The organism is Streptomyces sp. NPDC088745, assembly GCF_044751045.1.
Lineage (GTDB): Bacteria > Actinomycetota > Actinomycetes > Streptomycetales > Streptomycetaceae > Streptomyces > Streptomyces cremeus.
The window spans coordinates 61,890-118,456 of the sequence record NZ_JBIVLB010000009.1 but is presented as its reverse complement, the minus strand read 5'-3'; the positions used below and the strand labels follow the sequence as shown (position 1 = coordinate 118,456).

Below are 56,567 nucleotides of genomic sequence, written 5' to 3'. Positions count from 1 at the left end.
CGCCGCGTTCGGCACCTTCGCCGCGGGCTATCTGGCCCGTCCGCTGGGCGGGATCGTCTTCGGGCACTTCGGCGACCGGCTGGGCCGCAAGAAGATGCTGGTGCTGACGATGGTCCTGATGGGCGCGGCCAGCGCCCTGATCGGGCTGCTGCCCGACTACCGGGCGATCGGCATCGCCGCCCCGGTGCTGCTCGTGCTGCTGCGCGTCGTGCAGGGGCTGGCCATCGGCGGCGAGTGGGGCGGCGCGACGCTGATGGTCGTCGAGCACGCGGCGCCCGGCCGCCGGGGCGCGTGGAGCGGAGTGATGCAGTCCGGCACCTCGCTGGGCTTCCTGCTGTCGGCGGGCGTGGTCGCCGCGGCCAACTCCCTGCTCACGCCGGGGCAGTTCATGGCGTGGGGCTGGCGCGTCCCCTTCCTGTTCAGCGTGGTGCTGATGGCGGTGGGTCTCTACACCCGGCTCAAGGTCACCGAGAGCCCGCTGTTCCGCGAGGCCGCGGCGAAGGCGGCACAGGCCGGGCCGCCGCCGCGGATGCCGCTGCTGACGGTGCTGGGGCAGCCGCGCACGGCGCTGCTGGCGGCGGCCGTGGGGCTGGGCCCGTTCGCGCTGACCGGTCTGGTCACGACGTACATGCTGACGTACGCGACCGGCATCGGTTACTCGGTCGGCGAGGTGATGAACGGGCTGCTGGTCGTCTCGGTGACCGGCCTGTTCACCATCCCCGCCTTCGCCGCCCTCTCCGACCGGCTGGGCAGGCGGCGGGTCGTCCTGGGGGCGGCCGTGCTCGGACTGGTGGCGGTCAAACCGGTGTACGTCCTGGTGGATTCCGGCGAGCCGGGGCTGCTGGTGCTCGGGATGGCCTCGGTGATGGTGGTGCAGCACGCCATGTACGCGCCGCTGGCGCCGATGCTCTCGGAGCTGTTCGCGACGGGGGTGCGGTACACGGGGGCCTCGCTGGGCTATCAGCTGTCCGCGCTGGTCGGATCGGGGCTCGTCCCGCTGGCGGCGAGCTCGCTGCACGCGTCCTTCCCGGGCAGCACACCGCTGGTGCTGCTCGCGGGCGGCTGCGTCCTGACGTCGCTGCTGGCCGCGTGGCGGCTGCGGGAGACGCGGGGCGACGCGCTGTGACCAGCGCCGCGGTCCGCACTGTGGTCCGCACTGCGGCCGGGCGCGGGGCCGTGGCCTGCCCGTCCCTCCCCCGGGGCGTCCGTGGCGTCTTCGGCGTCTTCGGCGTCCTCGCGCGCATGCTCCCGCTCAGCGGGAACCGGCTCTGGCCGGTGGCTGGTTCCGGCCGGTGTCATGGCCACCGGCACCGCCCCCCACCCTCTTCCCACGTCCCCTCGCACGGCTCCCGCTCCGCACCCGTTTTCCTCTCCCGCACGCCGGAGGCTTCATGCCCACCGCCCCCTCCCGCCCCGCCCCGCCCGTCGCGTACTCCGCCGCGACGACCCTCGCCGACCTGCCCGACGTCGCCGCCCGCTCCTTCGGGGCGCGCGAGGCGCTCGTCGACGACGAGGTCCGCTGGACCTTCACCACGCTGCGGGACCGCATCCGGGCCGCCGCGCGGGCCGCGATCGCCCACGGCATCGAGCCGGGCGACCGGTTCGCGCTCTGGGCGCCCAACAGCCGCACCTGGGTGGTGGCGGCGCTCGGGGCGGTGTCCGTCGGCGCGGTCCTGGTCCCGCTCAACACCCGCTACCGGGCGGCGGAGGCGGCCGACATCGTGCGTCGCAGCGGGTGCACGGTCCTCTTCACCGAGCGCGGCTTCCTCGGCACGGACTACGTCGCCATGCTGCGGGAGTCCGGCGAGGACCTGGGCGCGCTACGCAGCACGGTCGTCCTGCGCGGCGCGGACCCCGGCTCCGCCGACGGCGCCACGAGCTGGGAGGCCTATCTGGCGGCGGGCGAGGCCGTCCCGGAGGAGGTGCGGGCCGCGCGGGCCGCCGCCGTGCGCCCCGGGGACCTCTCCGACATCCAGTACACCTCCGGCACCACCGGTCGCCCCAAGGGCGTGCTGACCACCCACCACCAGACGGTGCGGGTCTTCGACGCCTGGGCCGAGGCCGTCACCCTGCGCGAGGGCGACCGCTACCTCCTCATCAGCCCCTTCTTCCACACCTTCGGCTACAAGGCGGGCGTCGTGGCCTGCCTGCTGCGCGGGGCGACCGTCGTCCCCGAGGAGGTGTACGACGGGGACCGGGCGCTGCGCCGGGTCGCCGAGGAGCGCGTCAGCGTCCTGGCGGGCGCCCCGGCGATCTTCCACGGGCTGATCACCCACCCGCGCCGCGCCGCGTACGACCTCTCCTCGCTGCGGCTGGCGGGCACGGGGGCCGCGAACATCCCCGCCGGCCTGATCGACGACGTGCGCACGGTCCTCGGCGCCCGCGACGTGTTCGCCGCGTACGGGCTGACCGAGTCGACGGGCGTCGTGACGATCTGCCCGGTCGACTCCCCCGCCGAGACGCTGGCACGCAGCGTGGGCAGACCGATCGAGGGCGTCGAGCTGCGCGTCGTGGCCCCGGACGGCACACCGCTGCCGTCCGGCTGCCAGGGCGAGGTCGTCACGCGCGGCTACCACGTCACCCAGGGGTACCTGGACGATCCGCGGGCCACGGCGGAGGCGATCGACGCGGACGGCTGGCTGCACACCGGGGACGTGGGCGTCCTGGACGAGGACGGCTTCCTGGCGCTGACCGACCGGCTGAAGGACATGTACGTCGTCGGCGGGTTCAACGCGTACCCCGCCGAGGTGGAGAACACCCTGCGCACGCATCCGGCGGTGTCCGACGCGGCGGTGGTGGGCGCCGCGGACGCCCGGCTCGGCGAGGTCGGGGTGGCGTTCGTCGTCGCGGACGGCGACCTCCCGGATGCGGCGGAACTCACGGCGTGGACGCGCGAGCGGCTCGCCAACTTCAAGGTGCCCCGCCGGTTCGTGGCGGTGGACGCCCTGCCGCGCAACGCCGCGGGCAAGGTCCTCAAGAACGAGCTGCGGGCCCTGGCGGAACGCCGGGAGCCCCCGACGGAGAAGGTGTGACGACGACCGTGGAACCCACTGCCGAGGTACGCCGGCTGATCGAGCTGGCGACCGCGAACTTCCCCGCCCTGGGCACCGGGGTGACCGACATCGCGGAGGTCCGCGCCTTCCTCGCCGCGCGGCCCGCTCCCCCGCCCTCCGGCATCGAGGTGGCACACGTCGCCGACGAGGACGCCGACGGGGTCCGGGTGCGGGTGTACGACCCGACGGACGGCGCGGCGGAGACCCCCGTGGTGGTCTTCGCGCACGGCGGCGGCTTCTGCGTGTGCGGGCTCGACTCGCACGACGGGTTCTGCCGGGCGATGGCGGTGCGGACCGGGGCGGTGGTGGTCTCGGTCGACTACCGCCTCGCGCCGGAGCACCCCTTTCCCGCCGCGCCCGACGACTGCTGGACCGCGCTGCGGTGGACGGCGCGGCGCTACGCGGGCCGGCGGATCGCGGTCGCCGGGGACAGCGCGGGCGCCAACCTGGCGGCCGTCATGGCGCTGACCGCGCTCGACCGGGGCGGTCCGGAGCTGGTCTGCCAGGCGCTGTACTACCCGATGCTCGACCCGCAGCGGCGCGGCGACTCGCACCGTCGCCACGCGCGGGGCTACTTCCTCACCGCCGACCACCTGCGCTGGTACTGGGACTGCTACCTGCCCCGCCCGGCGGACCGCACCGACCCGTACGCCGCCCCGCTGCACCGCGCCGACCTGTCGGGGCTGCCGCCGGCGCAACTGGTGACGGCGGGTCTGGACCCGCTGTGCGACGACGCGTGGGCGTACGCGCACGCGCTGGCGGGCGCGGGGGTGGACGTGACGCTGGCGCACCTGCCCGGGATGTTCCACGGGTTCCTGTCGATGGCGGGAGCGCTGCCCCGGGCACTGACGGCACGCACGGAGGCCTTCGCGGCGCTGCGGCGGGCGCTGCACGGGTGAGGCGACGCGCGGAGGTGACGCGGCGGCGGCCGTGCCCCCTCCGCGCCCGCCCGGCTCAGCTGAACCGGAACCCCTTGTAGCCGCCGGCCGCGACCGCGTCGATGATCTCCTGGTAGACCTTGAAGCCCCCGACGTACGGCATGAACACCCGGGGCTTCCCTGGGATGTTGGCGCCGAGGTACCAGGAGTCGGCCTCCATGAGGAGGGTCGCCCCGGCCCGGTCCCGGCATTCGCGGACCCAGTCCTCGACGGCGTCGGGAGCGGCCTCGACGGCACGGTGGCCGTGTGCCTCCATGTACGCCAGGAGGTCGGCGAGCCAGTCGCCGTGCTGCTCGCCGGCGAGGACCACGTTGACCATGACGCTGGGGCTGCCGGGGCCGGTGAGGTTGAAGAAGTTGGGGAAGCCGTCGGTGCCGAGGCCGAGGTAGGTGCGCGGGCCGGCCGCCCATGCCTCCTTGAGGGTGCGGCCGCCCCTTCCCCGCACCTCGATCCGGTCCACGGAGCCGGTCATCGCGTCGAAGCCGGTGGCGTGGACGAGGGCGTCGAGGGCGATGTGCTCGCCGTCGGCGAGGACCACACCGGTCGCGTCGACGCGCTCGATCGGACGGGACCGCAGGCTGACGAGGCGGACGTGGGGCTGGTTGTACGTCTCGAAGTAGCCGGAATCGGTGACGATCCGCTTCGCGCCGATGGGGTGGTCGCCCGGGACGAGCAGTTCCGCGACGGCCGGGTCGTCGACGCGGGCGCGGACCTTCTCCTCCCAGAAGGCGCGGGCGGCGTCGTTGGCGGCACGGTCGACGAGCTGGTCGGGGAAGGTCTTGGAGTACAGGACGCCGCCGAGCTGCCAGCGCTTCTCGTAGGCGGCGCGCCGCTCCTCCTCGCCGACCTCGAAGGTCTTCTTCGGGTACGTGGTGAAGGGCGAGCCGCCGCCGCTGAGCCGGGCGAGCCTGCGCCGCTCGGCGTAGCAGGCCTTGACCTGCCGGCGCCGGGCGTCGTCGAGGGGCTCGTTGCCGGCCGGGACGGAGTAGTTGGGGCTGCGCTGAAACACCGTCAACTGCCGTGCCTGGGCGGCTATTTCCGGTATCGACTGGATGCCGGAGGACCCGGTGCCGACGACGCCGACGCGCAGCCCGGTGAAGTCGACGCCCTCGTGCGGCCATTCGCCGGTGTGGTACGAGGGCCCGGCGAAGGAGTCGAGACCGGGGATGTCCGGGCGCTGGGCGCTGGAGAGGCAGCCGACCGCGAACACGACGAAGCGGCTGGTGACGGTCTCGCCCGTGTCGGTGCGCACCGTCCAGGTGAGGGTGTCCTCGTCCAACTCCGCGCTCCGCACGGACGTTTCGAAGGTGTAGGCGTCGCGGAGCGAGAAACGGTCGGCGACGTGGTGCAGGTAGCGCATGATCTCGGGCTGGGTGGCGTACTTCTCGCTCCAGTCCCACTCCTGCTGGAGGTCCTCGTCGAAGGAGTACGAGTAGTCGAAGGACTCGACGTCGCAGCGGGCGCCCGGGTAGCGGTTCCAGTACCACACGCCGCCGACGTCAGCGGCGCGGTCGAAGCCGCGCACCCGGTGGCCCAGGGTGCGGAGCCGGTGGACGGTGTAGAGGCCGGTGACGCCGGCTCCGACGACGACGACGTCCGTGTCGGGGGCGGGGGTGTTCTCACTCACGTGCGGTATCTCCTCGGATCCGTGGGGGCGGCGGCGGGTGCGGCCCGGCACGGACGGGAGCCTTCCATCGGGGCGGGCGGGGCGCACCAGCTCCTTCCCGGTGAGTGGGAAGGGGGCGCCACCGGGGGCACGGTGGCCTGCCCGCCCGGCTCCCGCCGCGAGTGGCGCCCCGTCAGGGGCGCGGGGAACTGCGCGCCCAGCCACGACGCATCTGCAGTAAACCGGGGGCAGCCGCGCGGCGAGCGCTTTAGGTGGAGGGGCGGGTCCGGGGCCTCTCCTGCCCGAGCCGAGCGGGGCTGCCTGGCCCGGTGCCGGGGCTGAGCTCACGGCCCTGGCGGAGTCCCTTGCCCGGTACAGGCGCTTGCGTGGGGGCGGCACCCGGGTGGGCCGGGAGCGGGAGGGGCCGCCCCCTTGCCCGCCCGTTCCGCCCCCTTGGGGCGGCCCCGTCGCCCAAGGGAGCGGGGCGTAAGGGAGGGGCTGCGACGCGCAAGGGGACGGGGGCGACGGGGGGCTGTGAGGCACGCGGAGCGGTGGTGGAGGGGGCCGGTGTTTGAGAAGGGGCGACCGGAGATGCGGTCGCCCCCCCGTCGGGTGGGGAGAAAGGAGGAGCGAGGGCTAGTCCTTGTCCTCCAGGTCGCCCTCGGTCTCCAGGTACGCCTGCCGGAGCGCGTCCAGAACCGCCGGGTCCGGCTTGGCCCACATGCCCCGCGACTCGGCCTCCAGAAGCCGCTCCGCGATGCCGTGCAGCGCCCACGGGTTGGCCTGCTTCAGGAACTCGCGGTTGGTCGGGTCCAGGACGTACGTCTCGGTGAGCTTGTCGTACATCCAGTCGGCGACCACGCCGGTCGTCGCGTCGTACCCGAAGAGGTAGTCGACGGTGGCGGCGAGCTCGAAGGCGCCCTTGTAGCCGTGGCGGCGCATCGCCTCGATCCACTTGGGGTTGACGACGCGGGCGCGGAAGACCCGCGAGGTCTCCTCGACCAGGGTGCGGGTGCGGACCGTCTCCGGGCGGGTGGAGTCGCCGATGTACGCCTCGGGGGCCTTGCCCTTGAGGGCGCGCACGGTGGCGACCATGCCGCCGTGGTACTGGAAGTAGTCGTCCGAGTCGGCGATGTCGTGCTCGCGGGTGTCGGTGTTCTTCGCCGCGACCTCGATGCGCTTGTACGCCGTCTCCATCTCCTCGCGCGCCGGACGCCCGTCGAGCTCGCGGCCGTAGGCGTAGCCGCCCCAGACCGTGTAGACCTCGGCGAGGTCGGCGTCGGTGCGCCAGTCGCGGGAGTCGATGAGCTGGAGCAGGCCCGCGCCGTACGTTCCCGGGCGGGAGCCGAAGATGCGGGTGGTGGCGCGGCGTTCGTCACCGTGCTCGGCGAGGTCGGCCTGGGTGTGCGCCCGTACGTAGTTGACCTCGGCCGGCTCGTCCAGCGAGGCGGCGAGGCGCACCGCGTCGTCCAGCAGGCCGATGGTGTGCGGGAACGCGTCGCGGAAGAAGCCCGAGATGCGCAGGGTGACGTCGACGCGGGGGCGGCCCAGCTCCTCGGCGGGGATGGCCTCCAGGCCGGTGACGCGGCGCGAGGCGTCGTCCCAGACGGGGCGTATGCCCAGCAGCGCGAAGGCTTCGGCGATGTCGTCGCCGGCGGTGCGCATGGCGCTGGTGCCCCAGAGGGACAGGCCCACGGAGGTCGGCCATTCGCCGTTGTCGGCCCGGTAGCGCTGGAGGAGGGAGTCCGCGAGGGCCTGGCCGGTCTCCCAGGCCAGCTTGGAGGGCACGGCCTTGGGGTCGACGGAGTAGAAGTTGCGGCCGGTCGGCAGGACGTTGACCAGGCCGCGCAGCGGGGAGCCGGAGGGGCCCGCCGGGACGAAGCCGCCGTTCAGCCCGTGGACGGCGTGGGTGAGTTCGTCGGTGGTGGCGGCCAGGCGCGGCACGACCTCGCGGGCGGCGAAGTCGAGGATGTCGGCGACGGCGGCCGGGTGTCCCTCGGCGACGCCCGCCACGGCCTCCGGGGCCCAGTCCGCGTCCTCCATGGCCTGGACCAGGCCGCGGGCCTGCTCCTCGACCGTGTCCGCGTCGGTGCGCTTCGCCGCCGACTCGTCCAGACCGAGGGCCTCGCGCAGGCCGGGCAGCGACGCCGTGCCGCCCCAGATCTGGCGGGCGCGCAGGATCGCCAGGACCAGGTTGACGCGGGCCTCCCCGGCGGGGGCGCCGCCGAGGACGTGCAGGCCGTCGCGGATCTGGACGTCCTTGATCTCGCAGAGCCAGCCGTCGAGATGCATGATGAAGTCGTCGAAGCCCTCGTCCTCGGGCCGGTTCTCGATGCCGAGGTCGTGGTCGAGCTTCGCGGCCTGGATGAGCGTCCAGATCTGGGCGCGGATCGCGGGCAGCTTCGCCGGGTCCATGGCCGCGATCTGGGCGTGCTCGTCGAGGAGTTGTTCCAGGCGGGCGATGTCGCCGTAGCTGTCGGCGCGGGCCATCGGCGGCACCAGGTGGTCGATCAGGGTGGCGTGCACCCGGCGCTTGGCCTGGGTGCCCTCGCCCGGGTCGTTGACCAGGAACGGGTAGATCAGGGGGAGGTCGCCGAGGGCGGCGTCGGGGCCGCAGGCGGCGGACAGGCCCGCGTTCTTGCCGGGCAGCCACTCCAGGTTGCCGTGCTTGCCGAGGTGGACCATCGCGTCGGCGCCGAAGCCGTTGTCGGCGGCGGACGCGGCGATCCAGCGGTAGGCGGCCAGGTAGTGGTGCGAGGGCGGCAGGTCCGGGTCGTGGTAGATCGCGATCGGGTTCTCGCCGAAGCCGCGCGGCGGCTGGATGAGGACGAGGAGGTTCCCGAACCGCAGGGCGGCGAGCACGATGTCGCCCTCCGGGTTGGCGGACCGGTCCACGAACATCTCGCCCGGGGCGGGGCCCCAGTGCCGCTCCACGGACTCGCGCAGCTCGGCGGGCAGGGTGGCGAACCAGCGCCGGTAGTCGGCGGCCGGGATGCGCACGGGGTTGCGGGCGAGCTGCTCCTCGGTGAGCCACTCCTGGTCGTGGCCGCCGGCCTCGATGAGGGCGTAGATCAGCTCGTCGCCGTCGCCGGACACCAGGCCGGGGATCTCCTGCGTACCGAAGTCGTACCCCTCCTCCCTCAGGCGGCGCAGCAGGGCGACCGCGCTGGCGGGGGTGTCGAGGCCGACCGCGTTGCCGATCCGGGAGTGCTTGGTCGGGTACGCGGACAGGACCAGCGCGAGCTTCTTCTCGGCGTTGGGGATGTGCCGCAGCCGGGCGTGGCGCACGGCGGTCCCGGCGACGCGGGCGGCGCGCTCGGGGTCGGCGACGTACGACGGCAGGCCGTCCTCGTCGATCTCCTTGAAGGAGAACGGAACGGTGATCAGGCGGCCGTCGAACTCGGGGACGGCGATCTGGGTGGCGGCGTCCAGCGGGGAGACGCCCTCGTCGTTCTCCTCCCAGGCGGCGCGCGGGCTGGTGAGGCACAGCGCCTGGAGGATCGGGACGTCGAGGCCGGTGAGGGCGCCCGCGTCCCAGGACTCGTCGTCGCCGCCCGCGGAGGCCTCGGCGGGGCGGGTGCCGCCGGCCGCGAGCACGGTGGTGACGATGGCGTCGGCGGCGCGCAGCTCCTCGATGAGCTCCGGCTCCGGGGTGCGCAGGGACGCGACGTACAGCGGCAGCGGGCGGGCCCCGGCCGCCTCGATCTCGCCGCACAGGGCGTCGATGAAGGCGGTGTTGCCGCTCATGTGGTGGGCGCGGTAGTAGAGCACCGCGACGGTCGGGCCCTCGACGTCCTCGCGGGCGGTGCGCTCCAGGGGGCCCCAGGAGGGCGCCGGCGCGGGCGACTCGAAGCCGTGGCCGGTGAGCAGCACGGTGTCGGAGAGGAACCGGGCGAGCTGCTCCAGGTTGGCGGGGCCGCCGTGCGCCAGGTAGGCGTGCGCCTCGGCGGCGATGCCGACGGGGACGGTGGAGGCGGCCATGAGCTGGGCGTCGGGGGCCTGTTCGCCGGTGAGGACGACGACGGGGCGGCCGGTGGCGAGGACCTGGTCGAGACCCTCCTGCCAGGCGCGGACGCCGCCGAGGAGGCGCACCACGACGAGGTCGGTGCCGTCCAGGAGGGCGGGCAGGTCCGCCAGGTCGAGGCGGGAGGGGTTGGCGTAGCGGTAGCTGACCGGTCCGTCCGAGGAACGGGCGCTGAGCAGGTCGGTGTCGGACGTCGACAGGAGCAGGATCATGCGGCGTCGGGCCTTCCTCGGGGTGTCCACGCCCCGGGCGGTGTTCGGACTGCTCGAACCAGGTCGAGAAGCTACGGAAGGGAGTTCCTGACTCGCCCGGCCTGGGGCCGGGCTCACAGTGGCGGGACCGCGCCGGAATCGCACCGGGCTTCCTCCCCTGTCGCCTTTCGGTGGCGACTGCCGCCCTGGCGGGCGACGGCGACGGACCGCAGGGTCCGCCACCAGGCATATTAGGCGTACCGGTCAAGGCCCCGGCACCCGGCGGTCGAACAGGAGTCGGCCTCGGGTCGGTATGCTCGCCGCCATGCCCCCGTCCCCCTCTTCGCCGTCGGCCTCCGGTGCGAACTCCGCGCGCACCCGTGGTGACGCGTGCCCCGGGTCCCTGCGGCTGCACCGCGCGGACGACGGGGCGCTGGCGCGGGTGCGGCTGCCCGGCGGCGTCCTGACCGCGGAGCAGGCCGACGTGCTCGGGAAGTTGGCCGGGGAGCTCGGCGAGGGTGACATTCACCTCACTTCCCGGGGCAACGCGCAACTGCGTGCGCTGCCCGCCGACTGCGGCGGTGAACTCGCGCGGCGGCTCGGCGAGTCGGGGCTGCTGCCGTCCGCGCGGCACGAGCGGGTGCGCAACCTGGTGGCGTCGCCGCTGTCGGGCCTGGACGGCCGGGGGAACGCCGATGTGGGGCCGTGGCTGGCGGAGTTGGACGCGCTCCTGTGCGCGAGCGGGCGGGCCGTCGCCCTGTCCGGCCGGTTCCTGTTCGCGCTGGACGACGGGCGCGGTGACGTGGACGCGCTCGGTGCGGACGTGACGCTGCTCGCGCAGGGTGACGGGAACGCGCTGCTGCGTGTCGGCGCTGCCGCCGACGCGGTGCGCGTCCCGGGCGCGTGGGCGGCCCGTGCGGCCCTGGTGGCTGCCGAAACCTTTCTGGACAGTGCGCCGGACGCGGGCACCTGGCGGGTCGCCGAGCTGCCGGCGGGCCCGGACGTGCTGCTGGCACAGGTGGCGCGGAAGCTGGCTGCCGCCCCTGCGCGGACGCCGGGCGCGGTCCTGGCGGGTGCGGCCCGCACCCGGGCTCCGGCACGGCCGCGCGAGGCCGCCGCGCCCGGGTTCGGCGTCGTCACCGGGGGTGCGCCCGGCGCGGCGGCACTGTCGGTGGGGGTGCCCCTGGGACGTGTCGCCGCCGCACAGTGGCGGCTGCTGGCCGACACGGCGCGCAGCCAGGGCGACGGCACGCTGCGCCTGACGCCGTGGCGCGGGGTCGTCGTGCCGGGGGTCGCCCCCGGGCGGGCCGCCGCGCTGCTCGACGCCCTGGGCGCCGCCGGGCTGGTCACCGGCCCCGGCTCGCCCTGGAGCGGCGTCGGGGCGTGCATCGGACGGCCCGGCTGCGCGAAGTCGCTGTCCGACGTGCGGGCCCTGGCGGGGGCCGCCGTGGGCCCCGTGGGAACGCTTCCTGTCTACTGGTCGGGCTGCGCGCGCCGGTGCGGGCACCCGCACGGCGACCGGGTCGACGTCGTGGCCACCGCCGAGGGGCACGAGGTGTCCGTCGTGCGCGGTGCGTCCCGCACCGCCCCCGTCGTGGTCACGGACCGGTCGCTGCCCGCCGCCGTGGCCGCCGCCCGCGGCTGATCCACCCCGGTACTCCGTCTTTTCCCATGCCCGTCCGCAGACCGTCCGCAGAAGAGAGCGACAGCACAGTGCACCAGTACGAGAAGGACGGACCGGCGATCTACCGCCAGTCCTTCGCCACGATCCGCGCCGAGGCGGATCTGGCGGGCCTGCCCGCCGACGTCAGCCAGGTCGCGGTCCGCATGATCCACGCCTGCGGCATGGTCGACCTCGTGCGCGACATCGGCTTCAGCCCGAACGTGGTGGCCGACGCCCGGGCCGCGCTGCGCGCCGGTGCGCCGATCCTGTGCGACGTGCAGATGGTCGCCAGCGGGGTCACCCGCAAGCGGCTGCCCGCCGGCAACGACGTGGTGTGCACCCTGTCGGACCCCTCGGTGCCGGACCTGGCGAAGGAGCTGGGGACGACGCGCAGTGCCGCCGCCATGGAGCTGTGGCGGGACCGTCTGGAGGGCTCCGTCGTCGCCGTCGGCAACGCGCCGACCTCGCTGTTCCGGCTGCTGGAGATGATCGAGGCGGGTGCGCCGCGTCCGGCGGCCGTCATCGGCGTGCCGGTCGGGTTCGTGGGCGCCGCCGAGTCGAAGGACGCCCTGGCGGCGCACGCCTCCGGTCTTGAGCACCTGGTCGTGCGCGGCCGGCGCGGCGGCAGCGCGATCGCCGCCGCCGCCCTCAACGCGATCGCCAGCGAGGAAGAGTGAGCGTGAGCGAGCAGAGCACGGGACGGCTGTACGGCGTCGGGCTGGGCCCGGGCGATCCGTCCCTGATGACGGTGCGCGCCGTCGAGGTCATCGCCGGGGCCGACGTGGTGGCGTACCACAGCGCCCGGCACGGGCGGTCGATCGCCCGGTCCATCGCGGCGAAGCACCTGCGCGCGGACCACATCGAGGAACCGCTGGTCTACCCCGTCACCACGGAGACCACCGACCACCCGGGCGGCTACCGGGCGGCCATGGAGGAGTTCTACGAACAGGCCGCGGCCCGGCTGGCCGCGCACCTGGAGGCCGGGCGCACCGTCGCGGTGCTCGCGGAGGGCGACCCGCTCTTCTACGGCTCGTACATGCACATGCACAAGCGGCTCGCGGACCGCTTCCCCACCGAGGTGATCCCCGGGGTCACGTCGGTGAGCGCCGCCGCCGCCAGGCTGGGCACCCCGCTCGTGGAGGGCGAGGAGGTGCTGACGATCCTGCCGGGCACGCTGCCCGAGGAGGAGCTGACGGCACGGCTCGCCGCCACCGACACGGCGGTGGTGATGAAGCTGGGGCGCACGTTCCCGGCCGTGCGCGGCGCGTTCGAGGCGTCGGGGCGGCTGGCCGAGGCCCGCTACGTCGAGCGCGCGACCATGGACGGCGAGCGCACCGGCGACCTGGCGGACGTGGACGCCGGCTCGGTGCCCTACTTCGCGGTCGCCGTGCTGCCGAGCCGGATCGGTTCGGCGCACACCGCGCAGCCGGTGGAGCCCAGCGCGGGTGACGGCGAGGTCGTCGTGGTCGGCACCGGCCCGGCCGGGCCGCTGTGGCTGACGCCCGAGACGCGCGGCGCGCTGGCCGCCGCCGACGACCTGGTCGGGTACACGACGTATCTGGACCGGGTGCCGGTGCGGCCGGGCCAGGTGCGGCACGGCTCCGACAACAAGGTCGAGTCGGAGCGCGCCGAGTTCGCGCTGGACCTGGCCCGTCGCGGGCGTCGGGTGGCCGTGGTGTCGGGCGGCGACCCGGGGGTGTTCGCCATGGCGACGGCGGTCCTGGAGGTCGCGTCGCAGGAGGAGTACGCGGAGGTTCCGGTACGGGTCCTGCCGGGCGTGACGGCCGCCAACGCGGCGGCCGCCCGGGCCGGTGCGCCGCTGGGGCACGACTACGCGACGATCTCGCTGTCGGACCGGCTGAAGCCGTGGGAGGTCATCGCGGAGCGGCTGCGGGCGGCGGTGTCGGCGGACCTGGTGCTGGCGCTGTACAACCCGGGCTCGCGCAGCCGGACCTGGCAGGTGGGCAAGGCCAAGGACCTGCTGCTGGAGCACCGTTCGCCGGACACCCCGGTGGTGCTCGGGCGGGACGTGGGCGGTCCGGCGGAGAGCGTGCGCACGGTGCGGCTCGGCGACCTGGTGCCGGAGGAGGTCGACATGCGGACCATCCTGCTGGTCGGGTCCTCGCAGACGCGGTGGGTGCGGCGGGGCTCCGGCGGCGAGCAGGTGGTCTGGACGCCGCGGCGGTATCCGGAGATGTGAGCCGCCGGTTCCGGACACGCCGCGGCGTGTCCGGAGGTCCGGCCGCTCAGTTCCGGAGGCGGTGACCCGCCAGCCAGGCGGCCGCCGCTTCCGGGGTGCCGGCCACCGGCACCCCCTCCGGCACGGGCGGGCGCCGCACCACGACCACCGGAATGCCTGCTTCCCGGGCGGCGGTCAGCTTCGGGGCGGTGGCCGCTCCCCCGCTGTCCTTGGTGACGAGGACGTCGATGCGGTGGCGGCGGATCAGGTCCCGCTCGCCGTCCAGGGTGAAGGGGCCGCGCTCCAGCAGGACCTCCATCCGGGCCGGGTGCGGGGCCTCGGGCGCGTCGACCGACCGCGTCAGGAACCACTGCGCGTCCAGCGCGGCGAACGCGGCCAGGCCCATCCGCCCGGTGGTCAGGAAGACCCGCTCCCCCAGCGCGGGCAGTGCCTGTGCCGCCCCGGCCAGTGAGCCGACCGGGTGCCAGCGGTCGCCGTCGGCCGCCGTCCAGCCGGGCCGGCGGAGCGCCAGCAGGGGAACATGGGTCTGCGCGGCGGCGGCGGCCGCGTTGAAACTGATCGTCTCGGCGAAAGGATGGGTGGCGTCGATGAGTACGTCCACCTCGTGGGTACGCAGCCACGCGGCCAGTCCGTCGGCTCCGCCGAAACCGCCGACGCGCACCTCCCCCGGGGGGAGCCTCGGGCTGCTCACCCGGCCGGCGAGGGAGCTGGTCACCCGTGCGGCGGGCTCTGCGGCCACCAGCAGTTCCGCGAGGCGGCGGGCCTCCGTCGTACCGCCGAGGACGAGTATGTGCATCGGGTCCATCCATGGGTGACATGAGCGAGAAGAACGAGAGCGGCGCGTCCGCCGTCGCCGGAACTTCCGGTGCTTCCGGACCTTCCGGTGCTTCCGGTGCCGAGGGCGGGCGCACCGCCCAACTCAAGCACACCGGTCTGCGGCCCGGCTGGACGACCGGGGCCTGCGCCACGGCGGCCGCCACGGCCGCGTACACGGCGCTGCTGAGCGGCGAGTTCCCCGACCCGGTGACCATCACCCTGCCGCGCGGCCAGACGCCCGCCTTCGCGCTCGCCGTGGAGGAGCTGGGCGAGGGCACCGCGATGGCCGGGGTGGTCAAGGACGCGGGCGACGACCCGGACGTCACGCACGGTGCGCTGGTACGGGTGACGGTGCGGCGGCTGCCGCCGGGCTCGGGGGTCGTCTTCCGGGCCGGTCCCGGAGTCGGCACGGTGACGCTGCCCGGACTGCCGCTGGAGGTGGGCGAACCGGCGGTCAATCCGGTGCCCCGGCAGATGATCCGCGAGCACGTGGCGGCGGTGGCCGCCGCGCACGGCGGAACCGGTGACGTGGAGGTCACCGTCTCGGTGGACGACGGCGAGGAGATCGCCCGCTCCACGTGGAACCCCCGGCTGGGAATCCTGGGGGGCCTGTCCATTCTCGGTACGACGGGGATCGTCGTGCCGTACTCCTGCTCGGCGTGGATCGACTCGATCCGGCGGGGCGTGGACGTGGCACGGGCCGCCGGGCACACGCATGTGGCGGGGTGCACGGGGTCGACGTCGGAGAAGACCGTCGTCGCCGAGTACGGCCTGCCGGAGATCGCCCTGCTGGACATGGGGGACTTCGCGGGCGCCGTCCTGAAGTACGTGCGGCGGCATCCGGTGGACCGGCTGACGGTGTGCGGGGGCTTCGCCAAGCTGTCGAAGCTGGCGGCGGGGCATCTGGACCTGCACTCGGCACGCTCGCAGGTCGACAAGGGGTTCCTGGCGGAACTGGCCCTGCGGGGCGGCGCGGACGCCGGGCTGGCGGCGGAGGTGGCCGCGGCCAACACGGGACTGGCGGCGCTCCAGCTCTGCCAGGCGCGGGGGGTGCCGCTGGGGGACCTGGTGGCGGTGGCGGCACGGGACGAGGCGTTGGCGGTGCTGCGGGGCGCGCCGGTGGCGGTGGACGTGATCTGCATCGACCGGGCGGGAACGGTCGTGGGACGCAGCGACGTGCGCTGAGCGCGGGCGGGGGAAAGGCGCGCGCGGCGGGGGGTGCGCTGAACGGGCGGGGCCGAGCATGCGCGGCGGGGGCGCGTGAGCCTGCGCGGGGGAAGGCGGGTGCGGCGGAAGGCGTGGCCGTGGGCCGGTCCTGGGCCTTCCCGTCAGCCCCGCCGCCGGGTCCGCGCCCTCCTGCTCCGGCGGCCGGGACTGCCCGCCCACCTGGACGAACCGCTGTCCCCGGCGGCCACAGTCTCTTCCGGCCAATGATGGCGACGGAAAGGGCTTTCGCCGCCGGACCCGGCAGAGGCCGACCCCGTCCGGGGCGTCGCCGCCGCACGGGCCTCCGCCACCGACGTGCGGTGCGGTACGGGCGGGACAGGGGTTCACCTTCGGGAACGCGCGGGGGTGATCCCGCGCCCGGTCGCCGTGGCCGGTGTGTGCCCGCGTGAATTCGCCCCGCGCGGCCGGTCTCCCTCCCCGGGTGCGCGCCGCGGTCCCGCGGTTCCGTGCGCGGTAAGCCTCGCACGGCGGCATGGACCTCCTACAACCTCCGTGCCCACAAGCGGAATTGAGCCACCCCGGAGCCCGGCATGCCGTCACCGGAGGTCTTGTGGCGTTCGAAGACGGGTGGTTAGGCTCCGGCTCGTTTCAGTTCCTTCGCACTTTCTGCAATTCCTTGAACCAATGGTGAACAGCTCTGCCGTGCCCGCAGAAGCGGTGCCCGGCGTCGTGCAGCCGGAAGGGAGCAGGGGTGGAGGGGACTTCGGCGGCGCGCACGGACCGCGGGACGGTCGCGTCCGGCCCCCCGGCCGGGGTCGCACCGCGCGACGCACGTCTCTTCTGGTGCTCCAGCACGGCCGACGCGCTGGGCAGCCAGGCTTCCGGCGTCGTCCTTCCGCTCCTGCTGCTGTCCCTCGGCCATTCGCCCGCCGCGGTCGGCGGGATCGTGGCGGCGTCCGCCGTGCTCGGCCTGGTCCTGGGACCGCTGGCGGCCGTGCCCGCCGACCGGGGGGCCCGCAAACCGGTGATGGTGGGGGCCGCCTGCACGGCCGCGCTGGCGATGGCCGTCGTGGCCGTCGCGGTCGCCACCGGCCGGCCGCCCCTGGCGCTGGTACTGGCGGGCGTGCTGGTGGAGCGGTTCGCCACGGCGGTGTACGAGGCCGCCGCGCGCGGCACGGTCGCCCTGCTCACCCCGCCCGGAGGATACGCCCGTACGGTGGCGCGCCTGGAGGCCGGGGAGCGGCTGGCCCTCGTCCTGGGGCCGGTGCTCGGCGGCGCGCTGTACCAGGTGGGCCGCGCCCTGCCGTTCGCCCTCGACGCCCTCTCGTACGCGGTGACCGCGCTCTGTGTCCGGTGCATGCGGGCCGACCTGCGCCCGGCGGTCCCGGCCCGGGCGTCGGAAGCCCCGGCGGGCGGGCCGCCGGACGCACGCCCCGGTCCGTCGCGGTCGCCGGAAGAGCGTCCGAACGGGGCCCCGGGCCCGCACCCCGCGGCGGCCTCGGACGCCCCGCACACCGCCCGGTCCGCACGCCCCCCGGCGATCCCGGCCGACGCCGGCCCGGCCCGGGCGCACGTACCGCCCCGCGTCCCGCTGCGCACCGAACTCTCCGCCGGACTGCGGCTCGTGGCGGCCTCCCCGGTCCTGCGCCTGGTGCTCCTGTGGCTCTCCGTCGTCAACGGGGCACTGGCGGCGCTCTCCTTCGGCGTCCTGATCGGCCTCCAGCGCGACGGCCACGGCGGCGCCGCCACCGGCGCGGTCCTGGCCGTCGCCGGGGCCGCCGGCATCGCGGGCGCGCTGGCCGCCCCCTCGCTCGCCGCCCGCGCCGGTGACGTACGCAGCGTCCGCGCGGTGACCTGGCTCCTCGTACCGCTCACCGCGGCGCTGGCCGCGACCGGCTCGCCCTGGTGGCAGGCGGCCCTCTTCGGCGGGATCTGCCTGGTCATGCCCGTCGCCACCGTGGTCCTCCAGTCCCGGGCCGTCGCCGCCGTCCCCGTGCGCCTCCAGGCCCGCGCCGGGGCGGTACTGGCCACCGGGGCCGGCGCGGCGGCCGCCCTGGGGCCCGCGGCGGCGGGTCTCCTCGCCGGGTTCGGCGCGGCGGGCCCCGCGCTCGGCTGCGCCGGGACGCTGCTGGCGCTGGCGGCGTACACCACCCGGAGCCGCGCCCGCACGCTCGCCGCCCCTCGCGGCGGACAGCAAAGGTCGGCCGGCGACGGGACCGGGGGCGCCCCGTGACGGCCGCCGCCGGGGCCGGGCCCGGCTCGACCGCGCCGCGGACGCCCGCTCCCCGCTACCGCGTCTTCCGCGCGGCCCTGCCCGAGGTGTGCGCCGCGGACCCCGCCCGTATGGTGTTCACCGCCGACGCCGACGGCCGCTGCGAGGTCTTCACCTGGCACGCGGCCACCGCCTCCGCCCGCCGGGTCACCGACCGGCCCGGCGGCACCTTCCACTGCTCGATCGACGCCGACGCCCACGTGTGGTGGTTCGAGGAGGACGCCCACGGAAGCGGCCGGTGGCGGTTCCGGCCCTTCGACGGCGGGCCGGCGCGCGACGGCCTGCGCGGGACGCCCGAGGGGCAGGCACGCGGGCTCGCGGTCAGCGCCGACGGAGCAGTCGCCCTGGCACTGGACGACGGGGCCGGCACCACCGTGTACCAGGGCCCCCGCGGCGGCGCCGCCCGCCCGGTCGCCCGGCTGCCGTACCAGGCGTCCTTGACCGGCATCAGTTCCGACGGGGAGTTGCTGGCCGTCGGCGGCCAGGCCCGCTCCTCGCGGGCGGTCACCGTGCTCCGCGCCTCCGACGGGACCCGCATCGCCCGGCTCCCCTGCGGACAGGGCGCGTTGTGGTCCCTCGGCTTCACTCCCCGGCCCGGCTCCCAGGAGCTGCTGCTCGTACGGGAGGACGGCGGACGCTACCTGCTGGCCACCTGGCGGCCGGGCGGGGAACTCGTCACCCACGCCTGGGCCTCGTTCGACACCGAGATCACCGCACGGTGGCGGCCCGACGGCCGCGGCGTCCTGATCCGGCAGGACCGGCACGGACGGAGCATCCTGCACCGCGCCGACCTGGACGCGCGCGGCCTCAGCGTCCTGCCCACCGCGCCCGGCACCCTCCTGGACGCCGCCGAACACGCGGGCGGCGACCTCCACACCCTCTGGACCAGCACCGCGGAACCCCCGCGCGCCCTCTCCAGCGCCGGCACCCCGCTGCCCGCCCCGCCCCGGCCGCCGGCCCCCCTGCCCGGGGTGTCGCGCGACCTGTGGACCCCGGGCCCCGACGGCGACCTGCACACCCTGGTCACCCTGCCCGAAGGGGCGCGCGGCCCGGTGCCCACGGTGTTCCTCGTGCACGGCGGGCCCGCCGACCACGACCGGGACGCCTACGACGGCACCGTGCACTCGCTGGTGGCCTCCGGTTTCGGCGTCGCCCGGGTCAACTACCGGGGCTCCACCGGGTACGGGCCCGCCTGGCGGGCCGCGATGACCGAGGGCGTCGGTCTCACCCAGGTCGCCGACCTGGCAGCCGCCCGCGCCGACCTCGTGGAACGCGGCTGGGCCGACCCCGGCTCCTGCGCCCTGTGGGGCACGTCGTGGGGCGGCTACCTCACGCTCCTGGCGCTCGGCGTGCGCCCCGGGCTCTGGCGGGCGGGAGTGGCCGTGAAACCCGTCGCCCACCTCGCCCTCGCCCACGCCGCCACCACCCCGGCGCTGCGCGCCCTGGACGAACGCCTCTTCGGCGGCACCCCGGAGGAACTCCCCGAGCTCTACGCGCGCAGTTCGCCGCACACCTATCTCCCGCACCTCGACGCCCCGCTGCTGATCGTCGCGGCGCGGCACGACGCCAAGTGCCCGCCCGGCCAGGTACTGGCGTACACCGACGGCCTGACGCGGCAGCACAAGCCGCACGACGTCCTGTGGCTGGACACCGGCCACGACGGCTACGACGGCGCGGACCACGTGCGCGCCCTGCGCGCGGCCGTCGTCTTCCTGGACCGCACCCTGCGCGGCGGCCCGGCCCCCGGCCGCCGTCGCACCGCCCCCACAGCATCCCCCGCCACCCGGCGCGGGGAGTCCGGCCCCGCGGAGCACGCCGCCGTACCGGCCGGAGGCAGCACACCGCACCATCCCACGGAGAGGACGACCCACCATGCAGAAGGACATCATCCACAACGACCCGCTCGCGGGTGACGAGGAGAACCGCAAGCCGAGCGTCGGCATCACCGTCACGGTCCCCTTCCGCAACACCGAGGAAGGCCAGGACGAGGAGTAGGGGCAGCCCCCTCCCGCTCTGAAGGGCCGGTCCGGGGCGTCCGCGCCCCGGACCGGTTCCGCCCCCTCCCCCGCCACCCAAGGAGTGCCCCCGTGCGTGTCCTGCTGGTCAACATGCCCTGGTCGCCCATCGACCTTCCGTCGCTCGCCCTGGGGATACTCAAACGCAGCGTCGACGAGCGCGTGCCCGGCGCGTCGGCGGCCGTCCTGCACGCCAACCTCGAATTCACCGACTGGATCACCGAGCGCACGGAGTTCACCGCCGACGACTACGAGTACTACGCGCTGTCCTCGTACTTCATGGGCTGCGGCGACTGGGTGTTCTCCTCGGCGCTCTACGACGATCCGGCGTGGCGGGAGAAGGAGTTCACCGAGACCATGCGGACCCGGCTGAACAGGGCCCGCATGAAGATGTCGCACGAACTGCACGCCGTGGTGCCGGAGTTCGTCGACGCGATCGCCCGGCGGATCGTCGCCGAGAGCCCGGACGTGGTGGGCTTCACCTCCACCTTCCAGCAGAACACCGCCGCGCTGGCCGCCGCCAAGCACGTCAAGCGGCTCGCGCCGCACATCAGGACGGTCATCGGCGGCGCCAACTGCGACGCCGAGCAGGGCGCCGCCCTGCACCGCAACTTCGACTTCGTGGACTTCGTCGTACGGGGCGAGGGCGAGGCGGCGTTCCCGCGGCTGCTCACCGCGCTCGGCGGGGACGACGACCTGAGCGGCGTCCCCGGGCTGTGCCGGCGCACCGACGACGGGCAGTCCGTCGCCAACCCCATGGCGACCAGTCCGCTGCCGCCCGCCACGATCCTGCCGCCCGACTACAGCGGCTACTTCGAGCGCCTCGCCGCCTCGGTCGCCCGCAACTGGGTCGAGCCGAAACTCGTCGTCGAAGGCGCGCGCGGCTGCTGGTGGGGCGAGAAGCACCACTGCACGTTCTGCGGCCTCAACGGCTCCTTCATGCAGTTCCGCAGCAAGAGCCCGGACGTCTTCTACGACGAGATCATGGACCTGGCGCGCAAGCACAAGGTCCTCGACATGTACGTCGTCGACAACATCCTCGACATGGGCTACCTCAACACCGTGCTGCCCCGCATCATCGAGAGCGGCTACGACCTGCGCCTGCACATCGAGATCAAGGCCAACATGCGCCGCAGCCAACTGCGCACGCTCTCCGACGCGGGCCTGATCTACGTGCAGCCCGGCATCGAGAGCCTCAACAACCGCGTGCTGGACCTGATGGACAAGGGCGTCAGCGGCTGCCAGAACGTGCGGATGCTGCGCGACGGAGCCGAGACCGGGCTGTCCGTCTCGTGGAACTACCTGCACGGCTTCCCCGGCGAGAGCGCCGAGGACTACGACGGCGTCATCGGCCAGATCGCCGCCCTCGAACACCTCGATCCGCCCGTCGACCTCTCCGCCCGCATCGCCATCGAGCGCTTCAGCCCGTACTTCAACCGCCCGGAACTCGGCTTCGACGGCCTGCGCCCGGAGGCGCACTACCGCTTCACGTACGACCTTCCCGAGCAGGAGCTCTACGACCTGGCGTACGTCTTCGAGGCCCCCGAGCGCGGCATCTCCGAGCCCACGGTCTCCGCCCTCAACGACGCCCTCGCGCTGTGGAAGAAGCACCACGCGGACGCCCGCCTCACCCACACCGACCTCGGCGAGCGCATCGTCCTGGTCAGCAGGCGGCGCGCCTTCGACTGGCGCACGAAGGAGCTCACCGACCCGTTCGAGGTCGTCCTCTTCCGGCTGCTGGACCAGCCGCACACGCCCGCCGCCCTCCTCCGCAAGGCGACCGCACGGGTCCGGGACCACGGGCGCACCGAGGCCGACGTCGAGGAGCTGCTCGCCGCGTGGGTCCGCCTCGGGCTGGTCTTCACCGACGCCGGGCAGTACGTCCACCTCGCCCCGGCGGCCGTCAACGAGGACCTGCTGCGCCTGGACTTCATGCGCCACCTGCACGCGGCCCCCGCACCGGATGCGGCCGGGGAAGCCGCCACGGACCGCACCCCGGTGCCGGCCTGACCCGGCCCGCAGCCCTCCCCGACCCGAGACGAAAGGCCGCCGCCATGGACACCGCCGCCCCCTGCGAACCGACCTCCCCGCTCACCGTCACCGCCTGGCGCGACTACGACGAGGCCGCCTGCGCGCTGCCCGGCATGCTGCTGGGCGAGGTCGAGCTGACCGGCCCCGCGGACGCGGAGGCCGACCGGCTCTGGGACAGCGGGGCCCGCCGGGTCCGGCTCGCCGAGCCCGTCGACCTCACCGCCACCGACGGCCCGGCGGCGGCCCGCCGCACCGTGCGGGCGCTCAGCCTGGTCCGTGACCTCACCGCCCGCGCCGTACTCGTCGAGTGGGACCTGCGCCTGGACCCGGCCCGCCCGGACGACACCCTCGTCCTCAGCCACCTCCAGCCGCCCCGGACGCTGCACGGCCACCCCGGGCCCGAAGCCGCGCTGGCCGCCTGGCGCGGCGGGCACTACCTGGGCAAGTGCCTGTGGCGCGACGGCCCCGGCTTCTTCCAGATCCGCGACCGGCGCTGGGGCAACCTCCAGCGCTTCACCGCCGACGAACCGCACTACCGCACCGCCGTGGACGCGCTCGCCCGGGGAGCCCACCCGGACGACGTCCCCCGGGACGCCCTGGACGACTTCACCGAGGAGCGGCTCGTGCTGCGCCTGGGCCCGCTGGCCTGGTGGGTGCCGTACCGGGTGAGCCGGTGGACGCAGGAGGCCATGGCGATCTGAGCGGCGCCGCGCCCGTTCAGCACACGTGGCGGTCCCTGGACGGGGAGTAGAGGTGGCTGTCGTGGAACTGGGCCGCGCCCAGCGTGCGGCCCACCATGATCACGGCGGTGCGGAGCACCCCGGCCTCCTTGACCTGCGCCGCGATGTCCTCCAGCGTCCCCCGGAGCACGATCTCGTCCGGCCGGGAGGCGTAGGCGACGACGGCGGCCGGGCAGTCGGTCCCGTAGTGCGGGACGAGTTCCGCGACCACCCGGTCCACGTACTGCGCGGCCAGGTGCAGGACGATCAGCGCCCCGCTGCGGCCCAGGGTCGCCAGGTCCTCGCCCTCGGGCATGGCGGTGGCCCGCTGCGCGATACGGGTGAGGATGACGGTCTGGCCGACGGTGGGGACCGTCAGCTCCCGCTTCAGGGCGGCCGCGGCCGCCGCGAAGGCGGGGACGCCCGGGATCACCTCGTAGGGGATTCCCGCCTCGTCCAGGCGGCGCATCTGCTCGTTCACCGCGCTGAAGACCGACGGGTCGCCCGAGTGGAGCCGGGCGACGTCCTGGCCGGCCCGGTGCGCGGCGAGGAGTTCGGCGGTGATCTGCTCGATGTCGAGCTGCGCGGTGTCCACCAGCCGGGCGTCCGGCGGGCACTGGGCGAGCAGCTCGCGCGGAACGAGGCTGCCCGCGTACAGGCAGACGCCGCAGGAGGCGAGCGTGCGGGCGCCGCGCACGGTGATCAGGTCGGCCGCGCCGGGGCCGGCGCCGATGAAGTACACGGTCATGAGGGGTCTCCAGAGAGGTTCGGGGAGGGCTTCGTGACGGACCACTGCGTGACCGGCATCGCCTGCCGCCACCCCGTGAACCCGCCCACCGGCACCGCGTGCGCCACCGCGAGCCGCACCAGGTCGCCGCCGTGGCGGCGGTGCCAGGAGGCGAGCAGCGCCTCGGACTCCAGGGTGACGGTGTTGGCGACCAGCCGGCCGCCGGCCGGGAGCGCGTCCCAGCAGGCGTCCAGCAGGCCGGGCGCGGTGAGCCCGCCGCCGATGAAGACGGCGTCGGGGGCGGGCAGACCGGTGAGGGCGTCGGGGGCCCGGCCGGTCACCACGCGCAGTCCCGGCACGCCGAGGCGGTCGGCGTTGCGGGCGATGCGTTCCGCGCGCACCGGGGCGCGCTCCACGGTGACCGCCCGGCAGGACGGGTGCGTACGCATCCACTCGACGGCGATGGAACCCGAGCCGCCGCCGACGTCCCAGAGCAGTTCGCCGGGGGCGGGGGCGAGCGTGGCGAGGGTGGCCGCGCGGACGTGGCGCTTGGTGAGCTGGCCGTCGTGCTCGTAGGCGTCGTCGGGGAGGCCCGGTACGGCGCCCAGCCGCAGGGCGCCGGGGGTGCGGGAGCAGTCGACTGCGATGACGTTGAGGGGGTCGCCCGGGGCGTGCGTCCAGGTGTCGGCGGTGCCGTCGGCGCAGTGCTCGTCCTCGCCGCCGAGCTGTTCCAGTACCCGCATCCGGCTCGGCCCGAAGCCCCGCTCGCGCAGGAGGTCCGCCACGGCCGCCGGGGTGTCCGGGCCGGCGCTGAGCACCAGGACGCGGCGTCCGTCGTGCAGGGCGGCCGCGAGGCGGGCCGCCGGGCGGCCGACGAGGGTGACGACCTCGGTGTCCTCCAGCGGCCAGCCGACGCGCGCGCAGGCGTACGACACGGAGGACGGGTGCGGCAGGACGTGCAGCGCTTCGGGGCCGAGGGTCTCGGTGAGGGCGCGCCCGATGCCGTAGAACATCGGGTCCCCGCTCGCGAGGACCGCGATCCGGCGGCCCTCGTGGGCGGCGATCAGCCCGGGGACGGCGGGGCGCAGCGGCGACGGCCAGGAGACGCGCTCGCCCGCGCAGGAGGGGGGCAGCAGGGCGAGCTGACGCGGTCCGCCGATGAGGACCTGGGCGTCCTGGAGCACGGAACGTGACCGCTCGGGGAGGCCCGGCCAGCCGTCCGCGCCGATGCCTATGACGGTCACCGCAGGTGGGGCGGGGGGTGCGGGTGCTGCGGTGGTCACGGACGGTACCTCGGTGCTCGGGGGACGACGCAGCCGAAACTCTACTGTCCGCATGTCGCGCCCTTCCGCGCAGGTGTACGAAACGGGGAGGGCGGGCGAGCGGGCGCGCGGGGCTGCTCCGCCTACGGGCGGGGCCGCCTCCGTCCGTGCGCGCCCGGGGCCGGCACGCGAAACGGCGCCCCTCCCGGCCTGCCGGAAGGAGCGCCGTGACGGCACCACGTCAGCGGTGGTTCAGCGCTGACGGCTCAGCACTGGGGACGGCTGCCGTGGTTGGCGCCGTTCTTGCGACGGGCCCTCTTCTTGCGGCGGCGCTTCGACGACATGGTGCCTCTCCTCACGTTCGACGGATCTGTGCCTCGTCGTCGAGTCTCCACCCGTCCGACCGGGTGTTCCACTCGTCGACATCGGCCCTGCTACCCGCCGCAACGAGAGTCACTCCCGTCGCGTTACGACTCGTCTCATGACGAACACGCGTGCGTGCACGCACCCCCTCCCATCCGGGACAATGTGTCGAGAACGTGCCGACCGCACTGCGACACACATGACACACATGGAGGTAACGGGCGGATGCCGCACCAACGAGCGGGACAGCAGACCCGGCCGGAAGATCTCGTCGACGTCTCCCGGCTGGTGACCGCGTACTACGCGCTCCACCCCGACCCCGCCGAGCCGCGCCAGCGGGTCGCCTTCGGCACCTCGGGCCATCGCGGTTCCTCGCTCAACACGGCGTTCAACGAGGACCACATCGCCGCGACCAGCCAGGCGATCTGCGAGTACCGCGCCCAGCAGGGCATCGACGGGCCGCTGTTCCTGGGCGCCGACACGCACGCCCTGTCGGAGCCCGCGAAGGTCACCGCGGTCGAGGTGTTCGCCGCCAACGGGGTACGGGTGCTGATCGACGCGGCGGACGGCTACACGCCCACGCCCGCGGTGTCGCACGCCGTCCTGACGTACAACAAGGGCCGGACGAACGGTCTCGCGGACGGTGTGGTGGTCACCCCGTCGCACAACCCGCCCGCCGACGGCGGCTTCAAGTACAACCCGCCGAACGGCGGCCCGGCGGGCTCCGACGCCACCGGGTGGATCCAGGACCGGGCCAACGAGCTGATCGCGCACGGCCTCAAGGGCGTCCTCCGCGTGCCGTACACCCGCGCCCTCGCCGCCGACACCACCGGGCGGTACGACTTCCTGGGGACGTACGTCGCCGACCTGCCCTCCGTGCTCGACCTGGACGCGGTCCGCACGGCCGGGGTGCGCATCGGCGCGGACCCGCTGGGCGGCGCGGCGGTGGCGTACTGGGGCCGCATCGCCGAGCAGCACCGCATCGACCTCACGGTGGTCAATCCGCTGACCGACCCGACCTGGCGCTTCATGACGCTGGACTGGGACGGGAAGATCCGGATGGACTGCTCGTCGCCGTACGCGATGGCCTCGCTCATCGAGCAGCGCGAGAAGTTCCAGATCGCGACCGGCAACGACGCGGACGCCGACCGGCACGGCATCGTCACGCCCGACGGCGGGCTGATGAACCCCAACCACTACCTGGCCGCCGCGATCTCCTACCTGTTCGCGCACCGCGAACAGTGGGCGGCGTCCGCCGGGATCGGCAAGACGCTGGTGTCGTCGTCGATGATCGACCGGGTGGCCGGCGACCTGGGGCGCACGCTGGTGGAGGTGCCGGTGGGCTTCAAGTGGTTCGTGGACGGGCTGAGCGACGGATCGCTGGGCTTCGGCGGCGAGGAGTCGGCCGGTGCGTCGTTCCTGCGCCGGGACGGCTCGGTGTGGACGACCGACAAGGACGGCATCATCCTGGCGCTGCTCGCCTCGGAGATGCTGGCGGTCACCGGGCGTACGCCGTCGCAGAGCTACGCGGACCTCACCGCGCGCTTCGGCGAGCCCGCGTACGCCCGCATCGACGCGGCGGCCACCCCCGAGGAGAAGACGGTGCTCGGCAGGCTGTCACCGGAGCAGGTCGGCGCGGACACCCTCGCGGGCGAGCCGGTGACGGCGGTGCTGACCGAGGCCCCCGGCAACGGCGCGGCGCTCGGCGGCATCAAGGTGACCACCGAGAACGCCTGGTTCGCGGCCCGCCCCTCGGGCACCGAGGACGTCTACAAGATCTACGCGGAGTCCTTCCACGGCGCGGACCACCTGGCCCGCGTCCAGGAGGAGGCCAAGGCGGTCGTGTCGGCGGCACTCGCCGGCTAGCGGCCGCCCGGGGGGCCGTGGCCCCTCCCGCGGGGTGTCGGAGACGGCGTCCGGCAGGGATGCTGGGCGGTGACGACCGACCGATTGCGAGAGGGGCTGTGCCCATGAGTTCCGTCCCCGAGGTCCAAGAGGTCCGGCAGGCTCCCCTCGTGGAGCTCACCCCGGAGGCCGCCGGTCTGGTGCGGCGGCTGCGGGAGGCCCACGGGCCGCTGATGTTCCACCAGTCCGGCGGCTGCTGCGACGGCAGCGCCCCCATGTGCTACCTGGACGGGGAGTTCCGCACCGGCGGCTCCGACGTCCTGCTCGCCTCCCTGGCCGTGGAGGGCGTCGAGGAGAGCGTTCCGTTCTGGATGTCGACGCGCCAGTACGAGGTGTGGCGGCACACCCGGCTGATCGTGGACGTGGTGGAGGGCAGGGGCAGCGGCTTCTCCCTGGAAGCCCCGGAGGGGGTGCGCTTCCTGATCAGGTCTCAGGTGATCTGACCGCCGTCGGCCGGTCCGGGTCCGGACCGGCCGGGGCGGCGCCCGCCGGCCTGCGGGTCGTACCGGCGCAGGAACTCCTCCAGGGCGTCCAGGTCGTCGGTGTTGACGTGGTCGACGCGGGCGTCCAGCAGGGCGTGCCACAGGGCGTCGCGCGCCGGGCCCGGTGCGTCGGGCGTGCCCCAGAAGCGCAGGCGCCGGCCCCGGCGGTGGGCGCCGCGTACGAGGGCGTGCAGGGCGTCCCGTTCGGCGCGCGGGAAGGGGCCGGTGCCCGTCCAGCTGAAGCTGTCCGCCCAGTCGGCGCTGACCAGCGGGATGAGCGAGGGCGGGGCCGGGGACGCCAGGTCGGGCAGGCGGCCGTCGAGGAAGGCGTACCGGGTGCGCTGCGCCGCCATGGGGGCGCGGGCGGCCCGGTCGCCGGAGACGACGGCGCTGACCGCGCCGAGCCGCACGCGCCCGCCGCCGTACGTACTGAGCATGCGCCGGTACGGGTGCAGCCTGCGGTGGAGTTCGCGGTACGTCGCCGCTCCCTGCGTCTTGATGTCGACCAGCAGGTGCACCGGGCGGCGGTGTCCGGGGTGGACGCTGCCGTGGTGCGCGCGCACCCGTGCGGCGAGGGGGTCGAGGTAGAGCGCTTCGAGGGTGCGCGCGGGGTCGGCGTCCGCGAGGTCGTGGGCGACCAGGAGCCGGCCCTCCACCAGGTGGACGTCCGCCTCGAAGCTGGTGAAGCCGTGGTCGAGGGCGTCCAGGAGGGGGCGTTCGTGGAGGTAGTCGTTGTGGGCGTGGGCGCGCCGCAGCGGGCGCTCCGGACGCGGGCGGTCCTGTGCCGCGTACGGGGAGCCCGCGGCGGACAGGGTGCTCGCCCAGCCGGCCGCGCCCACGAGTGCTCCGGCGAGGGTCGCGGCGGCGGTGCGCCGGGTGGTCAGGGACGCCATGGGGCGGGTGCCTCCGGGGTCGGCGAAGGGTGCGCGAGGACATCGGGCTGCGGCAGAGTATCCGCCCGGGGCGGCCCATGTGCCAGGCGGTGACCGCGAGTTCGCGCCACGGTCGCGGCCGTCGGGCGTCGACGCGGGGCCGGGGCCGGAGGGGCGGGCCCGGTGGATCATCCGTGCGAACCGTCTGAAAGAGTGCTCGCATGGTCCTCACAGGTGAGCTGTCCACGCATGTCCCCGGCCCGCGCCGCAGGAATCTCCTGATCGCCGCCGTCGTCGCGGCGGCCGTCCTCGCGACGGCGACCTGGGTCCTCATCGCCCGGTTCAACGAACGGCCGCCGTGGGCCCAGAACGTCGGTTACGAGGCCGGGTACTACCGGGGCCAGCAGATCCGCAAGACGGACCGCACCGGCGACAAGGTGAAGGAGGCCGTCGCCGGGGGCTGCGCGAGCGCGGTGGCCGACGGCGGCAAGAAGGCCGACGACGCTCCCGAGGCGTGGGTACGGGGCTGCCTGGACGCCGTGCGGGGCAAGCCCAGCAACCCCAACGGGGCCTGAGCCGGTCAGCCCGCCACGACGACCGGGGCGGCGTCCCCCGCCGGCGTGGCGGCGCCGCCCGCGGCGGCGGCCCCGGCGGTGATCTCGTCCCAGCGCACCGTCCGGTCGCACCAGCGTTCCAGCAGCACCCGGTCGTGACCGACCGTCAGCAGCCCGGCGTGGTGGGCGCTGCGGTAGTCCTCGACGACGGCGACCAGGGCGGCGGTGGTCGAGGCGTCCAGCATGGCCGTCATCTCGTCGCACACCAGCCAGCGCGGTTTGAGCACCAACGCCCGTGCCAGACAGGCCCGTTGCAACTGGCCGTCGCTGACCTCGTGCGGGCGGCGGCCCAGCAGGTCGTCGCCGAGGCCGACGGTGTCGCTCAACTCGGCCACCCGCGACGCCACTTCGTCGCGCCGCCCGTTCGCGCGCAGCGGCTCGGCGATGAGGTCGCGCAGCCGCAGCCGGGGGTCGGCGGAGAGCCGGGGCTGCTGGAAGACGACGCCGATCGCGGTGCGTTGGGCGCGGGGCGCCCGGTGCCGCCAGCCCCGGACGCGGGTCCCGTCGAGGGTGACGGTGCCCGCGTCGGGGCGGTGCAGCAGCGCGGCGACGCGGGCGAGGGTGGACTTGCCGCAGCCGCTGGGGCCCAGGAGCCCGACGGACTCCCCCGGCCGCACGGTCAGGTCGGCGTCCCGCACGACGGGGCGGCCGCGTTCGTATCCGGCGGTGACGGCGGCGAGTTCAAGCACCGGTGTGCTCCTCGGGGAAGGGATGCGGGGCCCGGCCGGCGGCCCTCCGGTCCGGCGGGTAGTGGCAGGCGATGCCGTCGGCGAACACGGGCTGGGCGTCGCAGGCTTCGGCCGCGTGCGCGCAGCGGGCGGCGAAGGCGCAGCCGCGCGGCAGGTCGCCGAGCTCCGGCGGCATGCCGGGGATCGGGGTGAAGTCCCGCTCGGGGAGGGCGGCGAGGAGCCCGCGCGCGTACGGGTGCCGGGGGCCCGGGGCGCCGAAGAAGGCCCGGGCGTCGGCGAGTTCGACGATGCGGCCCGCGTACATGACGGCGATCCGGTCGGCGACGCGCTCGGCGGCCGCGAGGTCGTGGGTGATCATCAGCAGGGCGTGGCCGGCGTCGACGTGGCGGCGCAGTTCGTCCACGGTGCGGTGCACGAGGTCGCGGTCGAGACCGGTGGTGGGTTCGTCGGCCAGCAGCAGGGGCGCGTCGCCGACCAGGGCGAGGGCGGTCGCCGCGCGCTGGGCGAGGCCGCCGGACAGCTCGTGCGGGTAGCGGTCCAGGTGTCCGGCGGGGAAGGAGGCCCGTTCGGCGGCGGCGAGCACCGCCTTGTCCAGATCGGGTTTGCGCACCCCGGTGAGCTCGCGGAGGGTCTCGCCGAGCTGGTCGCCGACGGTGCGCACCGGGGTGAGGTGGGCGGCCGGGCTCTGCGGCACGAGTCCGACGCGCCTGCCCCGTACCGTGCGGGCGAGGGTCTTCTCGTCGGCGGCCAGCAGGTCGGTGTCGCCGAGGAGGGCCCGGCCGGCGGTCTGGGCGTTGCCGGGGAGCAGCCCGAGGAGGGCGGAGGCGAGCACGGACTTGCCGCAGCCGCTCTCGCCGACGAGGGCCAGGCACTCCCCCGCCGGGAGGTCGAAGGTGGCCGCGGTGACGGCGGCGATGTGGCGGCCGCCGCGCATCCGGAACCGTACGGACAGGTCCCGTACGGCGAGAACGGGCGCGGTGGCGGGCGCGGTGTCCGCGGGCCGCGCGTCGGACGCCGCGGCGGGCCGCGTGCCCGGGGCGCCGGCTCCGGCGGGACGGGTGGTCACAGCATCAGCTCCGATCGGCGGCGCGGGTTGATGCGCTCGCGCCAGGCGCCGGCGAGGCCCGCGATGGCGAGCGTCGGGACGATGAGGAAGAGGCCGGGGAAGAGCGTCGGCCACCAGTCCCCCGCGAGGAGCGAGCTACGGGCGGTCTGGATGAGGTTGCCCAGGCTCGCCTGGTGGCTGGGCAGGCCCAGGCCCAGGAAGGACAGTGCCGATTCGTGCCACATGGCGTGCGGCACCATCAGGACGGCCGCGAGTGCCGCCTGCGGCATCACCCCGGGCAGCAGGTGCCGGACGATGACGCGCAGCCGGGAGGCGCCGCCGGAGACCGCCGCGTCGATGTACGGGCGCGAGCGCAGCGACAGCACCTCGGAGCGCACGATGCGCGCCGTCGACAGCCAGTGCGTGAGCGCGACCGACACGATGACCGGCCACACCCCGGGGCGGAACATGGCGACGATGAAGATGCCCAGCAGCAGGTGCGGCACGGAGGAGAAGGTGTCGACCAGGCGCATGACGATCCGGTCGACCCAGCCGCCGAAGGCGGCCGCCGCCGCGCCGACGGCGGTGCCGATGACGGTGGCGACGAGCGCGGCCACCAGGCCCACCAGCAGCGACACCCGCAGCCCGTAGACGCAGCGCAGCAGCAGGTCGCGGCCGACGTCGTCGGTGCCGAAGGGGTGCGCCGGGGACGGCGGCCGGAGCCGCAGCGTGAGGTCGACGGCCTGTTCGTCGAGGTTCACCAGCGGCGGCACCACCAGGACGGCGAGCGCCACCAGGGCGACGATCACCGCGGAGGTGCGCACGCGCAGGGTGCGGGTGGAGCGGCGGGTGCGCCCGTGGGCACGCCAGTGCGTGCCGTCGTCCGTGCGCGACGCCTTTGCGGCAGTGGCCGTGTCAGCCATCGAAGCCCACCCTCGGGTCGGCGATTCCGTACAGGAGATCGGACAGCAGGTTTCCCGCCAGCACGGCGGCCGTGGCGAGCACGGTCAGCGCGGCGAGCAGCGGGAAGTCGACGGAGGTGGCGGCCTGCACGGTGGCGGCGGCGATGCCGGGCCAGCTGAAGACCGTCTCCACGAGGAGTGCCCCGGTGATGAGCTCGGGGACGCGGGAGCCGACCAGGGTGAGCGCGGGCAGCATGCCGGAGCGCAGGGCGTGCCCGAAGAGCACGGTGCGCTCGCTGGTGCCGCGGGCGCGCGCGCCGCGGACGGGGTCCTCCTCCAGGGCGTCGGCGACGCCCTGGCGTACGTACAGGAAGAACCACGGCAGTTGGGTGATGCCGAGCACCAGCGCCGGCAGCACCAGGTGCGAGGCGACCTGGCCGAGGGTGACGGTGTCGCTCGCGGTGTCGGTGAGCCCGCCCGCGGGCAGCACTCCGAGCTTCAGGGCGAAGAACCACATGGCGAGCAGCCCGAGCCAGAAGGCGGGCGCGGCCTCCAGGGTGTACGCGGCGGAGCCGGCGCCGCGGTCGAGCCAGCCGCCGGGGCGGCGGGCGGCCAGTACGCCCAGCGTGGTGCCGAGCACGATGGCGACGGCGAACGCGGTGGCGGCCAGCAGGGTGGACCAGCCGAGGCGTTCGGTGATGACGTCGGCGACGGGCTGGCGCATCACGCCGGAGTCGCCGAGGTCGCCGGTGACGGCGGCGGTGAGCCAGTTCCACCAGCGGGCCACCAGCGGCTGGTCGACGCCGAGGTTGGCGCGCAGCTGGTCGAGGTTGGCCTGCGAGGAGGTGAGGCCGGCGGTGCCCGCGTACGCCTTGACGGGGTCGAAGGGGGACGCCTCGGCGACCGCGAAGACGCCGAAGGTGACGACCAGGAGGACGGGGACGGCGAACAGGGCCCGCCGTCCCGCCATCCGCGCCATCGGTCCCCAGGGGAACCGGCGGCGTACCGCTGCGGCCGTGGTCACTTCTTCGGCTTCCAGTCCTCGACGTTCCACCAGGGGCCGGACGCCAGGCCGTGGTCGTGCGGCTCGATCTGGGTGGTGAGGGTGTCCCAGTTGTCGTTGACGACGTAGAGGTGGTCGATGTGGGTGAGGAAGGTGTAGCCCGGGTTCTTCACCAGCTCCTGCTGGACGGTGGTGTAGGCGGCCTTGCGGTCGGCTTCCTTGTTGGTGCGCCGGCCCGCTTCCAGGGCGGTGTCGACGGCCTTGTTGTCGTACCAGGCCATGTTGTTGAAGCCGTCGCCCGCGAGGGAGGACTTGAGCAGGGTGTACTGGTCGAAGTCGGGGTCGCCGGGCGAGCCGCCGCCCGCGAGGACGGCGTCCTGCTTCATCCGCGGCTCGATGACCTCCCAGGTGCCCGCCTGGGTCCTGATGTCGATGCCGGCCTTCTTGGCGTCGGAGGCATAGGCGAGGGCGTGGTCCTGGCGGAGCTTGTCGCCGGAGAGGTACCAGAGCGGGAAGGTGGCGCGCACGCCGTCCTTGACGCGGACCCCGTCGGCGCCTGGCTTCCACCCGGCGTCGTCGAGGATCTTCTTGGCCTTCGCCAGGTCGTGGACGCGCTCGGTGCCCTTGGCGAACCAGGGGCTGTCGGTCGGCACGGGCCCGTAGGCGGGCTTTCCGGCGCCGCCGAGGATCTTGTCGACCATGACCTCGCGGTCGACGGCGACGTCGAGTGCCCGGCGCACGGCGGTGTCGCCGGCGACCTCGTTGTGGGTGGGCAGGGTGACGGTGCGGTAGTCGAAGGACTTCGCCGCGTACGTCTTCCTGCTCTTGTCGCCCTGGAAGGCCTTGGCGAGGTTGGGCGGCAGGATCGCGCCGTCCAGGTCGCCGGAGCGCAGCCGGGTCATGCGGACGTCGTCGTCCTTGATGATCGCCATCGTGAACTTCTTCACGGCGGGCGCGCCGCCCCAGTAGCCGGGGTTCGCCTTGAAGCTGAGCTTCTCGCCCTTGGACCAGCCGGTGAGGACGTACGGGCCGGTGCCGACGGGCTTGGTGGTGAACTCGCCCGTGTTCACGTCCTGCTTGCCCGCGATGTGCTCGGGGGCGATCGGCAGGACGGTGCGCTCGGCGAACGGCGCGTACGGGTACTTCAGGGTGAAGACGACCGTGTCGTCGCCCCGGGCCTTGACGCTCTCGACGGCGTCCAGCTCGGTCTTGGCGGCGTTGTTGGTCTTCTTGTCGAGGATGGTCTCGTACGTGAAGACGACGTCCTTGGCGCCGAAGGGCTTGCCGTCGCTGAACTTCACGCCCTGCCGCAGTGTGTACGTGTACGTGAGGCCGTCGGCGCTGACCTCGGGCAGTTCGGCGGCGAGCGCGGGCTTCAGCTTCATTCCGGCGTCGAAGGCGAGCAGCCCGTCGAAGATCTTGGAGTTGCCGTCCTTGCCGTAGCCCAGGAGCGGGCTCAGGGACTCCGGCTCGTACGCGATGCCGACGACCGCGGAGTCCTTGGCGCCGGTTCCGGCGCCGGCGGTGCCGCCCGGCTTGGAGCAGGCCGCCGCGGTGGTGGCCAGGGTCGCGGCCAGCGTTACGGCGGCCGCCGTCCGTATCCTTCGGGCCGTCATGGCGCCCCACACCCCTTTTGGTGATCAACTGTTCTTGCAAACAGCGTGCAATTAAACAGTACGTAAGGGTGCCGTGCTGTCCCACCCCCTCGCGGGGCGGGACGGCACGCGAGGGGGCGAGTCCGCAGCTCAGCGGGTCAGTCCGGGACCGGAAGCCCGACGAGCCGCCCCACCGCCTCCCGGTGGGCCCCGGAGCTGCCGAGGGCGAGGGAGTCGGCCTTGGCCCGCTTCAGGTAGAGATGCGCCGGATGCTCCCAGGTCATTCCGGTTCCGCCATGGAGCTGGACGCACTCCTCGGCCGCGTGCACGGCGACCCTGCCGCAGTAGGCCTGCGCGAGGGCCGCCGCGAGCGGCGCCTCCGCGCTGCCGGCGGCGAGGGCGTCGGCGGCGTTGCGGGCGGCGGCGCGGGCGGACACGACCTCCAGCCAGAGCTGCGCCATGCGGTGCTTGAGGGCCTGGAAGGAGCCGATGGGACGGTTGAACTGGTGGCGCTCCTTGGTGTGGCGGACGGTCTCCGCCAGGCACCACTCCGCGAGGCCGAGCTGTTCGGAGGCGAGGAGTCCGGCGCCGGCGAGCAGCCCCCCGCGGACGGCCGCCCGGGCGGTGCCGCCGTCCGCGAGCAGGGTGCCCGCCGCACCGGCGAGGGCGACCTCGGCGAGCGGGCGGGTCAGGTCCAGGGGGATCTGCGGCGTGACGGACACGCCCTCCCCGGTCCGCTCCACGGCGTACAGCCCGGCGGCGGTCGGAACCAGCAGCACGTCGGCGGTGGCCGCGTCCGCGACGCCCGCGAGGACCCCGTCGGGTCCGGGCCGCAAGGTGACGTCGTCGGGCCCCGCGGCGAACGGGGCCACCAGGGCGGCCGTGCGCCGCCCGGACGCCAGTGCGCCGAGCAGTCCGGCCACGTCCGGCCTGCCGGCGTCGCACCCCAGCAGCACCTCCGTCGCCACCACCGCGCTGGTCAGGTACGGCGCGGGAGCCATCGCCCGCCCCAGCTCCTCCAGGACGACGGCGGCCTCCCGGTGCGAGGCGCCCTGCCCGCCCAGTTCCTCCGGCACGAGCAGCCCGGCGACGCCCATGTCGGCGGCGAGGGCCTTCCAGAGCTCCGGGTCGTACGGGTCGCCCTCCTCGGCGCGGACGGCGACGCGGGCGGGGTCGCCCCGGTCCGCGAGCAGACCGCGCACGGCGGCCCGCAGGTCCTCCTCGGTCTCGGAGTACAGCAGGTCGGGCGTGCGCGGCTCGGGCGTTTCGGCGGTGGGGCTCATCGGGCCAGGTCCTTCCAGGCGACGTCCTTGTCGGTGCGCGGTTCGGCGGGCAGCCCGAGGACGCGCTCGGCGACGATGTTCAGCAGCACCTCGGAGGTGCCGCCCTCGATGGAGTTGCCCTTGGAGCGCAGGTAGCGGTATCCGGCGTCGCGGCCGGTGAAGTCGACGAGTTCGGGGCGGCGCATCGTCCAGTCGTCGTACAACAGCCCCTCCGCGCCCCGCAGTTCGACCTCCAGGCCGCTGATCTCCTGGTTGAGGCGGGCGAAGGCGAGCTTCATGCCGGAGCCCTCGGGCCCCGGTCGGCCCGCGGCGAGCTGCTGACGCAGCCGCTCGCCGGCGAGCCGGGCGACCTCGGCCTCCACGTACAGGTCCAGGAGCCGTTGGTGCAGGGCGTGGGTGCGCAGTTCGGGGCGCTCGCGCCAGGTCTTCGCGACGGGGCCGATCATGCCGCCCTCGCGGGGGAGGCGGGCGCCGCCGATGGAGACGCGCTCGTTCATCAGGGTGGTCCTGGCGACCGTCCAGCCCTCCCCGGCCTCGCCGACGCGCAGGGAGTCGGGGATGCGGACGTCGCTGAGGAAGACCTCGTTGAACTCGGCCTCTCCGGTGATCTGGCGCAGCGGCCGCACCTCGACGCCGGGGTCGGTCATGTCGCACACGAAGTACGTCATGCCGCGGTGCTTCGGCTGCTCGGGGTCGGTGCGGGCGACGAGGATCGCCCACCGGGCGAGGTGGGCGCTGGAGGTCCACACCTTCTGCCCGTTGACGATCCAGGTGTCGCCCTCGCGCACGGCGCGGGTGCCGAGCGCGGCGAGGTCGGAGCCGGCCCCGGGCTCGCTGAAGAGCTGGCACCACACCTCCTCACCGACCCACAACGGCCGCAGCAGGCGCTGCTTCTGCTCCTCGGTGCCGTGGGCGAGGATCGTGGGCGCGGCCATGCCCAGGCCGATGCCGATACGGCGCGGGTCGTTGTCGGGGGCTCCGGCGGCGGCCAACTCGGCGTCCACGACGGCCTGGAGGCCGCGCGGCGCACCGAGCCCGCCGAGGCCGACGGGGTAGTGCACCCAGGCGAGCCCGGCGTCGAAGCGGGCCTTGAGGAAGTCGGTGCGACCGGTGGTGGCGGGCGGGTGGGCGGCGAGCAGTTCCCTGGTACGCGCGCGGAGTCGGGCGGCGTCGGCCACCGCTTCGGGCGCGGCGCCGGTCACCGGCCGCGATGCCGGGCCGGTCACCGGCCCGGACACGGGTTCCGTCATCGGGACGCTCCTTCCGGTACGACGGCCACGCGGCCGGTGCTGCGCCCGTCGGCGACGCGCTGGACCGCGTCGGCGGCGTCCTTGAGCGGCACGCGCTCGCTGATCAGCGGCCTGACGGCGCCCTCGGCGGCGAGCCGGGTCAGCTCGGCGTGGCAGGCGGCGACGGCCGCCGGGTCCTTGGCGTTGTAGAGCCCCCAGTGCAGGCCCAGAATGCTGTAGTTCTTCACCAGCGCGTGGTTGAGGGCGGGCGCGGGGATCGTGCCGCTGGCGAAGCCGACGACGACGATCCGGCCCTCGAAGGCGACGCACTTGGCGGACCGGGTGAACGCCTCGCCGCCGACCGGGTCGTAGACGACGTCCGCGCCGCGCCCGCCGGTGGCCTCCTTCACCGCGCCGACGACGTCGCCGCCGTGCCGGTCGACGACCAGGTCGCAGCCCAACTCCCGCGCCACCGCGGCCTTCTCGGGCCCGCCGACGACCCCGATCACCCGCGCACCCGCGGCCTTGCCGAGCTGGACGGCGGCGCTGCCGACCCCGCCGGCCGCCGCGTGCACCAGCAAGGTCTCCCCCGCCCGCAGGCGCGCGCGCCGGTGCAGGCCGAACCAGCCGGTCTGGTACCCGATGTGCAGGGCGGCCGCCTCGGCGTCGTCCAGCACGTCGGGCGCCGCCAGCAGCGCTGCCGCGTCCGCGACGGCGTACTCGGCGAAACCGCCGTACGGCAGCGCCGGGTTGGCGATGACGCGCCGCCCGTCCTCGGTCTCGCCGCAGATCTCGACGCCGGGGGTGAACGGCAGCGGCGGACGGACCTGGTACTCGCCCCGGCAGAGCAGCGCGTCGGGGAAGTTGATGTTCGCGGCGCGCACCCGGAGCAGTACCTGCCCGTCGCCCGGAACCGGCCGGTCCACCTCCTCCAGGCGCATCGCCGTCCCCGGCTCGCCGTTCTCGTGCACTCGCCATGCCTGCATCAGGGGGCCTCCACGCGCTGTCGTCGCCGCTACCGTGCACGCGCATACTAAGCGGTCGCTTGGACAGCCGGGAAGGGTTCGCCCGTACGAAGAGGCGCAGTCCCCCCGTTTCCTCCGCCGCGCGCTCGCCCGGGATACGACGACGCGCGGCGGCCCCGGTCCGGCACCGGGGCCGCCGCGCGGGCACGGAACGGCCGACAGGGGTCAGCCGGCGGCGAACCTCTCCCGGAGGGCGGCCAGGCCCGTGCCGTACGTGCCGTCGCCGAAGACCGCCTCGACCTGCGGGACAACCTCGTCGGCCCCGGCGTACTCGGCGCTCCAGTCGATCTCGGCGCCGTCCGCGTGCGGACGCACCGCGAGGGTGGCGACGTAGTCGGTGACCGGCAGCATCGGGTCGATCACCGTGTAGGTGTACGCGGCCGCCTCCTTGCCGAGCAGGCGTTCGCGGGCGACGACCCTGCCGTCGATCGTGAACACCCGTACCGCTCCGGGCGTCTCGGGGTCGGCGTCCTCCTCGACGGTGGACGGCGGGACGTGGGGGTGCCAGGCGCCGAGGCCGCCGAAGCCGCCGATGAGCTCCCAGACCTCGGCGGGCGTGGCGGGCACGACGGCCGTGCGGCGCAGTGTGTGCGTGGTCATGCGCGGTGCTCCCTCTTCCTGTGGGGTGTCGCTCGTCACCAGGTGCGGTCGCCGCGCAGGACGGCGTCGGCGCCGCCGTCGACGAAGACGACCTGGCCGGTGACGTGGGTGTTCTCCGCGGAGGTCAGCCACTCCAGGAGGGGCGCGACCTGCTCGGGGGCGGCGTGGCCGTTCAGCGGCATGGGGACGGCGCCGTCGACGACGGCGCGCGTCTGCGGATCGTCGATCATCGGCCGGGTCATCGGCGTGACGACGGTGCCGGGCGCGACGGCGTTGAGGGCGATGCCGGCGGCCGCCCAGTCCTCGGTGGCGGCGGTGCGGCGCACCCAGCGGGCGACGGACTGCTTGGAGGAGCCGTAGATCACGCGGCCCTCGCCGCGGTCCACCGCGGCCTGCGCGGTGGTGACCGCGGCGTCCTCGTCGCCGGAGAGCGCGGCCGCCACGAGGGCCTCGTCGGCGGGGTGGATCGAGGCGACCGAGGAGACGACGACGGCGCGCGGGGCGGCGGACGCGGCGAGCAGCGGACGCAGGCCCTCCAGGGTGGCGACGGCGCCGAAGTGGTTGACCCTGATGGTCAGCGGGTCGAAGGCGGCGATGCCCGCGCAGGCCACGACCGCGTCCAGTAGGCCGCCGGACAGCTCCGTGGCACGTGCCACCAGGGCGGTACGGCCTTCGGCGGTGGCGAGGTCGGCCGTGATGTCCGCGCCTTCGAGGTCGGCGCCGATCACGGTGTGCCCCCGGCCGCGCAGCCGGGCGGCGGCGGCCCGGCCGATGCCGGAGGCGGCGCCGGTGACGAGGTAGGTACGGGCCATGGAGGACTCCCTGGTCTCGCGGGCCGGGCAGGGGTCGCCGTACGGGCCCGTGCGGGCTCGGCGGCGAGGATCACCGAGAGCGCCACCTTATGCCCGCATGGCACAACGTGCCAAGGTGCCGTGAGGTGCCACACCGGTCTCGCACCGGGGCCGGGGGCGTCGCCCGGTGCGCGTCCGCCACCGGTGCCGTCGGCCGCGGGAGGACGCACCGACACCGTTGACGGCGGGAGGGGCGGGGCGGACTCTCCTCGCGACGGGCCCCGCCGCGCCCCCTCCGCCGAACGGTGCGCGGCAGGGTCCCGGGGGGGTGCCGGCTCAGCGGTGGAAGACCTCGAAGGCCACCGCCGGGATTCCGCCGAAGCGCTGGGCGTTGGCCTCCACGTTCGCGGTGAGGAAGCCGCGGCAGTACTGCTCGGGGTCCTCGTCGGTCAACGCCTCGATGTACGCCCGGTGTTCGAGCAGGGAGAGCACCGAGCGCTCCAGGCCCGGCCGGGCGTCCACGGCGTGCGTGGGCGACGTGGTGCCGGAGACGGCGACCCAGCGCACCCCGTCCCAGGGCGCGAGGCCCTGCTCGGCGAGCTCGGGGAAGATCCACCGGTTGCCGGCGTCCCCGGCGGCGTCCAGCGTCGCGCGGCCGACGGCGAGGTGGTCGGGGGTGTTCCAGACGCTGGTGCCCCAGGTGTCCCGGTGGTTGAGGGTGATGACCAGTTCGGGCCGGTGCCTGCGGATGGCGGCGGCGATGTCGCGGCGCAGCGCGGGCCCGTACTCGATCACCCCGTCACGGTGGTCGAGGAACTCGACCTCGGCGACGCCGACGACGGCGGCGCTCGCCCGCTGCTCCTGCTCGCGCAGCGGGCCGCACTTGGCGGGTTCCAGGGTGTCGATGCCGGCCTCGCCGCGGCTGGCGAGGACGTAGGTGACCTCGCGTCCGGCGTCGGTCCATCCGGCGACGGCCGCCGCGCACCCGTACTCCAGGTCGTCGGGGTGCGCCACGACGGCGAGGGCCCGCTGCCAGTCCTCCGGCATGGGCTGGAGCTGATCGAACGGCATTGCTGTAGTCATACGCGCAGGATAAGTCGGGGCACCGGCATCAACCCCGGGCGCGCGGGAACCAGTTCGGGTCCCTGACGCACCCGGGGCGGGCGTCCGGCTCAGGTCTCGTCGCGCGCCAGCGCCAGCAGCCGGTCCAGCACCCGCGGTCCCCCCGCCCGTACCCCGTCGTGCTCGAACTCGTCGGTCACCCAGGTGCGCAGGCCCCGGATCGCGCGGGCGGTCTCCAGGGAGTGCGCGGTGTCCACGTACATGTCGTCGTGGTAGACGGCGGCGGCGACCGGCACCTCGTTGGCGGCGAGCCGCGCCGGGTCGTACAGCGGCGCCCAGTCGGTGCGGGCGGCGAGGAGTTCGGCGGTCTCGCGCAGGGGGCGCAGCGCCGGGTCCGCCTCGAAGTGCCAGGGGTGGATGGTCTCGCCGGTCAGCGGCAGCGGCCCGTCCCCGGCGAGCGCCGCGGCGGCGTCGAAGCGGGGGAACTCCGCGCGCACCCGTTCGGCGGCCCAGGCGGTGGGCTCCTGGCCCTGCCCGTAGATCGACTCGTGCAGCAGGGCGTACAGGGGGTGCCCGGCGAAGGAGAGGGCGGCCTGTACGTTCTCCAGGAAGGCGTCCGAGAGGGCGGGGCCCCCGGGGGTCGGCACGAAGGCGCCCTCCAGCAGGTGGTGCAGTTGGTGACTTCCGTCGCCGACGCCCAGGCCGAGGCCCAGTGACTGGAACGCCTCGGGGGTCAGCGTGTAGCCGCTCGGGGTGACGGTCGGGTGGGCGGCCAGGTGGGCGGCGATGTCGCGGGCCCGTTGGACGTCCTGCGGATAGCGCGCGTAGTGGGCGGCGACCTTGCGCTCGATGCGCGGATAGGCCGCCCGGTACACGTCGTCGGCGTGCGCGTGGAGCGAGGGGAGGCCGCCGGTGATCAGGACGGTGGCCAGGCCCTCGGGGGCCGCGGAGAGGTAGTGGGTGGCGCAGAAGCCGCCGAAGCTCTGGCCGAGGACCGTCCAGGGGGCGCCGCCGGTCAGCCGGGGCCGGACGGTCTCGCAGTCCCGGACGATCGAGTCGGCCCGGAAGTGCGCCAGGTGGTCCGCCTGCTCGCGGGGGCCGCCGCGCAGCGGCAGGGTCTGCCGGTTGACCGGGCTGGAGAGGCCGGTGCCGCGCTGGTCGAGCAGGAGCACCCGGAACTCGCGCAGCGCGCGGCCCAGCCAGGCCTGCTGCCCGACGAAGCGGCGGGCGCCGAATCCGGGGCCGCCCTCCAGGTAGACCAGCCAGGGCAGGTCGCTGTCCTCGCGTCCGGCGGCCACGACTTCGCGCGCGTACAGCTCGATCTGCTCGCCGGAGGGGTCGGCGTGGTCGAGGGGAACGGTGAAGCGGTGGTCGGTCTGGACGGTTCCGGGCTGGCGATAACGGGTCACTCTTGCTCCTGCTCAGTCCTGTGGCGGTGGTCTGCGGTCAGTTCAGCACACCGCCGCGGAGCGTCCGGACCCGCCCCGAAGCACCCCGGGTCGCCCGGGGCGCCCGGGGCCCCGGAGCGCCCACCCGGTCGGTCCCGGCCCGCGCGCGGGGCGGCCCGCGCGCGCCTAGCGTGCGTACATGATCCGGTTCGAGCAGGTCAGCAAGGTGTACCCGGACGGCACCAGCGCCGTCAACGGACTGGACTTCGAGGTGGCCGAGGGCGAACTGGTCACCCTGGTCGGTCCGTCCGGCTGCGGCAAGACCACCACCATGATGATGGTCAACCGGCTCATCGAACCGACCGCGGGCCGCATCCTGGTGAACGGCGAGGACATCGCGGGCGTCGACCCGGTGGAGCTGCGCCGCCGGATCGGCTACGTCATCCAGCAGGTCGGCCTCTTCCCGCACCGCACGGTCCTCGACAACACCGCCACCGTGCCGTTCCTGACCGGCTGGAAGAAGGACCGGGCGCGGGCCCGGGCCGCGGAGCTGCTCGACCTCGTCGGCCTCGATCCGTCCGTGTACGGCCCCCGTTATCCCGAGCAGCTCTCCGGCGGCCAGCGCCAGCGCGTGGGCGTCGCCCGGGCGCTGGCCGCGGACCCGCCCGTGCTGCTCATGGACGAGCCCTTCGGCGCGGTCGACCCGGTGGTGCGCGAGCGCCTCCAGGACGAGTTCCTCGGCCTCCAGGCGACCGTGCGCAAGACCGTGCTGCTGGTGACGCACGACATCGAGGAGGCGGTCCGGATGGGCGACCGGATCGCGGTGTACGGGCAGGGGCACATCGAACAGTTCGACACTCCGGCGTCGGTGCTCGGCGCACCGGCGACCCCCTATGTGGCGCAGTTCGTGGGCGCCGACCGCGGCCTCAAGCGGCTGTCGGTGACCTCCGTCCAGCAGGAGGACCTGGAGGAGCCGCCGCGCGCCCGGCTCGACGAGCCGGTGGGGCCGGCCGCCGCCCGGCTGCGCGCGGAGGGCGCGCGCTGGGCGGTGGTGCTCAACGAGCGCGGCGAGCTGCACGGCTGGGTGTCGACCGACGACCTGGCCCGGGTGGGCTCCGACGACCTGGTGGTGGGGAACCTGGCCCGGCGGATGAACGCGTGGGTGCCGATGGGGGCCCCGCTGAAGCACGCGTTCAGCGAGATGCTCCAGTGGGACGCGGGCTGGGTGGCGGTCCTGGACGGGGCGCGCCTGGTGGGCGTGCTGACTCCGGGCAAGCTGCACGAGGCGCTGCGTCGCTCGGTGGAGGCGGACGCGCTGGGCGTCGCACCGCACGAGGTGGCGTTCGACTCGGTCGCGGACGCGTAACCGCACGCCGGGGCCCAGGGGCACAACGGCGCGCCGGGGGCTCGTTCGCGCAGGTGTGCGCGCCGTCCGTCGGTGCGGTGACAACCTCCGGGTCCGGTGTGAGGGGTGGTGTTCACGGATAGGGGTGCGGACGGCCCTGTCCTCCACCACACCATGCCGGGCGGAATGCGACCTCATGAACCACAAGCACCGCGGTACCCGCGTCTCCCCCGCCCCGCGCCCGGGCCCGCGGCGGGCACTGGCGCGCAGGGCCGGCCGGCTCGTCGAAGCACCCTGGTTCTCGGTGGTCGTGATGGCCGTCATCCTCGCCAACGCCGTACTGCTGGGCGTGGAGACGTACGCGGGTCTCGCGCAGCGCCACCACGCCGCGCTGACCCTGCTGGAGAATTGTTTCCTCACGGTGTTCACGGTGGAGGTGGTGCTGCGGCTCGCCGCGCACGCCGACCGTCCCGGCGACTTCCTCCGCAATCCGTGGAACGTCTTCGACGCCGCCGTGGTGCTGTTCGCGTTCCTGCCCGTCACCAGCGACAACACCACGCTGCTGCGGCTGCTGCGGCTCTTCCGGGTGCTGCGCACGGCGCGTTTCCTGCCGCAGCTGCGGGTGATCGTCACGGCCCTGGGCAAGTGCCTGCCGGGCACCCTGAGTTTCGTGCTGGTGGGCACGCTGCTGCTGTACGTGTACGCGATGGTGGGCTGGCTGTTCTTCGCCGCCTCCGACCCCGAGCACTACGGCTCGCTCGGCCGGGCGGTCGTCACGCTGTTCATCCTGATGTCGCTGGACGGCCTGGGCGACGCCGTGCACGCCGGGCTGCTCATCTCCCCCTGGTCGCTGGTCTATTACGGCTCGTACGTGCTCCTCAGCTCCTTCCTGCTGGTGAACTTGCTGATCGGGGTGGTGATCAACTCCCTGGAGCAGGCCCGCGAGGTGGACCTCGGCACGAAGTCCGACCTGCCGCCCGCGATTCCCGGCCCCGCCCACCGGCGGCACACCGGCGATCCCGGCCAGGAACCGGACCCGCTGGACGCCTTCGGGGTGCGCGACCGGATCCTGGCCGCCCGGCTGGCCCTGGACGACGCCGAACGGCTGCTTCAGATCAGCCGCTTGGACTCCAGGTAGGCCCGCGCCACGTCCTGCGGCAGCCGCCGCCAACTGTCGACCTGCCGGTTGAGGGAGGCCAGGTCGGCGGTGGTCAGTACGGTGTTGAGCTTGCCGAGCGCCTTGGTGACGCCCGCGGAGCCCGCTTGGGCCCTGTTCACCACGGGCACGATGTGATCCGCGTTCTGGAGGTGCTTGTCGTCCTCCAGCAGGACCAGGCCGAACGCGTCCAGGGTGGCGTCGGTGGTCGTGGTCAGCACCATCTGGTCCTGCCCGCTCTGCACGGCCTGCTTGGCGGGGGTGGTGCCGACGCCCTTGGGGTCCACGGCGGTGATGTCGATGCCGTACGTCTTGCGCAGCCCGGGCTCGCAGTACGGGCGCTGCACGCACTCGTCGCCCGCCGCCAGCCGCACCGGGAGCCCAGACCTGCCGAGGTCGGAGAGCGTCGTGAGGCGGTGTTCCCTCGCGTACGACGCGGAGACCGCGAAGGCGTTCTGGTCGACGGCCCGGCCCGGGTCGAGCACGGTCAGTCCGCGCGGCTCCGCGAGCGCGCGCAGGGCCCGCAGGGTGGCCGCCGGGTCGGGCGAGCCGACGGGGGCGGCGTCGGCGCCGTTCTCCTTGGCGTTGAGCCAGTCGGCGAAGGTGGCCGCGTACTCCGGGACGACGTCGATCTGGCCGCTCTCCAGGGCGGGCTCGTACAGCTCCCGGTTGGTGACGGACAGGAGGGAGGTGCGGTATCCGGCCCGTTCCAGGAGCAGGGCGTACATCTGGGCCAGCAGGTCGCTCTCGGTGAACCCGGCCGAGCCGACGACGATGTCCCGGCTGTCGCCGGGGGCCGCGGTGATCTCGCCCCGGTTCTCCAGCGAGGGCCCGGTCGCGCAGGCGGTGGCCGTGGTCGCGAGGAGCAGCAGAGCGGCCCCGTGCCGTCGTCGCCCCGTCATCCGGCCCTCCCCCGCGCCCAGGGGGGCGCCAGGCGCTGCGCCCCTTCGAAGAGCCCTTCGACCAGCAGGGCGAAGACGGCCACCAGCACCGCCCCGGCCAGCACTTGCGGTGTGCTGGCGAGGTTGAAGCCGGCGGTGATGATGCGCCCCAGTCCGCCGCCGCCGGCGAGCGCGGCGAGGGTGGCCGTCGCCACGAGCTGCACGGCGGCGATCCGCACACCCGTGAGGATCAGGGGCAGGGCGAGCGGAAGTTCCACGTGGAACATCAGTTGGCGGCCCGTCATGCCCATCCCCCGCGCGGCCCGCACGGTGTCGCGGTCGACGCCCCGCATCCCGACGTAGGCGTTGGTGAGCAGCGGCGGCACCGCGAACAGCACCAGGGCGATGATCGTCGGCCACTCCCCCGCGGCGCCCAGCGGGGTGAGCAGCAGGAGGACCAGCACGGCGAAGGTGGGGACGGCCCGGCCGACGTTGGAGATGTTGACGGCGAGCGTCCCGCCCCTGCCGAGGTGGCCCAGCACCAGGGCGACCGGCAGGGCGATCAGGCAGCTGAGCAGCAGGCACACGACGGTGAGGAAGAGGTGCTCGCCGAGCCGGCTCCAGATGCCTCCGTCGCCGTTCCAGTGCGCGGCGCTGGTGAGCCAGGTCCAGGCGGCGGTGAGGGTGTTCATGCGCGCGTCCAGGGGGTGAGCAGGCGCTGTGCGCCCAGCAGGAGCAGGTCGGCGGCGACGGCGATGAGCACGCAGAGGACGGAGGCGATGAGGACCTGCGCCTTGAAGTAGGTGTTCATCCCGGAGTAGATGAGGTTGCCGAGTCCGCCGTGGCCGACGATCGCGCCGACGGTGACGAGGGAGACCGCGGAGACGGTGGCGATGCGCAGGCCCGCCATGGCGGCGGGGAGCGCCAGGGGCAGCTCGACGGCGAGCAGGAGACGGACCGGCCCGTAGCCCATGCCGCGCGCGGCCTGCCGGGTCTCCTCGGGCACGGAGCGCAGACCGGCGAGCAGGTTCCGGACGAGGAGGGTCAGCGAGTACAGGACGAGCCCGGCGACCACCAGGGACGCGGAGAGCCCGTACACGGGCAGCAGCAGCGAGAACATCGCCAGCGAGGGGATGGTGTAGAGCACCGTCGTCACCCCGAGGACCGGTGCGGACGCCCATCGCCAGCGGCGGGCGGCGATCGCCAGGGGAAGCGCGACCAGGAGGCCGAGCAGCACGGACACGGCGGTCAGCTGGAGGTGCTGGAGCACCGCGTCGGCGAGGATGTGGCGGCGGCTGGAGAGGTAGGCGCCGCAGATCCAGTCGTTGCGGGCGAGGCAGTCGTCCGGGGGCGCCGTCATGGGTCCATTGCAGCCCGGGGGCCCGGCGGTCGCCCGTCCGCGTGGACCGTACGGGTGCCGCCGCAGCATGGTGGAATGTTCAACCACTTGGGTGTGTTGGAGGGGGTGAACAGCCGTCCGGCTGCACCCCAGGCGATCCGGCCGCATCGGGCCGGAGTCGCCCGACGGAAGAAGGGCGCACGTGAACGTGCAGGTGAACCTCAACGACGCGTACTACCAGCGGGGCACCGAGGCCGAGCGCTGGGACCGCGCGCAGCTCTTCTTCGACGCCAAGGAGTACGACAAGGCGGCGCGCGTGCTGCGGCCGCTGGTCGACGAGGCGCCGGAGCTGACCTCGCCGCGGCTGCTGCTGGCCCGGGCGTACTACCACTCCGCCCAGCTCGCCAGGGCCGAGGCGGAGCTGCGCGCGGTGCTGGACGGCTGCCCGGTGGAGCAGTACGCGCAGCTCATGCTGGGGCGCACCCTGGAGCGCCAGGGCCGCCACGAGGAGGCCGCGCCGTACCTGCGGACGGCGGCCGCCCTGTCCGGCGACTTCGACGCGCTGGAGAGGGCCTGAGTGAGGTGCTGCGCGCGGTCGTTCCGTGACGGCGCGCAGCACCGCTCCGCATCACTCCTTGCGGGACATCACTTCTTGACCGAGCGCAGCACCACGAACTTCGGGTCGCTCGCGACCACGTCGCAGTTGCCGAAGAGGCGGCGCAGCCGCAGGTGGTAGCCGAGGTGCCGGTTGCCGACCACCCACAGTTCCCCGCCGGGGCGCAGCACCTCGCGCGCCCCGGCGAACATGCGCCGGGCCGTGGCGTCGGTGGTCGCCTGGTGGGAGTGGAACGGCGGGTTGTTGAGGACCAGGTCGACCGACGCGGCGGGGAGGCCGGCCGTTCCGTCGCCGACGGTGAACTCGGCCCTGCCGCCCGCCGGCACGTTCGCCCGGTACGTCGCCTCGGCCGAGGCCACCGCCTGGTACGACTCGTCCACGAACAGGACCTCGGCGCCGGGGCGGGCCAGCGCGGCGGCGGTGCCGACGACGCCGTTGCCGCAGCCGAGGTCGAGGACGCGGGCCGGGCCGGCGCCCCCGGGCAGGTGCTGGAGGAAGAACCGGGTGCCGATGTCGAGGCGCTCCGCGCAGAAGATGCCCGCGTGGTTGGTGACGGTGATCCCGGAGCCCGCTCCCGCGTCGCCGTCCAGGGTGTACGTCAGCGGCCAGGGGCCCGTGGTGCGCTCGGGCGCGGCGCCGGGGGTGCAGAAGATCAGGCGGGCCTTCTTCTCCGCGAGGGAGGTGCGGGTCGGGCCGATGATCCGCTCGAAGAGGCGCAGTGTGGAGGTGTGGATCTCCTTGACCATGCCGGTGCCGATGACGACGGTGCCCTCGTGGACGCCGGGGGCCAGCCGGTGCAGCTGGTCCTCCAGGAGCGCCAGGCTCTTGGGCACCCGCACGAGCAGGACGTCGACGCGCGCGGGCGGGGTGTCGCGGGTCGACAGCAGGCCCAGCGTGCCGGGGTCGACGCCGTTGCGGGCGAGGTTGGCACGGGTGGCCCGGTGGCCGAGGTAGGAGTCGGTGATCTGCACGGGCCGGTGCGCGGCCAGGGCGGTGACGAGGGCGCCCCAGCGGTCGCCCAGGACCACGACGTCGCCGGAGAGGTCCGTCGGCGGTACGTCGCCGGAACCCGCCAGGTGCCTCAGGAGGTATTCGTCGGCGGCGTCCCACGCGCGCAGCGTGTCACGGGGGTCCTCGGGGAAGCGGGCAAGTGCGGACACGCCCCAGGGCGTCGTCAAACGGTTCATCGTGGGTTCAGGCTAACCCGCTGCGCCGGACCCCGGGTCGCCTCCCCCTGTCCGGCGGTCCCGCCCTGCGCGGCAGGTCAGCGCGTACCCGGGCGTCCTCGCGGCGGGGAGTGCCGCCTTCCGGACCGCGGTGCGGCGGCCCGGCCCGTGTCCGCCGGGCCCCGTGCTCGGAGCGGTGCCGTACGCGGCGCCGCGCCGCCGTGACGTCCGACACTCGTACCGTCCGCACTCGTACCGAACGCCAGGAGAAGAACCCATGGATCACCACCAGGCCCGTCAGTGGCTGGCGACCGCCGTCGCGGAGGCCGAGGCCGGTCTCGCCGAGGGCGGCATCCCGATCGGCGCGGCGCTGTACGGCGCGGACGGCACGCTGCTGGGGCGCGGTCACAACCTGCGCGTCCAGGACGGCGACCCCTCGATGCACGCGGAGACCTCCGCCTTCCGCGACGCCGGGCGGCAGCGCTCGTACCGGGGCACCACGATGGTGACGACCCTGTCGCCGTGCTGGTACTGCTCGGGGCTGGTGCGTCAGTTCGGCATCTCACGGGTGGTCGTCGGCGAGTCGGAGACCTTCCACGGCGGGCACGACTGGCTGGCCGAGCACGGCGTGGAGATCATCGAGCTGAACGACCCGGGGTGCGTGCGGATGATGCGGGAGTTCATCGCGGCGAAGCCGGAGCTGTGGAACGAGGACATCGGCGAGTAGCGCCGCCGGGGGACGGGAAGGGGGCGGGACCGGCACGGTGCCGGTCCCGCCCCTGCGCGCTCTCCCGCCCTGCCGTTCAGCGGACGGGGTGCGCCTCCTGCTCGGCCTTCGGGCGTTCGAACTGGGTGCGGTGGAGCTGTTCGTAGCGGCCGCCGGCGGCGAGCAGTTCGGTGTGGGTGCCGCGTTCGACGATCCGGCCGTCCTCGACGACGAGGATCAGATCGGCGGCCCGCACGGTGGAGAGCCGGTGCGCGATGACCACCGCGGTGCGTCCGTCCAGGGCCTCGGCGAGGGCTTCCTGCACGGCCGCCTCGGACGTGGAGTCGAGGTGCGCGGTGGCCTCGTCGAGGATGACGACGCGCTGCTGGGCCAGGAGCAGGCGGGCGATGGTGAGGCGCTGGCGCTCGCCGCCGGAGAGCCGGTAGCCGCGCTCCCCCACCACGGTGTCCAGGCCGTCCGGCAGGGAGGCCACCAGCCCGTCGAGGCGCGAGCGGCGCAGGGCGTCCCAGATGTCCTCCTCGGTGGCCTCGGGGCGGGCCAGGAGCAGGTTGGCGCGGACGGACTCGTGGAAGAGGTGGCCGTCCTGGGTGACCATGCCGAGCGTGCCCCGCAGCGAGTCGGCGCTGAGGTCGCGGACGTCGACGCCGCCGATGCGCACGGTGCCCTCGTCCGCGTCGTACAGCCGGGGCAGCAGTTGCGCGATGGTGGACTTGCCCGCTCCGGAGGAGCCGACGAGGGCGATCATCTGGCCGGGTTCGGCGCGGAAGGAGACCTCGTGCAGCACGTCGGTGCCGCCCCGGTTGTCGAGGACGGCGACGTCTTCGAGGGAGGCGAGGGAGACCTTGTCGGCGGACGGGTAGCCGAAGGTGACGCGGTCGAACTCCACCGACACCGGCCCCTCGGGGACCTTCCGCGCGTCCGGCTTCTCGGCGATCAGGGGCTTCAGGTCGAGGATCTCGAAGACCCGCTCGAAGCTGACCAGCGCGCTCATCACCTCGACGCGGGCGCCGGCCAGCGCGGTCAGCGGGGCGTACAGCCGGGTCAGCAGCAGGGCCAGGGCGACCACCGCGCCCGGGTCCAGGCTGCCGCGCAGCGCGTAGAACCCACCGAGCCCGTAGACCAGGGCCAGGGCGAGGGCCGAGACGAGGGTCAGGGCGGTGATGAAGGTGGACTGCACCATCGCGGTGCGCACCCCGATGTCCCGCACCCGGCGGGCCCGGGCGGCGAACTCGGCGGACTCGTCGGCGGGCCGCCCGAACAGCTTGATGAGGGTCGCGCCGGGAGCGGAGAAGCGTTCCGTCATCTGCGTGCCCATGGTGGCGTTGTGGGCGGCGGCCTCCCGCTGGAGCCTGGCCATCCGGGAGCCCATCCGCCGCGCGGGCACCACGAACACCGGCAGCAGCACCAGCGCGAGCAGGGTGACCTGCCAGGAGATGCTGAGCATGACCGCGAGGGTGAGCAGCAGGGTCACCAGGTTGGAGACGACGCCCGAGAGGGTGTTGGAGAAGGCCCGCTGCGCGCCGATGACGTCGTTGTTCAGCCGACTCACCAGAGCGCCCGTGCGGGTCCGGGTGAAGAAGGCGACGGGCATCCGCTGCACGTGGTCGAAGACCGCCGTGCGCAGATCGAGGATCAGCCCCTCCCCCAGGGTGGCCGAGAGCCAGCGCGTCGCGAGCCCGAGCCCGGCCTCGGCGACGGCGATCACGGCGATGAGCAGGGCGAGCCGGGTGACGGTCCCCGTCTCGTCGCCCTTGACGATCGCGTCCACGACCTGTCCGGCGAGCACCGGGGTGGCGACCGCCAGCAGAGCGGTGACGACGCTGAGCGCCAGGAACTGGACGATCTTCTTGCGGTGCGGCGCGGCGAACACGGCGATGCGGCGCAGCGCGGCCCGGGAGAAGGGACGTCTGTCCTGCTCCGCGGTCATGACGCTGTGCATCGACGTCCAGGCGGTGACTTCCATGTCCACGGGGTGCCTCCGGCATGCGTGAGTCCGACGATCTTCGAGTCCCGTCGGCCTGTGCGGCTGGGGGAACACTCCGAACGCTAAAACCTCAACCGGACTTGCGGTCAACCGATTCCCCGAACCCCACCCGAACGAGTGTGCCCATCACGGGAATTGACCCTGCCGCACCACCGCGAAGCCGCACGTCACCCGGGAGCGAGCCCCGCCGCCGAGGCCACCAGGGCGTCCAGCACCGGCCGGATCAGGGGGTGCTCATCGGCCCCCCGGCGTACGGCAGCGAACACCCGGCGGGTCGCCGCCGGCCCCGCCACGGGACGTACGACAGCCTCCTTCAGCTCCATCCCCAGCAGGGCGGAACGCGGCACCAGGGCGACCCCGGCGCCGGCGCCGGCGAGCGCGACGACGGCGCGGAAGTCGTCGGACGAGTGCTTCAGGCGCGGCTGGAACCCGGCGCGTTCACAGGCCAGCAGCACCATGTCGTGACAGGGGTTGCCGGGGTAGGGCCCGATCCAGTCGCTGTCGGCGAGCCCGGCGAGCGCCACCTCCGGGTGCGCGCACAGGGGGTGCGCGGCGGGCAGCACCGCGTCGAAGGGCTCGGCGTACAGCGGTACGCGCGCCAGCCTGCGGTCGTCCTCGCGGGGCGCACCCCGGTAGTCCACGGCGACCGCCACGTCCGCCTTGCCGCCCAGCACCAGCGGGAGGCTCTCGTCGCCCTCGGCGTCCCAGACCCGCATGGTGATGCCGGGGCGCAGGGCGCGCAGCCGGCCGACGGCGGGGGCGACGACCTCGGCGATGCCGGTGGCGAAGGAGGCGACGGCGACCTCGCCCGCGACGCCTCCCGCGTAGTCGGCCAGCTCGGCCTCGGCGCGCTCCAGCTGGGCGAGGACGGCGTGGGTGTGGGCGAGCAGGATCTCCCCCGCCGCCGTGAGCTCCACGCCCTTGCCGCCGCGGATCAGCAGGGAGTGCCCGGTCTCCTGCTCCAGCGCGTTGAGCTGCTGGGACACGGCGGAGGGGGTCAGGTACAGCGCGGAGGCCGCGGCGGTCACCGTACGGTGGTCCGCCACGGCCCGCAGAATGCGAAGCCGTCTGGGGTCGATCACCCAGCCAGTGTCGCCCGTGCGTCGACGAACGCCGCAATCGCCCTCTCGACGTCCTCGGTGGAGTGCGCGGCGGACAGCTGCACGCGGATGCGCGCCTTGTCCATGGGCACGACCGGGTACGAGAACCCGATCACGTACACGCCCCGCTCCAGCAGCAGCTCGGCCATGCGGCCCGCCTCGGCGGCGTCGCCGATCATGACGGGGGCGATGGCGTGGTCGCCGGGGAGGACGTCGAATCCGGCCTCGGTCATCTTGGTGCGGAACAGCCGGGTGTTCGCGGCCAGCTTCTCGCGCAGCTCGCCGGCGGACTCCAGCAGGTCGATGACCTTGAGGGAGGCGGCGGCGATGACCGGGGCCAGGGAGTTGGAGAAGAGGTAGGGGCGCGAGCGCTGGCGCAGCAGGGCGACGATCTCGGCGCGGGCGGCGACGTAACCGCCGGACGCGCCGCCGAGTGCCTTGCCGAGGGTGCCGGTGACGATGTCCACGCGGTCCATCACGCCGTGCAGCTCGGGGGTGCCCCGCCCGCCTTCGCCGACGAAGCCCACCGCGTGCGAGTCGTCGACCATGACCAGGGCGTCGTACTGGTCGGCGAGGTCGCAGATCTCCTTCAGCGGGGCGACGTAGCCGTCCATGGAGAAGACGCCGTCGGTGACGACGAGGCGGCGGCGGGCGTCCTGGGTGTCCTGGAGCTGCTTCTCCAGGTCGGCGAGGTCGCGGTTGGCGTAGCGGTGGCGGCGGGCCTTGGAGAGGCGGATGCCGTCGATGATGCTGGCGTGGTTGAGGGCGTCGGAGATCACCGCGTCCTCGGGGCCGAGGAGGGTCTCGAAGACGCCGCCGTTGGCGTCGAAGCAGGAGGAGTAGAGGATCGTGTCCTCCTGGCCCAGGAAGGACGAGAGGCGGGCCTCCAGCTCCTTGTGGATCTCCTGGGTGCCGCAGATGAAGCGCACGGACGCCATGCCGTAGCCCCAGCGGTCCAGGGCGTCCTTGGCGGCGGCGACGACCTCGGGGTGGTCGGCCAGGCCGAGGTAGTTGTTGGCGCAGAAGTTCAGGACGTCCGCCCGCCCGCCGTCGGCGGTGACGCCGACGGTGGCGCTCTGCGGGCTGGAGATGACGCGCTCGGGCTTGAAGAGGCCCGCTTCGCGGATCTCGTCGAGGGTGGCGCGGAGTTCGTCGCGGACGGACGCGTACATGAGGAGCTCCCTGGGGGACGCGGTACGGAAGGATTCACGGTGTCGGACGGGCGCGGGCCGAAGCCCTGCGGAGGCCGGTCGGGCGCCTGGCGGGTGAGCCGGGGAGAGGGTGCCCGGGCGCCCGGCGGGTGGGCCGGGGGCCCGGGCGCCCTGGGGCGGACCGGGCTTCGAGCGGCGGGGCTCACGCCTCCCAGTTCAGGATGATCTTGCCGCTGCGGGCGGTCGCCGCCTCGTCGAAGGCCGCCTCGAAGTCCTGGTAGCCGTACGAGCCGGTGATGACGGGGGTCAGATCGAGGCCGCCCTCGATCAGCACCGTCATCGCGTACCAGGTCTCGTACATCTCGCGCCCGTAGATCCCCTTGACCGTGATCATCGACGTGACGATCTTCGCCCAGTCGACGGCGAACTCCTCGGCGGGCAGGCCCAGCATGGCGATGCGGCCGCCGTGCGTCATGTTGGCGACCATGTCGCGCATGGCCTCGGGGCGGCCGGACATCTCCAGGCCGATGTCGAAGCCCTCCTTGAGGCCCAGCGTGTGCTGCGCCGCGGCGATGGACGACTCGGCGACGTTGACGGCGAGGGTCGCGCCGGCCTTGCGGGCCAGTTCCAGGCGCGGCTCGCTGACGTCGGTGATGACGACGCTGCGGGCGCCCGCGTGCTTGGCCACGGCGGCGGCCATGATGCCGATCGGGCCGGCGCCGGTGATCAGGACGTCCTCGCCGACCAGCGGGAAGGACAGCGCGGTGTGCACGGCGTTGCCGAACGGGTCGAAGATCGCCGCGACGTCGAGGTCCACCTTCGTGCGGTGCACCCACACGTTCGAGGCGGGCAGCGCGACGTACTCGGCGAAGGCGCCGTCCACGCCGACGCCGAGACCGACGGTGGCGCGGCACAGGTGGCGGCGGCCGGCCAGACAGTTGCGGCACTTGCCGCAGACCAGGTGGCCCTCGCCGCTGACGATGTCGCCGGGCTCGATGTCGGCGACGTCCGCGCCGACGTGCGCGACCTCGCCGACGAACTCGTGGCCGAGCACGCGCGGCGTGGTGACGGCCTGCTGCGCCCAGCCGTCCCAGTTGCGGATGTGCAGGTCGGTGCCGCAGATGCCGGTGCGCAGCACCTTGATGAGCACGTCACCGGGCCCGGTCTCGGGCTCGGGGACGTCCATGAGCCACAGCCCGGGCTCGGCCTTGTGCTTGACGAGTGCTCGCATGGCTGTGGCTCCTGGAGGTAGTGCGTGACGGTGGCGCGCGGACGGCGCCGGTCCATGGCAGGACGCCACGGAACGCCCATGGTGATCGCCTGCGGGCTCCAATCTGCCGACCTGCGGCGGCCGCGTCCATCGAGGTTTTCTTAAGTGGCCCCCAAGGGGAGCTTCATTCGCACGCGCGCCCGCCGCTCGCGCCCGCTCCCGGTACGCGCTTCACCCCCGGTAGGTCTCCAGCAGCCGCAGCCACACCTCGCTGATCGTCGGGTACGAGGGGACCGCGTGCCACAGCCGGTCGATCGGCACCTCGCCGACCACGGCCACCGTCGCGGAGTGCACGAGCTCGCTGACGCCCGGGCCGACGAAGGTGACGCCGACCAGGGTCTCGGTGTCGAGGTCCACGACCATCCGGGCGCGGCCCGTGTACCCGTCGGCGTAGAGGCCGGCCCCGGCGACCGCGCCCATGTCGTAGTCGACGGCGCGCACCCGCCGCCCGGCCCGCTCGGCCTCCGCGAGGGTCGCGCCCACCGATCCGGCCTCGGGGTCGGTGAAGACCACCTGCGGCACGGCGGCGTGGTCGGCGGTCGCGGAGTGCGCGCCCCACGCGGCGTCGTCCACGGCGCGGCCCCGCGCCCGGGCGGCGATGGCGTCTCCGGCGACGCGGGCCTGGTACTTGCCCTGGTGGGTGAGGAGCGCCCGGTGGTTGGCGTCGCCGACGGCGTACAGCCAGTCCGAGCCGGTGACCCGGCAGCTGTCGTCGACGTCGAGCCAGGAGCCGGGCTCCAGGCCGACGGTGTCCAGTCCGATGTCGTCGGTGCGCGGCGCGCGGCCCACCGCGAAGAGGATCTCGTCGGCCCGGAGCGCGTCGCCGCCGTCGAGGGTGACGGTGACGCCCGCGGCGTCGCGGTGGACGGCCGACACCGAGGCTCCGGTACGGACCGTGGCCCCGGCCGCTTCGAGGGCCTCCCGGACGAGCTCGCCCGCGAAGGGTTCCATCCTGGGCAGCAGGCCCTCCTCGCCCCGGACGAGGACGGTGACCTCGGAGCCCAGGGCCTGCCAGGCGGTGGCCATCTCGACGCCGACCACTCCCCCGCCGACGACCACCAGCCGCCCCGGCACGGACTGTGCGCTGGTGGCCTCCCTGCTGGTCCACGGCCGGGCGTCGGCGACGCCGGGCAGGTCGGGCACGACGGCCCGGGTGCCGGTGCACACGGCGACGGCGTGGCGGGCGGTGAGCGTGGTCAGGGCGCCGTCGGGGCCTTCGACCACGACGCGCTTCTCCCCGGCGAGCCTGCCGTGGCCCCGGTGGATGTCCGCGCCGATCGACTCCAGCCAGCCGACCTGCCCGTCGTCCTTCCAGTGCGAGGTGTAGTCGTCGCGGTGGGCGAGCACGGCCGGGGCGTCGAGGGGGCCCCGCACCGCCTGCCTCAGCCCCGGCACGCGACGGGCGTCGGCCCGGGCGGTCACCGGGCGCAGCAGCGCCTTGCTGGGCATGCACGCCCAGTACGAGCACTCGCCGCCGATCAGCTCGGCCTCCACGACGGCCACGCTCAGGCCGCCCGCGCGGGCCCGGTCGGCCACGTTCTCGCCCACCGGTCCCGCGCCCAGCACCACCACGTCGTACGCCCGCGTCGTGCGGTCTTCTTCGTTTCCCGCGTCAGTCGTCATGAAGCTCAGTCTGATGGGTGGTGTGGGCAGCGACCACAGGGGAAGGCGGTCCTGCGGAATAGCGCCTCGCCGTCCGTCGTTGAGCGGGGACGGCGACGCGCTGAATGACGGAAGAGGAGCACACCATGGCCACTGTCGAACTCACGAAGGAAAACTTCGACTCGGTCGTCACCGACAACGACTTCGTTCTGATCGACTTCTGGGCCTCGTGGTGCGGTCCGTGCCGTCAGTTCGCCCCGGTGTTCGAGAGCGCTTCCGACCGTCACGAGGACCTCGTCTTCGCCAAGGTCGACACCGAGGCGCAGCAGGAGCTGGCGGCGGCCTTCGAGATCCAGTCGATCCCGACCCTGATGATCGTCCGGGACAACGTCGCGGTGTTCGCCCAGCCGGGCGCGCTCCCCGAGGCGGCGCTGGAGGACGTCATCGGCCAGGCCCGCAACCTGGACATGGACGAGGTCCGCAAGTCGATCGAGCAGGCGCAGGCGCAGGCCGCCTCCGGAGAGACCAAGGAAGCGGGCTGACTCGTCCGTCTCCCCGTACGCGGCCTCCCCGTACGCGGCACAGTGGGGGGCCCCCCCCCCCGGGGGGGCCCCCCGCCCCGGGCGGGCCCCCCCCCCCCCCCCCCCCCCCCCCCCCCCCCGCCCCCCCCCGCGGCCCCGCGCGGCCCGGCCCCGGCC

48 protein-coding genes and 1 riboswitch (1 of these 49 only partly in view) are annotated in these 56,567 nt (G+C 74.3%); of the genes, 20 read left to right on the top strand and 28 right to left on the bottom strand.

Features of this window, described 5'->3' with window-relative positions:
* The 3 genes from ACIP93_RS23840 to ACIP93_RS23830 form a co-directional block, all read left to right on the top strand.
* Window positions 1-1,126, top strand: the 3' portion of a protein-coding gene (locus ACIP93_RS23840) for an MFS transporter (protein ID WP_401761520.1). The gene continues 200 nt to the left of window position 1, outside the view; only the last 1,126 of its 1,326 coding nucleotides appear in the window; its start codon lies off the left edge, out of view; it ends in the stop codon at window positions 1,124-1,126.
* Window positions 1,127-1,391: 265 nt separating this feature from the next.
* Window positions 1,392-3,032: a FadD3 family acyl-CoA ligase gene (locus tag ACIP93_RS23835; RefSeq protein WP_401761518.1), complete on the top strand. Its 1,641-nt coding sequence runs from the start codon at window positions 1,392-1,394 to the stop codon at window positions 3,030-3,032.
* Window positions 3,029-3,952 (top strand): alpha/beta hydrolase, encoded by a 924-nt coding sequence (locus ACIP93_RS23830; protein ID WP_401761517.1) that lies wholly within the window; start codon window positions 3,029-3,031, stop codon window positions 3,950-3,952. Before ACIP93_RS23835 ends, ACIP93_RS23830 begins: the two co-directional genes overlap by 4 nt.
* Before the next feature lie 55 nt (window positions 3,953-4,007).
* Here ACIP93_RS23830 and ACIP93_RS23825 read toward each other — a convergent pair whose 3' ends face one another.
* Together ACIP93_RS23825 and cobN are read right to left on the bottom strand one after the other, a co-directional pair.
* On the bottom strand, window positions 4,008-5,618 hold the full coding sequence (locus ACIP93_RS23825) for a flavin-containing monooxygenase (protein ID WP_401761515.1): 1,611 nt from the start codon (window positions 5,616-5,618) through the stop codon (window positions 4,008-4,010).
* Between the two features lie 615 nt (window positions 5,619-6,233).
* The gene (gene cobN / locus ACIP93_RS23820) at window positions 6,234-9,833 is read right to left on the bottom strand and encodes a cobaltochelatase subunit CobN (RefSeq protein WP_401761513.1); all 3,600 of its coding nucleotides are present in this window, start codon (window positions 9,831-9,833) and stop codon (window positions 6,234-6,236) included.
* A gap of 60 nt (window positions 9,834-9,893) precedes the next feature.
* Window positions 9,894-10,030, bottom strand: a riboswitch (cobalamin riboswitch).
* A gap of 95 nt (window positions 10,031-10,125) precedes the next feature.
* On the opposite strand from cobN, the gene cobG reads away from it, so the two are divergent.
* The 3 genes from cobG (at window position 10,126) to ACIP93_RS23805 (ending at window position 13,675) form a co-directional block, all read left to right on the top strand.
* Window positions 10,126-11,457, top strand: a complete 1,332-nt coding sequence (gene cobG / locus ACIP93_RS23815; protein ID WP_401761511.1) for a precorrin-3B synthase — start codon at window positions 10,126-10,128, stop codon at window positions 11,455-11,457.
* Window positions 11,458-11,525: 68 nt separating this feature from the next.
* On the top strand, window positions 11,526-12,152 hold the full coding sequence (locus ACIP93_RS23810) for a precorrin-8X methylmutase (RefSeq protein ID WP_345226743.1): 627 nt from the start codon (window positions 11,526-11,528) through the stop codon (window positions 12,150-12,152).
* Window positions 12,149-13,675, top strand: a complete 1,527-nt coding sequence (locus tag ACIP93_RS23805) for a precorrin-2 C(20)-methyltransferase (RefSeq protein WP_401761509.1) — start codon at window positions 12,149-12,151, stop codon at window positions 13,673-13,675. The genes ACIP93_RS23810 and ACIP93_RS23805 overlap by 4 nt, the downstream gene beginning before the upstream one ends.
* Window positions 13,676-13,721: 46 nt before the next feature.
* On the opposite strand, the gene ACIP93_RS23800 is transcribed toward ACIP93_RS23805, so the two are convergent.
* Complete coding sequence (locus tag ACIP93_RS23800) at window positions 13,722-14,471, bottom strand: cobalt-precorrin-6A reductase (protein WP_401761508.1); 750 nt, start codon at window positions 14,469-14,471, stop codon at window positions 13,722-13,724.
* Between the two features lie 20 nt (window positions 14,472-14,491).
* On the opposite strand from ACIP93_RS23800, the gene ACIP93_RS23795 reads away from it, so the two are divergent.
* From ACIP93_RS23795 to ACIP93_RS23770, 6 genes are all read left to right on the top strand, one after another.
* Window positions 14,492-15,676 carry a cobalt-precorrin-5B (C(1))-methyltransferase gene (locus ACIP93_RS23795; RefSeq protein WP_401761507.1) on the top strand — a complete coding sequence of 395 codons (1,185 nt, stop codon included), beginning with the start codon at window positions 14,492-14,494 and terminating at the stop codon, window positions 15,674-15,676.
* 733 nt (window positions 15,677-16,409) lie between these two features.
* Window positions 16,410-17,891, top strand: coding sequence for an MFS transporter (locus tag ACIP93_RS23790; protein ID WP_401761505.1), 1,482 nt, complete (start codon window positions 16,410-16,412; stop codon window positions 17,889-17,891).
* 110 nt (window positions 17,892-18,001) lie between these two features.
* Entirely contained in the window at window positions 18,002-19,843 is a 1,842-nt protein-coding gene (locus ACIP93_RS23785) for a prolyl oligopeptidase family serine peptidase (protein WP_401761744.1), read from the top strand.
* Window positions 19,803-19,925, top strand: coding sequence for a hypothetical protein (locus ACIP93_RS23780; RefSeq protein WP_345225962.1), 123 nt, complete (start codon window positions 19,803-19,805; stop codon window positions 19,923-19,925). Before ACIP93_RS23785 ends, ACIP93_RS23780 begins: the two co-directional genes overlap by 41 nt.
* Window positions 19,926-20,017: 92 nt before the next feature.
* The gene (locus tag ACIP93_RS23775) at window positions 20,018-21,955 is read left to right on the top strand and encodes a RiPP maturation radical SAM C-methyltransferase (protein ID WP_401761503.1); all 1,938 of its coding nucleotides are present in this window, start codon (window positions 20,018-20,020) and stop codon (window positions 21,953-21,955) included.
* Window positions 21,956-21,999: 44 nt separating this feature from the next.
* Complete coding sequence (locus tag ACIP93_RS23770; protein WP_345225957.1) at window positions 22,000-22,677, top strand: DUF5825 family protein; 678 nt, start codon at window positions 22,000-22,002, stop codon at window positions 22,675-22,677.
* 16 nt (window positions 22,678-22,693) lie between these two features.
* Here ACIP93_RS23770 and cobM read toward each other — a convergent pair whose 3' ends face one another.
* The 3 genes from cobM to ACIP93_RS23755 all read right to left on the bottom strand — a co-directional run bounded on the left by cobM (window position 22,694) and on the right by ACIP93_RS23755 (window position 25,028).
* Entirely contained in the window at window positions 22,694-23,443 is a 750-nt protein-coding gene (gene cobM, locus ACIP93_RS23765; RefSeq protein ID WP_345225955.1) for a precorrin-4 C(11)-methyltransferase, read from the bottom strand.
* Window positions 23,440-24,666 (bottom strand): precorrin-6y C5,15-methyltransferase (decarboxylating) subunit CbiE, encoded by a 1,227-nt coding sequence (gene cbiE / locus ACIP93_RS23760; protein ID WP_401761742.1) that lies wholly within the window; start codon window positions 24,664-24,666, stop codon window positions 23,440-23,442. The genes cobM and cbiE overlap by 4 nt, the downstream gene beginning before the upstream one ends.
* A 284-nt stretch (window positions 24,667-24,950) precedes the next feature.
* Complete coding sequence (locus tag ACIP93_RS23755; RefSeq protein WP_373312619.1) at window positions 24,951-25,028, bottom strand: 50S ribosomal protein bL37; 78 nt, start codon at window positions 25,026-25,028, stop codon at window positions 24,951-24,953.
* A gap of 244 nt (window positions 25,029-25,272) precedes the next feature.
* Here ACIP93_RS23755 and pgm point away from each other — a divergent pair, with 244 nt between their 5' ends.
* Both pgm and ACIP93_RS23745 read left to right on the top strand, forming a co-directional pair.
* Window positions 25,273-26,913 carry a phosphoglucomutase (alpha-D-glucose-1,6-bisphosphate-dependent) gene (gene pgm / locus ACIP93_RS23750; protein ID WP_345225953.1) on the top strand — a complete coding sequence of 547 codons (1,641 nt, stop codon included), beginning with the start codon at window positions 25,273-25,275 and terminating at the stop codon, window positions 26,911-26,913.
* 104 nt (window positions 26,914-27,017) lie between these two features.
* Complete coding sequence (locus tag ACIP93_RS23745; RefSeq protein ID WP_345225949.1) at window positions 27,018-27,395, top strand: DUF779 domain-containing protein; 378 nt, start codon at window positions 27,018-27,020, stop codon at window positions 27,393-27,395.
* Here the strand turns inward: ACIP93_RS23745 and ACIP93_RS23740 are convergent.
* The gene (locus ACIP93_RS23740; protein WP_401761500.1) at window positions 27,383-28,327 is read right to left on the bottom strand and encodes a phosphatidylinositol-specific phospholipase C/glycerophosphodiester phosphodiesterase family protein; all 945 of its coding nucleotides are present in this window, start codon (window positions 28,325-28,327) and stop codon (window positions 27,383-27,385) included. The genes ACIP93_RS23745 and ACIP93_RS23740 overlap by 13 nt on opposite strands.
* A 200-nt stretch (window positions 28,328-28,527) precedes the next feature.
* On the opposite strand from ACIP93_RS23740, the gene ACIP93_RS23735 reads away from it, so the two are divergent.
* Window positions 28,528-28,881, top strand: coding sequence for a hypothetical protein (locus tag ACIP93_RS23735; RefSeq protein ID WP_401761499.1), 354 nt, complete (start codon window positions 28,528-28,530; stop codon window positions 28,879-28,881).
* 5 nt (window positions 28,882-28,886) lie between these two features.
* On the opposite strand, the gene ACIP93_RS23730 is transcribed toward ACIP93_RS23735, so the two are convergent.
* From ACIP93_RS23730 to ACIP93_RS23675, 12 genes are all read right to left on the bottom strand, one after another.
* A complete protein-coding gene (locus ACIP93_RS23730) occupies window positions 28,887-29,609 on the bottom strand; it encodes an ABC transporter ATP-binding protein (protein WP_401761498.1) in 723 nt (240 codons plus the stop codon).
* Window positions 29,602-30,543 (bottom strand): ABC transporter ATP-binding protein, encoded by a 942-nt coding sequence (locus ACIP93_RS23725; protein ID WP_401761740.1) that lies wholly within the window; start codon window positions 30,541-30,543, stop codon window positions 29,602-29,604. Before ACIP93_RS23725 ends, ACIP93_RS23730 begins: the two co-directional genes overlap by 8 nt.
* Before the next feature lie 128 nt (window positions 30,544-30,671).
* Window positions 30,672-31,577, bottom strand: a complete 906-nt coding sequence (locus ACIP93_RS23720; RefSeq protein WP_345225940.1) for an ABC transporter permease — start codon at window positions 31,575-31,577, stop codon at window positions 30,672-30,674.
* Window positions 31,570-32,535 (bottom strand): ABC transporter permease, encoded by a 966-nt coding sequence (locus ACIP93_RS23715; RefSeq protein ID WP_401761738.1) that lies wholly within the window; start codon window positions 32,533-32,535, stop codon window positions 31,570-31,572. The genes ACIP93_RS23720 and ACIP93_RS23715 overlap by 8 nt, the downstream gene beginning before the upstream one ends.
* Window positions 32,536-32,576: 41 nt before the next feature.
* Complete coding sequence (locus tag ACIP93_RS23710) at window positions 32,577-34,175, bottom strand: ABC transporter substrate-binding protein (RefSeq protein WP_401761495.1); 1,599 nt, start codon at window positions 34,173-34,175, stop codon at window positions 32,577-32,579.
* 137 nt (window positions 34,176-34,312) lie between these two features.
* Window positions 34,313-35,437 (bottom strand): acyl-CoA dehydrogenase family protein, encoded by a 1,125-nt coding sequence (locus ACIP93_RS23705; protein WP_401761493.1) that lies wholly within the window; start codon window positions 35,435-35,437, stop codon window positions 34,313-34,315.
* On the bottom strand, window positions 35,434-36,615 hold the full coding sequence (locus ACIP93_RS23700; RefSeq protein WP_401761736.1) for an acyl-CoA dehydrogenase family protein: 1,182 nt from the start codon (window positions 36,613-36,615) through the stop codon (window positions 35,434-35,436). Before ACIP93_RS23700 ends, ACIP93_RS23705 begins: the two co-directional genes overlap by 4 nt.
* Before the next feature lie 68 nt (window positions 36,616-36,683).
* A complete protein-coding gene (locus tag ACIP93_RS23695; RefSeq protein WP_345225930.1) occupies window positions 36,684-37,652 on the bottom strand; it encodes an NADPH:quinone oxidoreductase family protein in 969 nt (322 codons plus the stop codon).
* Between the two features lie 204 nt (window positions 37,653-37,856).
* Complete coding sequence (locus ACIP93_RS23690) at window positions 37,857-38,291, bottom strand: SRPBCC family protein (RefSeq protein WP_345225928.1); 435 nt, start codon at window positions 38,289-38,291, stop codon at window positions 37,857-37,859.
* Between the two features lie 35 nt (window positions 38,292-38,326).
* Window positions 38,327-39,103: an SDR family oxidoreductase gene (locus tag ACIP93_RS23685; RefSeq protein WP_401761491.1), complete on the bottom strand. Its 777-nt coding sequence runs from the start codon at window positions 39,101-39,103 to the stop codon at window positions 38,327-38,329.
* Window positions 39,104-39,418: 315 nt separating this feature from the next.
* Entirely contained in the window at window positions 39,419-40,165 is a 747-nt protein-coding gene (locus ACIP93_RS23680) for a PIG-L deacetylase family protein (RefSeq protein WP_345225924.1), read from the bottom strand.
* Window positions 40,166-40,254: 89 nt separating this feature from the next.
* Window positions 40,255-41,553: an alpha/beta fold hydrolase gene (locus ACIP93_RS23675; protein ID WP_401761489.1), complete on the bottom strand. Its 1,299-nt coding sequence runs from the start codon at window positions 41,551-41,553 to the stop codon at window positions 40,255-40,257.
* A 178-nt stretch (window positions 41,554-41,731) separates the two neighbouring features.
* On the opposite strand from ACIP93_RS23675, the gene ACIP93_RS23670 reads away from it, so the two are divergent.
* Window positions 41,732-42,898: an ABC transporter ATP-binding protein gene (locus ACIP93_RS23670; RefSeq protein WP_401761488.1), complete on the top strand. Its 1,167-nt coding sequence runs from the start codon at window positions 41,732-41,734 to the stop codon at window positions 42,896-42,898.
* 175 nt (window positions 42,899-43,073) lie between these two features.
* Window positions 43,074-44,015, top strand: a complete 942-nt coding sequence (locus ACIP93_RS23665) for an ion transporter (RefSeq protein ID WP_401761487.1) — start codon at window positions 43,074-43,076, stop codon at window positions 44,013-44,015.
* Here the strand turns inward: ACIP93_RS23665 and ACIP93_RS23660 are convergent.
* From ACIP93_RS23660 to ACIP93_RS23650, 3 genes are read right to left on the bottom strand one after another with little or no spacing between them, the layout of a single operon-like run.
* Window positions 43,988-44,935, bottom strand: coding sequence for an ABC transporter substrate-binding protein (locus ACIP93_RS23660; RefSeq protein ID WP_401761485.1), 948 nt, complete (start codon window positions 44,933-44,935; stop codon window positions 43,988-43,990). The genes ACIP93_RS23665 and ACIP93_RS23660 overlap by 28 nt on opposite strands.
* Window positions 44,932-45,606 carry an ABC transporter permease gene (locus tag ACIP93_RS23655; protein ID WP_345225913.1) on the bottom strand — a complete coding sequence of 225 codons (675 nt, stop codon included), beginning with the start codon at window positions 45,604-45,606 and terminating at the stop codon, window positions 44,932-44,934. Before ACIP93_RS23655 ends, ACIP93_RS23660 begins: the two co-directional genes overlap by 4 nt.
* Complete coding sequence (locus ACIP93_RS23650) at window positions 45,603-46,274, bottom strand: ABC transporter permease (protein ID WP_401761483.1); 672 nt, start codon at window positions 46,272-46,274, stop codon at window positions 45,603-45,605. The genes ACIP93_RS23655 and ACIP93_RS23650 overlap by 4 nt, the downstream gene beginning before the upstream one ends.
* A 181-nt stretch (window positions 46,275-46,455) precedes the next feature.
* Here ACIP93_RS23650 and ACIP93_RS23645 point away from each other — a divergent pair, with 181 nt between their 5' ends.
* Window positions 46,456-46,830 (top strand): tetratricopeptide repeat protein, encoded by a 375-nt coding sequence (locus ACIP93_RS23645; RefSeq protein ID WP_345225906.1) that lies wholly within the window; start codon window positions 46,456-46,458, stop codon window positions 46,828-46,830.
* A 68-nt stretch (window positions 46,831-46,898) separates the two neighbouring features.
* Here ACIP93_RS23645 and ACIP93_RS23640 read toward each other — a convergent pair whose 3' ends face one another.
* Window positions 46,899-48,056 (bottom strand): methyltransferase, encoded by a 1,158-nt coding sequence (locus tag ACIP93_RS23640; protein ID WP_401761481.1) that lies wholly within the window; start codon window positions 48,054-48,056, stop codon window positions 46,899-46,901.
* 256 nt (window positions 48,057-48,312) lie between these two features.
* Between ACIP93_RS23640 and ACIP93_RS23635 the strand changes: the two genes are divergently transcribed.
* On the top strand, window positions 48,313-48,762 hold the full coding sequence (locus tag ACIP93_RS23635) for a nucleoside deaminase (RefSeq protein WP_401761479.1): 450 nt from the start codon (window positions 48,313-48,315) through the stop codon (window positions 48,760-48,762).
* 76 nt (window positions 48,763-48,838) lie between these two features.
* Here the strand turns inward: ACIP93_RS23635 and ACIP93_RS23630 are convergent, their stop codons facing one another.
* The 5 genes from ACIP93_RS23630 to ACIP93_RS23610 form a co-directional block, all read right to left on the bottom strand.
* Window positions 48,839-50,731: an ABC transporter ATP-binding protein gene (locus ACIP93_RS23630; RefSeq protein ID WP_345225899.1), complete on the bottom strand. Its 1,893-nt coding sequence runs from the start codon at window positions 50,729-50,731 to the stop codon at window positions 48,839-48,841.
* Window positions 50,732-50,913: 182 nt separating this feature from the next.
* Window positions 50,914-51,828 (bottom strand): LysR family transcriptional regulator, encoded by a 915-nt coding sequence (locus tag ACIP93_RS23625; RefSeq protein WP_345225896.1) that lies wholly within the window; start codon window positions 51,826-51,828, stop codon window positions 50,914-50,916.
* Window positions 51,825-53,018 carry a glycine C-acetyltransferase gene (locus tag ACIP93_RS23620; protein ID WP_401761477.1) on the bottom strand — a complete coding sequence of 398 codons (1,194 nt, stop codon included), beginning with the start codon at window positions 53,016-53,018 and terminating at the stop codon, window positions 51,825-51,827. The genes ACIP93_RS23625 and ACIP93_RS23620 overlap by 4 nt, the downstream gene beginning before the upstream one ends.
* A gap of 181 nt (window positions 53,019-53,199) precedes the next feature.
* Window positions 53,200-54,228 (bottom strand): L-threonine 3-dehydrogenase, encoded by a 1,029-nt coding sequence (tdh, locus tag ACIP93_RS23615; RefSeq protein ID WP_345225890.1) that lies wholly within the window; start codon window positions 54,226-54,228, stop codon window positions 53,200-53,202.
* A 210-nt stretch (window positions 54,229-54,438) separates the two neighbouring features.
* Window positions 54,439-55,890 (bottom strand): dihydrolipoyl dehydrogenase family protein, encoded by a 1,452-nt coding sequence (locus ACIP93_RS23610; RefSeq protein ID WP_401761476.1) that lies wholly within the window; start codon window positions 55,888-55,890, stop codon window positions 54,439-54,441.
* Between the two features lie 125 nt (window positions 55,891-56,015).
* Between ACIP93_RS23610 and trxA the strand changes: the two genes are divergently transcribed.
* On the top strand, window positions 56,016-56,411 hold the full coding sequence (gene trxA, locus ACIP93_RS23605) for a thioredoxin (RefSeq protein ID WP_345225886.1): 396 nt from the start codon (window positions 56,016-56,018) through the stop codon (window positions 56,409-56,411).
* The last annotated feature ends 156 nt before the right edge of the window (window positions 56,412-56,567 follow it).

Coding starts and splice junctions, on each gene's coding strand:
- tdh (WP_345225890.1), bottom strand. CDS start 54,228: ATGCGAGCACTCGTCAAGCACAAGGCCGAGCCCGGGCTGTGGCTCATG.
- ACIP93_RS23735 (WP_401761499.1), top strand. CDS start 28,528: ATGGTCCTCACAGGTGAGCTGTCCACGCATGTCCCCGGCCCGCGCCGC.
- ACIP93_RS23610 (WP_401761476.1), bottom strand. CDS start 55,890: ATGACGACTGACGCGGGAAACGAAGAAGACCGCACGACGCGGGCGTAC.
- ACIP93_RS23795 (WP_401761507.1), top strand. CDS start 14,492: ATGAGCGAGAAGAACGAGAGCGGCGCGTCCGCCGTCGCCGGAACTTCC.
- ACIP93_RS23835 (WP_401761518.1), top strand. CDS start 1,392: ATGCCCACCGCCCCCTCCCGCCCCGCCCCGCCCGTCGCGTACTCCGCC.
- ACIP93_RS23655 (WP_345225913.1), bottom strand. CDS start 45,606: ATGAACACCCTCACCGCCGCCTGGACCTGGCTCACCAGCGCCGCGCAC.
- ACIP93_RS23665 (WP_401761487.1), top strand. CDS start 43,074: ATGAACCACAAGCACCGCGGTACCCGCGTCTCCCCCGCCCCGCGCCCG.
- ACIP93_RS23800 (WP_401761508.1), bottom strand. CDS start 14,471: ATGCACATACTCGTCCTCGGCGGTACGACGGAGGCCCGCCGCCTCGCG.
- ACIP93_RS23785 (WP_401761744.1), top strand. CDS start 18,002: ATGGTGTTCACCGCCGACGCCGACGGCCGCTGCGAGGTCTTCACCTGG.
- cobM (WP_345225955.1), bottom strand. CDS start 23,443: ATGACCGTGTACTTCATCGGCGCCGGCCCCGGCGCGGCCGACCTGATC.
- ACIP93_RS23770 (WP_345225957.1), top strand. CDS start 22,000: ATGGACACCGCCGCCCCCTGCGAACCGACCTCCCCGCTCACCGTCACC.
- ACIP93_RS23660 (WP_401761485.1), bottom strand. CDS start 44,935: ATGACGGGGCGACGACGGCACGGGGCCGCTCTGCTGCTCCTCGCGACC.
- cobN (WP_401761513.1), bottom strand. CDS start 9,833: ATGATCCTGCTCCTGTCGACGTCCGACACCGACCTGCTCAGCGCCCGT.
- ACIP93_RS23705 (WP_401761493.1), bottom strand. CDS start 35,437: ATGAGCCCCACCGCCGAAACGCCCGAGCCGCGCACGCCCGACCTGCTG.
- trxA (WP_345225886.1), top strand. CDS start 56,016: ATGGCCACTGTCGAACTCACGAAGGAAAACTTCGACTCGGTCGTCACC.
- ACIP93_RS23725 (WP_401761740.1), bottom strand. CDS start 30,543: ATGCGCGGCGGCCGCCACATCGCCGCCGTCACCGCGGCCACCTTCGAC.
- ACIP93_RS23690 (WP_345225928.1), bottom strand. CDS start 38,291: ATGACCACGCACACACTGCGCCGCACGGCCGTCGTGCCCGCCACGCCC.
- ACIP93_RS23745 (WP_345225949.1), top strand. CDS start 27,018: ATGAGTTCCGTCCCCGAGGTCCAAGAGGTCCGGCAGGCTCCCCTCGTG.
- ACIP93_RS23715 (WP_401761738.1), bottom strand. CDS start 32,535: ATGGCGCGGATGGCGGGACGGCGGGCCCTGTTCGCCGTCCCCGTCCTC.
- cobG (WP_401761511.1), top strand. CDS start 10,126: ATGCTCGCCGCCATGCCCCCGTCCCCCTCTTCGCCGTCGGCCTCCGGT.
- ACIP93_RS23695 (WP_345225930.1), bottom strand. CDS start 37,652: ATGCAGGCATGGCGAGTGCACGAGAACGGCGAGCCGGGGACGGCGATG.
- ACIP93_RS23780 (WP_345225962.1), top strand. CDS start 19,803: ATGCAGAAGGACATCATCCACAACGACCCGCTCGCGGGTGACGAGGAG.
- ACIP93_RS23670 (WP_401761488.1), top strand. CDS start 41,732: ATGATCCGGTTCGAGCAGGTCAGCAAGGTGTACCCGGACGGCACCAGC.
- ACIP93_RS23650 (WP_401761483.1), bottom strand. CDS start 46,274: ATGACGGCGCCCCCGGACGACTGCCTCGCCCGCAACGACTGGATCTGC.
- ACIP93_RS23710 (WP_401761495.1), bottom strand. CDS start 34,175: ATGACGGCCCGAAGGATACGGACGGCGGCCGCCGTAACGCTGGCCGCG.
- ACIP93_RS23740 (WP_401761500.1), bottom strand. CDS start 28,327: ATGGCGTCCCTGACCACCCGGCGCACCGCCGCCGCGACCCTCGCCGGA.
- ACIP93_RS23685 (WP_401761491.1), bottom strand. CDS start 39,103: ATGGCCCGTACCTACCTCGTCACCGGCGCCGCCTCCGGCATCGGCCGG.
- ACIP93_RS23680 (WP_345225924.1), bottom strand. CDS start 40,165: ATGACTACAGCAATGCCGTTCGATCAGCTCCAGCCCATGCCGGAGGAC.
- ACIP93_RS23720 (WP_345225940.1), bottom strand. CDS start 31,577: ATGGCTGACACGGCCACTGCCGCAAAGGCGTCGCGCACGGACGACGGC.
- ACIP93_RS23620 (WP_401761477.1), bottom strand. CDS start 53,018: ATGTACGCGTCCGTCCGCGACGAACTCCGCGCCACCCTCGACGAGATC.
- pgm (WP_345225953.1), top strand. CDS start 25,273: ATGCCGCACCAACGAGCGGGACAGCAGACCCGGCCGGAAGATCTCGTC.
- ACIP93_RS23635 (WP_401761479.1), top strand. CDS start 48,313: ATGGATCACCACCAGGCCCGTCAGTGGCTGGCGACCGCCGTCGCGGAG.
- ACIP93_RS23755 (WP_373312619.1), bottom strand. CDS start 25,028: ATGTCGTCGAAGCGCCGCCGCAAGAAGAGGGCCCGTCGCAAGAACGGC.
- ACIP93_RS23640 (WP_401761481.1), bottom strand. CDS start 48,056: ATGAACCGTTTGACGACGCCCTGGGGCGTGTCCGCACTTGCCCGCTTC.